Annotated in this window: 42 protein-coding genes, 1 tRNA gene, 1 rRNA gene and 1 pseudogene; 16 read left to right on the forward strand and 29 right to left on the reverse strand. The window is 49.9% G+C overall.

Going from position 1 to position 55,608, the window contains the following annotated elements:
• Positions 1-288: 288 nt before the first annotated feature.
• From secF to C9I98_RS24525, 6 genes are all read right to left on the reverse strand, one after another.
• Positions 289-1,236 carry a protein translocase subunit SecF gene (secF, locus tag C9I98_RS24500; protein ID WP_036817275.1) on the reverse strand — a complete coding sequence of 316 codons (948 nt, stop codon included), beginning with the start codon at positions 1,234-1,236 and terminating at the stop codon, positions 289-291.
• Between the two features lie 12 nt (positions 1,237-1,248).
• On the reverse strand, positions 1,249-3,096 hold the full coding sequence (secD, locus tag C9I98_RS24505) for a protein translocase subunit SecD (protein WP_036817272.1): 1,848 nt from the start codon (positions 3,094-3,096) through the stop codon (positions 1,249-1,251).
• Between the two features lie 25 nt (positions 3,097-3,121).
• A complete protein-coding gene (gene yajC / locus C9I98_RS24510) occupies positions 3,122-3,454 on the reverse strand; it encodes a preprotein translocase subunit YajC (protein ID WP_036817269.1) in 333 nt (110 codons plus the stop codon).
• A 16-nt stretch (positions 3,455-3,470) separates the two neighbouring features.
• Positions 3,471-4,601 carry a tRNA guanosine(34) transglycosylase Tgt gene (tgt, locus tag C9I98_RS24515; RefSeq protein WP_036817277.1) on the reverse strand — a complete coding sequence of 377 codons (1,131 nt, stop codon included), beginning with the start codon at positions 4,599-4,601 and terminating at the stop codon, positions 3,471-3,473.
• Between the two features lie 257 nt (positions 4,602-4,858).
• The gene (gene queA, locus C9I98_RS24520) at positions 4,859-5,911 is read right to left on the reverse strand and encodes a tRNA preQ1(34) S-adenosylmethionine ribosyltransferase-isomerase QueA (RefSeq protein WP_036817267.1); all 1,053 of its coding nucleotides are present in this window, start codon (positions 5,909-5,911) and stop codon (positions 4,859-4,861) included.
• A gap of 88 nt (positions 5,912-5,999) precedes the next feature.
• Entirely contained in the window at positions 6,000-7,085 is a 1,086-nt protein-coding gene (locus tag C9I98_RS24525) for a S1 family peptidase (protein ID WP_107272596.1), read from the reverse strand.
• 241 nt (positions 7,086-7,326) lie between these two features.
• Here C9I98_RS24525 and C9I98_RS24530 point away from each other — a divergent pair, with 241 nt between their 5' ends.
• Positions 7,327-7,785 carry a CBS domain-containing protein gene (locus C9I98_RS24530; protein WP_036827568.1) on the forward strand — a complete coding sequence of 153 codons (459 nt, stop codon included), beginning with the start codon at positions 7,327-7,329 and terminating at the stop codon, positions 7,783-7,785.
• Between the two features lie 45 nt (positions 7,786-7,830).
• On the forward strand, positions 7,831-8,415 hold the full coding sequence (locus C9I98_RS24535) for an acyl carrier protein phosphodiesterase (protein WP_107272597.1): 585 nt from the start codon (positions 7,831-7,833) through the stop codon (positions 8,413-8,415).
• A 136-nt stretch (positions 8,416-8,551) separates the two neighbouring features.
• Here C9I98_RS24535 and aceA read toward each other — a convergent pair whose 3' ends face one another.
• The 3 genes from aceA to C9I98_RS24550 all read right to left on the reverse strand — a co-directional run bounded on the left by aceA (position 8,552) and on the right by C9I98_RS24550 (position 13,086).
• Positions 8,552-9,856 carry an isocitrate lyase gene (gene aceA, locus C9I98_RS24540; RefSeq protein WP_036817755.1) on the reverse strand — a complete coding sequence of 435 codons (1,305 nt, stop codon included), beginning with the start codon at positions 9,854-9,856 and terminating at the stop codon, positions 8,552-8,554.
• Between the two features lie 110 nt (positions 9,857-9,966).
• Positions 9,967-11,577 (reverse strand): malate synthase A, encoded by a 1,611-nt coding sequence (gene aceB / locus C9I98_RS24545; RefSeq protein ID WP_036817753.1) that lies wholly within the window; start codon positions 11,575-11,577, stop codon positions 9,967-9,969.
• A gap of 612 nt (positions 11,578-12,189) precedes the next feature.
• A complete protein-coding gene (locus C9I98_RS24550) occupies positions 12,190-13,086 on the reverse strand; it encodes a hydrogen peroxide-inducible genes activator (RefSeq protein WP_036817751.1) in 897 nt (298 codons plus the stop codon).
• A 131-nt stretch (positions 13,087-13,217) separates the two neighbouring features.
• Here C9I98_RS24550 and C9I98_RS24555 point away from each other — a divergent pair, with 131 nt between their 5' ends.
• The 7 genes and pseudogenes from C9I98_RS24555 (at position 13,218) to C9I98_RS24585 (ending at position 19,642) form a co-directional block, all read left to right on the forward strand.
• Positions 13,218-13,826: a peroxiredoxin C gene (locus C9I98_RS24555; RefSeq protein WP_036817749.1), complete on the forward strand. Its 609-nt coding sequence runs from the start codon at positions 13,218-13,220 to the stop codon at positions 13,824-13,826.
• Positions 13,827-14,082: 256 nt separating this feature from the next.
• Complete coding sequence (locus tag C9I98_RS24560) at positions 14,083-14,823, forward strand: copper homeostasis protein CutC (protein WP_036817747.1); 741 nt, start codon at positions 14,083-14,085, stop codon at positions 14,821-14,823.
• A 142-nt stretch (positions 14,824-14,965) separates the two neighbouring features.
• Complete coding sequence (ppk2, locus tag C9I98_RS24565) at positions 14,966-15,769, forward strand: polyphosphate kinase 2 (protein WP_036817745.1); 804 nt, start codon at positions 14,966-14,968, stop codon at positions 15,767-15,769.
• 86 nt (positions 15,770-15,855) lie between these two features.
• Positions 15,856-16,785, forward strand: a complete 930-nt coding sequence (locus C9I98_RS24570; protein ID WP_107272598.1) for a LysR family transcriptional regulator — start codon at positions 15,856-15,858, stop codon at positions 16,783-16,785.
• Positions 16,786-17,815: 1,030 nt separating this feature from the next.
• Positions 17,816-18,067, forward strand: a pseudogene (locus C9I98_RS27175) (YadA-like family protein); the annotation flags it as partial.
• A gap of 285 nt (positions 18,068-18,352) precedes the next feature.
• Entirely contained in the window at positions 18,353-18,913 is a 561-nt protein-coding gene (locus C9I98_RS24580; protein ID WP_036828683.1) for an outer membrane beta-barrel protein, read from the forward strand.
• Positions 18,914-19,093: 180 nt separating this feature from the next.
• Positions 19,094-19,642, forward strand: coding sequence for a porin family protein (locus C9I98_RS24585; protein ID WP_107272599.1), 549 nt, complete (start codon positions 19,094-19,096; stop codon positions 19,640-19,642).
• A 54-nt stretch (positions 19,643-19,696) separates the two neighbouring features.
• Here C9I98_RS24585 and phoU read toward each other — a convergent pair whose 3' ends face one another.
• From phoU to C9I98_RS24605, 4 genes are read right to left on the reverse strand one after another with little or no spacing between them, the layout of a single operon-like run.
• Positions 19,697-20,407, reverse strand: coding sequence for a phosphate signaling complex protein PhoU (gene phoU / locus C9I98_RS24590; RefSeq protein WP_107272600.1), 711 nt, complete (start codon positions 20,405-20,407; stop codon positions 19,697-19,699).
• A gap of 11 nt (positions 20,408-20,418) precedes the next feature.
• The gene (pstB, locus tag C9I98_RS24595; protein WP_036825549.1) at positions 20,419-21,237 is read right to left on the reverse strand and encodes a phosphate ABC transporter ATP-binding protein PstB; all 819 of its coding nucleotides are present in this window, start codon (positions 21,235-21,237) and stop codon (positions 20,419-20,421) included.
• A gap of 10 nt (positions 21,238-21,247) precedes the next feature.
• Positions 21,248-22,861 (reverse strand): phosphate ABC transporter permease PstA, encoded by a 1,614-nt coding sequence (pstA, locus tag C9I98_RS24600; protein ID WP_036825552.1) that lies wholly within the window; start codon positions 22,859-22,861, stop codon positions 21,248-21,250.
• A gap of 52 nt (positions 22,862-22,913) precedes the next feature.
• Complete coding sequence (locus C9I98_RS24605; protein ID WP_107272601.1) at positions 22,914-25,175, reverse strand: ABC transporter permease subunit; 2,262 nt, start codon at positions 25,173-25,175, stop codon at positions 22,914-22,916.
• Positions 25,176-25,455: 280 nt separating this feature from the next.
• Here C9I98_RS24605 and C9I98_RS24610 point away from each other — a divergent pair, with 280 nt between their 5' ends.
• The 3 genes from C9I98_RS24610 to ppx are packed head-to-tail and all read left to right on the forward strand — an operon-like array spanning position 25,456 to position 29,582.
• Complete coding sequence (locus C9I98_RS24610; protein WP_036819269.1) at positions 25,456-25,962, forward strand: glycine cleavage system transcriptional repressor; 507 nt, start codon at positions 25,456-25,458, stop codon at positions 25,960-25,962.
• A gap of 33 nt (positions 25,963-25,995) precedes the next feature.
• On the forward strand, positions 25,996-28,089 hold the full coding sequence (gene ppk1, locus C9I98_RS24615) for a polyphosphate kinase 1 (RefSeq protein WP_107272602.1): 2,094 nt from the start codon (positions 25,996-25,998) through the stop codon (positions 28,087-28,089).
• Complete coding sequence (gene ppx / locus C9I98_RS24620) at positions 28,086-29,582, forward strand: exopolyphosphatase (RefSeq protein WP_036832542.1); 1,497 nt, start codon at positions 28,086-28,088, stop codon at positions 29,580-29,582. The genes ppk1 and ppx overlap by 4 nt, the downstream gene beginning before the upstream one ends.
• Before the next feature lie 125 nt (positions 29,583-29,707).
• Here the strand turns inward: ppx and C9I98_RS24625 are convergent, their stop codons facing one another.
• From C9I98_RS24625 to C9I98_RS24645, 5 genes are all read right to left on the reverse strand, one after another.
• Positions 29,708-30,718 carry a PstS family phosphate ABC transporter substrate-binding protein gene (locus C9I98_RS24625; RefSeq protein WP_051902744.1) on the reverse strand — a complete coding sequence of 337 codons (1,011 nt, stop codon included), beginning with the start codon at positions 30,716-30,718 and terminating at the stop codon, positions 29,708-29,710.
• A gap of 100 nt (positions 30,719-30,818) precedes the next feature.
• The gene (gene phoR / locus C9I98_RS24630; protein WP_036832544.1) at positions 30,819-32,123 is read right to left on the reverse strand and encodes a phosphate regulon sensor histidine kinase PhoR; all 1,305 of its coding nucleotides are present in this window, start codon (positions 32,121-32,123) and stop codon (positions 30,819-30,821) included.
• Positions 32,124-32,186: 63 nt separating this feature from the next.
• Positions 32,187-32,876, reverse strand: coding sequence for a phosphate regulon transcriptional regulator PhoB (gene phoB / locus C9I98_RS24635; protein WP_036832546.1), 690 nt, complete (start codon positions 32,874-32,876; stop codon positions 32,187-32,189).
• Between the two features lie 183 nt (positions 32,877-33,059).
• Positions 33,060-36,845, reverse strand: a complete 3,786-nt coding sequence (locus C9I98_RS24640) for an AAA family ATPase (RefSeq protein ID WP_036832548.1) — start codon at positions 36,843-36,845, stop codon at positions 33,060-33,062.
• A 23-nt stretch (positions 36,846-36,868) separates the two neighbouring features.
• The gene (locus tag C9I98_RS24645) at positions 36,869-38,116 is read right to left on the reverse strand and encodes an exonuclease SbcCD subunit D C-terminal domain-containing protein (protein WP_036832550.1); all 1,248 of its coding nucleotides are present in this window, start codon (positions 38,114-38,116) and stop codon (positions 36,869-36,871) included.
• Between the two features lie 154 nt (positions 38,117-38,270).
• Between C9I98_RS24645 and rdgC the strand changes: the two genes are divergently transcribed.
• From rdgC to C9I98_RS24660, 3 genes are all read left to right on the forward strand, one after another.
• Positions 38,271-39,182: a recombination-associated protein RdgC gene (rdgC, locus tag C9I98_RS24650; RefSeq protein ID WP_173424734.1), complete on the forward strand. Its 912-nt coding sequence runs from the start codon at positions 38,271-38,273 to the stop codon at positions 39,180-39,182.
• A gap of 182 nt (positions 39,183-39,364) precedes the next feature.
• On the forward strand, positions 39,365-40,753 hold the full coding sequence (trhP, locus tag C9I98_RS24655; protein WP_036832556.1) for a prephenate-dependent tRNA uridine(34) hydroxylase TrhP: 1,389 nt from the start codon (positions 39,365-39,367) through the stop codon (positions 40,751-40,753).
• A 5-nt stretch (positions 40,754-40,758) separates the two neighbouring features.
• Complete coding sequence (locus tag C9I98_RS24660) at positions 40,759-41,013, forward strand: YfhL family 4Fe-4S dicluster ferredoxin (protein WP_036832559.1); 255 nt, start codon at positions 40,759-40,761, stop codon at positions 41,011-41,013.
• A gap of 106 nt (positions 41,014-41,119) precedes the next feature.
• Here C9I98_RS24660 and C9I98_RS24665 read toward each other — a convergent pair whose 3' ends face one another.
• The 7 genes from C9I98_RS24665 to C9I98_RS24695 form a co-directional block, all read right to left on the reverse strand.
• A complete protein-coding gene (locus C9I98_RS24665) occupies positions 41,120-43,054 on the reverse strand; it encodes a TonB-dependent receptor domain-containing protein (RefSeq protein WP_036832562.1) in 1,935 nt (644 codons plus the stop codon).
• Positions 43,055-43,397: 343 nt separating this feature from the next.
• Positions 43,398-44,090, reverse strand: coding sequence for a response regulator transcription factor (locus tag C9I98_RS24670; RefSeq protein ID WP_245907237.1), 693 nt, complete (start codon positions 44,088-44,090; stop codon positions 43,398-43,400).
• 176 nt (positions 44,091-44,266) lie between these two features.
• On the reverse strand, positions 44,267-45,109 hold the full coding sequence (locus C9I98_RS24675) for a sugar phosphate isomerase/epimerase family protein (RefSeq protein ID WP_107272603.1): 843 nt from the start codon (positions 45,107-45,109) through the stop codon (positions 44,267-44,269).
• Between the two features lie 14 nt (positions 45,110-45,123).
• The gene (locus tag C9I98_RS24680) at positions 45,124-46,419 is read right to left on the reverse strand and encodes a DUF6005 family protein (protein WP_036831724.1); all 1,296 of its coding nucleotides are present in this window, start codon (positions 46,417-46,419) and stop codon (positions 45,124-45,126) included.
• 12 nt (positions 46,420-46,431) lie between these two features.
• A complete protein-coding gene (locus C9I98_RS24685) occupies positions 46,432-47,688 on the reverse strand; it encodes an AMP-binding protein (RefSeq protein ID WP_036831722.1) in 1,257 nt (418 codons plus the stop codon).
• A 9-nt stretch (positions 47,689-47,697) separates the two neighbouring features.
• Positions 47,698-49,431, reverse strand: a complete 1,734-nt coding sequence (locus C9I98_RS24690; RefSeq protein WP_036831721.1) for an IucA/IucC family protein — start codon at positions 49,429-49,431, stop codon at positions 47,698-47,700.
• A complete protein-coding gene (locus C9I98_RS24695) occupies positions 49,418-51,274 on the reverse strand; it encodes an IucA/IucC family protein (RefSeq protein WP_245907238.1) in 1,857 nt (618 codons plus the stop codon). The genes C9I98_RS24690 and C9I98_RS24695 overlap by 14 nt, the downstream gene beginning before the upstream one ends.
• A gap of 170 nt (positions 51,275-51,444) precedes the next feature.
• Between C9I98_RS24695 and C9I98_RS24700 the strand changes: the two genes are divergently transcribed.
• Positions 51,445-52,815 carry an MATE family efflux transporter gene (locus C9I98_RS24700; protein ID WP_051902688.1) on the forward strand — a complete coding sequence of 457 codons (1,371 nt, stop codon included), beginning with the start codon at positions 51,445-51,447 and terminating at the stop codon, positions 52,813-52,815.
• Here the strand turns inward: C9I98_RS24700 and mepA are convergent.
• The 4 genes from mepA to rrf form a co-directional block, all read right to left on the reverse strand.
• Positions 52,804-53,637, reverse strand: coding sequence for a penicillin-insensitive murein endopeptidase (mepA, locus tag C9I98_RS24705; protein WP_245907240.1), 834 nt, complete (start codon positions 53,635-53,637; stop codon positions 52,804-52,806). The genes C9I98_RS24700 and mepA overlap by 12 nt on opposite strands.
• 86 nt (positions 53,638-53,723) lie before the next feature.
• The gene (locus C9I98_RS24710; RefSeq protein ID WP_036831719.1) at positions 53,724-54,704 is read right to left on the reverse strand and encodes a sugar-binding transcriptional regulator; all 981 of its coding nucleotides are present in this window, start codon (positions 54,702-54,704) and stop codon (positions 53,724-53,726) included.
• A gap of 684 nt (positions 54,705-55,388) precedes the next feature.
• Positions 55,389-55,465: transfer RNA gene (locus C9I98_RS24720), tRNA-Asp, on the reverse strand.
• Between the two features lie 42 nt (positions 55,466-55,507).
• A 5S ribosomal RNA gene (rrf, locus tag C9I98_RS24725) occupies positions 55,508-55,608 on the reverse strand; the annotation flags it as partial.

Here is a 55,608-nt window from a genome sequence, read left to right on the forward strand (position 1 = left end):
TGGGGGCTGCAATGAGAAAGCTGACTCAGATTTGCTTTGGTGTTATCAAACATCAGATCGAATACCAGCCTCAAAGCATTTAAATAGCTTAAGGCTAGACAAGATACAAAAAGATGGTATCTCCCCTTGAAAAGGGGAGGAGCAAGAGCAAGAGCAAGAGCAAGAGCAAGAGCAAGAGCAAGAGCAAGAGCAAGAGCAAATTAGCCTCGCTATTATCGATAGCAAAGCAATAAAAAAACGGAGCCAATCGGCCCCGTTTCAATTTCAGCGTTCGAAACACTCAAGCCATTAAGGCATTGCGTCGAATTCTTCGCCTTCTTTGTCTACCTGCGGTGGCATTAGGTGCTCTCGAGCGATACCCAGCTTCATTGCCAGCGCCGATGCAACATAGATAGATGAGTAGGTACCGACAGTGATACCAATCAACAATGCAGCAGCAAAGCCGTGGATCATGGTGCCGCCCTTAACGAATAGGGCGATAACCACAAACAGGGTCGTTGCCGAGGTGATCAAGGTACGGCTCAATGTCTGCGTGACCGAGCTGTTCATCACTTCAACCGCTTCGCCCTTACGCATCTTGCGGAAGTTTTCACGGATACGGTCAAATACAACGATGGTATCGTTGAGCGAGTAACCGACAACCGTCAGCAGTGCTGCGACAATGGTAAGGTCGATCTCAATCTGGGTAAACGAGAAGATACCCACAGTGATGATAACGTCGTGCGCCAGTGCCAATACCGCCCCCGCCGCCAGACGCCACTCGAATCGGATTGAGACGTAGAGCAAGATACAGATCAGTGCGACAAGGATAGCCAGGCCGCCCGCCTCCGCCAGCTCGTCACCCACGTTTGGACCAACGAACTCGATACGGCGCATTTCAACGTCTTGGCCAGTACCAGAGCGCAAAGCGTCAATGATTTGGTTGCCTAGCGTCTCGCCTTTTGCATCCTCACGTGGCTGCAAGCGAACCATTACGTCACGCGCAGTACCGAAGTTCTGCACGATAGCATCGCCAAAGCCGTTCTCTTCCAGCGCTTCACGGATCAAGCCAAGATCGGCTGGCTGGTCGAAACCAACCTCGATTAGCGTACCGCCGGTGAAGTCTAGGCCCCAGTTTAGCTTTTGTGTCGATACCGTGCCGATAGCTGCAATAATCATGACGATTGAAAGCACAAAGGCCAGTTTCGACCAACGCATAAAGTCGATCACTTTATCCGCTTTCATTATTTGAAACATGTCAGCGTCTCCTTAGATCGACAGTTTATCGACGCGCTTACCGCCGTAAACCAAGTTAACCAATGCACGTGTACCCACAATCGCGGTGAACATTGATGTCAAGATACCGATAGACAGCGTCACGGCGAAGCCTTTAATCGCGCCCGTACCCACTGCAAACAAGATAATCGCAGTGATCAGGGTCGTGATGTTGGCATCGGCAATGGTGCTGAATGCATTCGCATAGCCTTGCTGGATTGCGTGTTGAGGGCTTCGGCCTTCACGCAACTCTTCTCGGATACGCTCGAAGATAAGCACGTTGGCATCCACGGCCATACCGACGGTCAGTACGATACCGGCAATACCCGGCAAGGTCATGGTAGCCCCTGGGATCATCGACATCACACCGATAATCATCACCAGGTTCATCAACAGCGCCATATTGGCGAATAGGCCAAAGCGACGGTAGTAGACAAGGGTAAACAGCATTACCGCAACCATACCCCAGATCATCGCTTGGATACCCATGTCGATGTTCTGCTGACCCATAGATGGACCAATGGTACGTTCTTCAACAATTGAGATAGGCGCAATCAATGCACCGGCACGAAGTAGCAGCGCTAGGTTGTGCGCTTCTGACTGCGAGTCGATACCCGTAATACGGAAGTTACGACCCAATGCCGTCTGGATAGTCGCCTGGTTGATCACTTCTTCGTGCTTCTCCAGGATAACCTTGCCATTCTCGTCGCGTTCGCCGCTGTCTTTGTACTCGGTAAATAGCGTTGCCATCAGCTTGCCCACGTTGTTACGTGAGAATGCTGTCATCTTGCTACCACCTTCGCTATCTAGCGAGATGTTAACCTGAGGACGGCCGTATTCATCAGCACTTGAGCTTGCATCAGTGATGTGCGAACCACCCAGGATCACACGCTTTTTCAGTACCGCAGGACGACCGTCGCGGGTCATCTTCAGCTCACTGCCCGGTGGTACACGGCCCGATGCCGCAGCAGCCAAGTCGGCAGTGCTGTCAACTTCACGGAACTCAAGGGTTGCTGTCGCACCTAAGATCTCTTTCGCGCGTGCTGTATCTTGAACACCCGGAAGCTCAACCACGATACGGTTCGCGCCCTGGCGCTGTACCAATGGCTCTGCAACACCCAGTTCGTTAACACGGTTACGAAGGATAGTGATGTTCTGATCTACCGCGTAGTTGCGGATTTCCTGCAAACGAGCTTCAGTAAACTGTGCGGTTAGCGTGAAGTTGCTCGAGTTGTCAGTAAACAGCATATCTGGATGCAGGCGTTGTAGTTCACGCTTCGCTTCGTCCAGCTGGTCGGCATTACGAAGGCGTACTTGTACTGCTTCATCCGTTTTGCTGATTGCACGGTAACGGATTTTTGCTTCACGGAGCTCGGTACGGAATGTTTCTTCCTGCTGGCCCAGCAGTTTTTCCATCGCCGCGTCCATGTCTACTTCCATCAAGAAATGCACACCGCCACGCAAGTCGAGACCCAATTTCATTGGGGATGCGCCGATGGATTCAAGCCAGTCAGGAGTAGCTGGGGCAAGGTTTAGTGCAACGACATAATCGTCGCCAAGCTGTTCGTTAAGAATATCGCGAGCACTGATTTGGGTATCAGTGTCGTTAAAGCGGACCAATACAGTACCGTTTTCGAAAGCGACAGATTTATAGGAGATTTGATTTTGTTTTAAATCTTCGGTGACAGTATCCAGTGTAGACATATCTGCCGAGGCGCCACGCGCCCCGGAGATTTGAATTGCTGGATCTTCACCGTAAACATTGGGAAGTGCGTAAAGCAAACCGATGATCAGTGTAAACACCACCATCAGGTTCTTCCACAAGGGATAACGGTTTAACACTGCTGTGATCCTTCAGAGCAAATTTTTACAGAGACTTCATTGTGCCTTTCGGCAGTACAGCAGAAACGAAATCTTTCTTGATAGTAACTTCAGTCGTGTCGTTTAGTGCGATAACGATGTAGTCGTTCTCGTCAGACACTTTAGTGATTTTACCAAGCAGGCCACCGTTAGTTAGCACTTCGTCACCCTTGCTCATCGAAGACATTAGGTTCTTGTGCTCTTTCACGCGTTTTGCCTGTGGGCGGTAAATCATGAAGTAGAAAATTACAGCGAATAGGCCAAGCATGATGAAAAGTTGCATGCCGCCACCTTGTGGTGCGCCTTCTGCTGCTGCGTGTGCTTGAGAAATCAGACTCATTTACTAACGTCCTCGATTATTGATTGTCATTTAATGGTGGAACTTCACGGTCACGACGCGCGTAGAATTCTTCTACAAATGCATCGAAACGATCTTCTTCAATCGCACTGCGGATACTTTCCATCAAACGCTGGTAGTAACGCAAGTTGTGGATTGTGTTAAGACGTGCACCCAGAATTTCATTACATTTATCTAGGTGGTACAGATACGCCTTAGAATAGTTGCGACAAGTGTAACAGTCACAGTGCGGATCTAGCGCAGTTGTATCTGTTTTATGTTTCGCATTGCGGATCTTGATCACACCGCCGGTCACAAATAGGTGGCCATTACGGGCATTTCGGGTAGGCATTACACAATCGAACATATCGATACCGCGACGAACACCCTCAACCAAGTCTTCCGGTTTACCCACGCCCATTAGGTAGCGAGGCTTGTCTTCCGGCAGTTGCGGACAAGTATGTTCTAGTACACGGTGCATATCTTCTTTGGGCTCACCTACCGCTAGGCCGCCAACCGCGTAACCGTCGAAGCCGATCTTAGTCAGACCTTCAACCGAAACATCACGCAAGTCTTCATATACACTACCCTGCACGATACCGAACAGCGCATTTTTGTTACCAAGTTTGTCAAAGTGGTTACGGCTGCGCTGGGCCCAGCGTAGCGACATCTCCATCGACTTCTTCGCTTCTTCGTGAGTCGCTGGGTATGGCGTACACTCATCGAAGATCATTACAACGTCAGAGCCTAGGTCTTTTTGGATTTCCATCGACTTCTCTGCGTCCATGAAAATCTTGTCACCGTTCACCGGGTTACGGAAATGCACACCTTCTTCGGTGATTTTACGAATATCGCCAAGGCTGAATACTTGGAAACCACCTGAGTCAGTCAGGATAGGGCCCTGCCACTGCATGAAATCGTGCAGGTCGCCATGCATTTTCATGACTTCCTGGCCAGGGCGTAGCCAAAGGTGGAAAGTGTTACCCAGTAGGATTTGCGCGCCAGTCTCTTTAACTTCTTCCGGCGTCATCCCCTTAACCGTACCGTAAGTACCCACAGGCATGAATGCCGGTGTTTCTACCGTACCGCGTTCAAACTGCAAGCGACCACGGCGGGCACGTCCCTGAGTTTTATCTAATTCAAATTTCACAAAGCCTCCAAAAGCCAGAGAAACAATCTGACATTGCACCTCAGCTGCCAAGCAGCCGGGTATACCCACGCAAAAGGCCAGCTGCCTAATGCGCATTCACCCGATACCTTGTGCCGGTATCCGGGTTTCTCCACCACGCCATAAAAAAGCCTAGTGGAAGATTCTTCTAACGAGAAAAAATTCTCGTGAAAACAACAAAGGCCGCATTTTATCAAATGCAGCCTTAAGAGACACTGACTTAGTCAACCAAGTTCAGTTTATTTGTCTTTCTTGGTGATAAACATGGAATCGCCGTAGCTAAAGAAGCGGTATTTGTTTTCTACCGCCTGGCGATAAGCGTTCATCGTATGCTCGTAGCCCGCAAACGCGCTAACCAGCATGATTAGGGTCGACTCAGGCAGGTGGAAGTTGGTGATAAGCACGTCCACCAGCTGGAATTCATAGCCCGGGAAAATAAAGATATCGGTATCGCCGAAGAAAGGCTTAAGCTCTGTCCCCTTCTTGACTGCATCTTGCGCAGCACTTTCCAGCGAACGCACAGACGTCGTACCTACCGCAATCACGCGACCGCCATTGGCTTTCGTCTCATTGATGGTATCAACAACATCTTCCGGTACTTCAACATACTCGGCATGCATGTGGTGATCATTGATGTTATCAACACGCACAGGCTGGAAGGTGCCCGCACCAACGTGCAAAGTAACAAACGCAAAGTTTGCGCCCTTGTCCTTGATTGCGGCCAGTAACTCATCGTCAAAGTGCAGACCGGCCGTCGGCGCGGCAACCGCGCCTGGCTTGGCGTTGTAGACCGTTTGGTAACGCTCTTTATCGCTGTCTTCATCAGGACGGTCGATATAAGGAGGCAGCGGCATGTGGCCCACTTCTTCTAAGATCTCCAACACCGTTTTGTCGCTGTTGAAGCGGATTTCGAACAAGGCATCATGGCGGGCAACCATTTCAGCTTGGTAGTCATCATTGTCACCAAGGAACAACTCATTGCCCGGTTTCGGTGATTTTGACGCGCGAACATGTGCAAGGATGCTCTTGTCATCCAGCATGCGCTCCACCAAGACTTCCAATTTCCCGCCAGACGCTTTACGGCCAAACAAGCGTGCAGGGATCACTCGGGTATTGTTGAACACCAACAAGTCGCCCGGCTCTACCAGATCCAGTACATCTTTAAAGCCTTTGTGTGCCAACTCACCCGTATTACCGGTTAATTGCAGTAGGCGGCTGGCTGTGCGCTCAGGTTGCGGGTAACGAGCAATCAGCTCATCAGGAAGGTCAAAGTCAAAATCAGAAACTTGCATCATTAGGGCCCTAAATTACAGCAGGCAGCTAGTATAGGCTGCCAGACTGCAATATCAAGCAAAGATCATCCATCAACAATTGATACCGTTACTGCTCGTTAACTTGTCTGCGATATAGGGCCAACAAACACAATGATATGAAAGCGAAAACACCAATATGACCACCGCTGCTACTTGAGCCCGAGGAAACATTTGTTACCGTGATACCCTCTCCCGCCCCCGTGTAGTCAGAAGTGAACGGGTTTTTGCTAAAGGCTGACGTCGCTTGACTCAAGATACCGCTGCCAACCTGGCCTGAAATCCAACTCCGGTAATTGGCTGCTTCGGTGTACACCCCCGGCAGCCGACCGGCACAACCTTCACCAAAGCTGACCAGCCCGACCAAGCGCAGACCAAAGTCACTATCACCCGCATTTTGTGGGTTTTGCCATATTAGCGGACCACCGGAATCACCAAAGCAGCTGTCACGCGCTAAATCGGGAGATGTCGAGCCTGCACAAAGGTAAATATCGTAGTCACCGCTATTAATATTGCCGCCCCATTGGCTATCGCAAGTGGTATCCGGCACACCTGATAACAGCGTCTGGCGCAGGCGGGTCGAGCCAGATCCCGAACTGTTCGGGTCAGTACTCCCCCACCCCGATACCAATAGGTTGGCATCCCGCTCACCGTTAGGCACCCAGCCATTGGTAAACTCTTGGTCAGCGGCCTGCTGTTCACTCGCACTTGCGATCTTGATAGGCATGGCCGAGCTGGGTACTGCGGATGATAGGTTGAGGATGGCAATATCGTTGGCAAAGCGGGAGGAATTATAGGAGGGATGAACAACAAAACTGTCGACTAAAATGGCATTGGCGCTATTGGCACTGAAAATACTGGTGATCCCTGCCCATACTTCCAAGTTTTGAGGTAGTACCAATGTTGAACCGTTATATAAGCAATGCGCCGCTGTTAGCACCACTGTCGGGCTGATCACCACCCCGCCACAAATATAGGTGCTGCTCCCTCCACCGCTATCAGGAAAGGTCATATTTAAATATGCCTGCCAAGGTAGTTCATTCGCTTCAGACTGAATACCGCCGATGACCCTAGGGCTAGGAACAGGGATTTCCTCGCTTGCCTGAACCGGTAAGAACATGGATAAAGACAGCAAAATAAACAACAGCTTAACCATCAAGTCATTCCCTTTTAGCATGTTATTTATTGAGTATATGACACATTCTTATTTTTAACGCTTGAGAAACATGTGAGACGACGCAATATAACGTTTAAATAACCCTGCATTTATTTGATGCGCGTCATAGGTTGGGCGAAAAGGATTCGATACAGTCAAATAAGAACAGAAAAAACTGAAACAAACATAGCCAGAGTACTAAACCCCATAAGGACAACTAACCGTACAAACGGAGGCTTTTATGTTTACTGTTGCTGATATGATGACTCCTCATCCCCACTCCCTATCCGCCTCCCATACACTGGCAGATGCCAAGCGGCTGATGGAGAAGCATCACATTCACCATATCCCAGTCACCAATGACGACAACCACCTTATCGGCCTTGTAAGCCAGCGAGATATCTTATCGGCGCAAGAGTCGAGCCTTGAGCAGTTCTCGAAAAACCAATTTATCTCTGCCCTTGATATCCCGCTAGAGCAAGCAATGCACCGCAACCTGATGAGCGTGGATCCTCACGCCGGCTTGAAAGAGGCCGCGGTTTACATGCAGAAGCACCAAATTGGCTGTTTGCCGATTATTGACCACAATAAATTAGTTGGCATTATTACCGACACCGACTTTGTCGCGATCGCGATTAATTTATTGGAACTACAAGAAGAGGTTGAGCCCGTTGAAGAAGAAGCAGATACGCTCTACTGATTACGCTACCGACCAATCCAAACCGCCAGAAAGCGAACGCCCTGCATGAACTTTCTGGCCCACCTCCACCTTGCCGAGCAATGCAACAGCCACCTCGCTGGCAACCTTTTGGCTGATTTTGTTAGGGGCGACCCTTATCAGCAATACCCCAAACACGTTGCCGACGGTATTAAGCTCCACCGTTTTGTTGATAGCTATATTGATAGCTTGCCCGAGGTACGCGAATGCCGCCAATTATTCGTCCCAGAAACCCGGCGGGTAAGCGGGATTGCCCTCGATATTACCTGGGATCACTTTCTAGCCCGCCATTGGGCCCAATACCATCCCAGCCCCTTGCACCAGTTTGTCGCCAATGCACGGCAAGAGGTCGAGCAATACAATGACAACCTGCCCGAGAGCTACCAACTCACCATGGCCAGAATGTGGCAGCAACAATGGCTACTGCAATACCAACATCCTGAGACCATCACCCAGGCACTCACCCGGATGGCCCAGCGCCGGCCAAGGCTTGCCAAACTCGCCCATTGCCCAGCGGATATCACCCGCTGCTACCGAGAGCTAGAGCAATACTTCTCTATTATCTACCCGCAAGTCGAACAAGCTGCCCGGCAATTCAGTAGTGAGCAATAACAGCAACATCGTTGGCCAGATTGTCCGTAGCTCAAACCTGCAACAACTCAAACCTGCAACAAAAAAAGGAGCGCCGAGGGCGCTCCAAGATTATCAACGATTCAGATGGTTATTATTGGAATTCAGTGTAACTAGATCAGAACTGGTCTTCTTCTGTCGAACCGGTCAACGCCGTTACCGACGAGTTCCCGCCCTGAATAGTGTTGGTCATCTTATCGAAGTAGCCCGTGCCCACTTCCTGCTGGTGAGCAACGAAGGTATAGCCCTTATCTGCAGCTTCAAACTCAGGACGCTGTACCTTCTCAACATAGTGGCGCATACCCTCACCCTGTGCATAGGCGTGGGCAAGCTCAAACATGTTGAACCACATGTTGTGAATACCGGCTAGGGTGATGAACTGGTACTTGTAACCCATGTTCGACAGCTCCTGCTGGAATTTGGCAATGGTGTCGGCGTCGAGGTTCTTCTCCCAGTTGAACGATGGCGAGCAGTTATAAGCCAGTAGCTGATCCGGGTACTGAGCATGGATAGCTTCAGCAAACTTGCGTGCTTCTTCCAAGCAAGGGGTTGCCGTTTCACACCAGATAAGGTCGGCATACGGCGCGTAGGCCAAACCACGAGCAATCGCTTGGTCGATACCGGCACGAACACGGTAGAAGCCTTCGCCTGTACGCTCGCCAACGATAAAGTCCTTATCGTATGGGTCGCAATCAGAGGTCAACAGATCGGCGGCATTGGCGTCGGTACGCGCAATCACCAACGTCGTTGTACCGGCAACATCGGCAGCCAAGCGAGCCGCAACTAGCTTCTGCACAGCTTCTTGGGTAGGCACCAATACCTTGCCGCCCATATGGCCACACTTCTTCACCGAAGCCAGCTGGTCTTCGAAGTGTACCCCTGCTGCACCAGCATCAATCATGTTACGCATCAACTCATAAGCGTTAAGCACACCACCAAAGCCCGCTTCGGCATCGGCAACAATAGGTAGGAAGTAATCCACACCGTCTTCTGGCGTACCACCATTCGACCATTGGATCTGGTCTGCGCGGCGGAAGGCATTATTAATGCGAGTAACCACGGCTGGTACCGAATCTACCGGATACAGAGACTGATCAGGGTACATGGTCGACGCCGTGTTGTTATCGGCAGCAACCTGCCAGCCCGATAGGTAAACGGCCTCGATGCCGGCTTTGGCTTGCTGCACAGCCTGGCCACCCGTTAAGGCACCAAGACAATTGACATAGCCCTTCTTGGCACCGCCGTTGACTAGATCCCACAACTTATCAGCACCGCGCTGGGCAATCGTATTGGCAGGGGCAAACGAACCGCGTAGGTTAATGACTTCTTCAGCAGTGTAAGTACGTTTTACATGCTTCCAACGCGGGTTTTCCGCCCAATCCTTTTCCAAAGCTTCAATTTGTTGCTGGCGAGTCAATGTCATAATGATGTCCCTCGTTTCATTTTGCGATAGTCCGCATCACAGAGTCGTTATTGGTAAGGCTTTTGTCGGGAGGCCAACACCTCCCTGCTGTTTTTCGAATTTTTATGTTGTTACTGCAAATACTCGTACCCTGGTAGGGTCAAGAAATTCACCAGCTCGTCACTGGTGGTCAGCTGCGACATCATTACCGCAGCTTCGTCGAAGCGCCCGCTGCTATAGCGCTCGCTTCCTAGTTCTTGCTTCAGCACGCCCATTTCTTCTTGCAGCATCTGCTCGAACAGTGCCTTGGTGACCACTTCACCGTTGCTGAGCGCCTTGCCGTGCTTGATCCACTGCCAGATAGAAGCACGGGAGATCTCGGCCGTTGCCGCATCTTCCATCAAACCGTAAATCGGTACGCAACCATTGCCAGAGATCCAGGCTTCAATGTATTGCACCGCAACACGGATGTTATGGCGCATCCCCTCTTCGGTTCGCTCACCCTCGCATGGCTCAAGTAAGTGCTCGGCCGTGATTGGTGCATCTTCACTACGGCTGATATCAAGCTGGTTCGAACGCGTGCCTAATGCTTCATCAAAGACAGCCCGTGCCGTGCCGGCAAGGCCTGGGTGGGCAACCCATGTGCCATCATGGCCATTGTTTGCTTCCAAGGATTTATCGGTTTGGATTTTATTGAGCACCCAAGCGTTTTGTTCCGGATCCTTGGAAGGGATAAACGCTGCCATCCCGCCCATCGCAAAGGCGCCTCGGCGATGGCACGTTCTCACCAATAGCCGAGAGTAGGCATTGAGAAACGGCTTCTCCATGGTGACAACCTGCCGGTCGGGCAAAATACGGTCAGGGTGGTTTCGCAACGTTTTAATGTAGCTAAAGATGTAATCCCAACGACCGCAGTTCAAACCAACGATATGCTCCTTAAGGCTGTACAGGATTTCGTCCATCTCAAATACCGCTGGCAATGTTTCAATCAACACAGTTGCCTTTATAGTCCCGCGCGGCAGGCCGAATTCATCCTCGGTATAACTAAATACGTCACTCCACCAAGCCGCCTCTTGATGCGCTTGCAGCTTGGGCAAATAGAAATAAGGACCGCTGCCTTTTTCCAGTAGCTGCTTGTAGTTATGGTAAAAGTACAGGGCAAAATCAAATAAACATCCTGGGATGGGCTCCCCCTGCCAAAGCAAATGCTTTTCAGGCAAATGCAAACCACGAACACGGCAAATCAGCACCGCAGGATCGTCGTCTAATTGGTAGTGCTTGCCTGATTGCGGTTGGGTATATGAAATCGTTCCATTTACCGCATCTCGCAAATTTCGCTGCCCCGCCAACACTTCGTCCCATGCAGGGGCGAAGGAGTCTTCGAAGTCAGCCATAAACACTTTCACATCGGCATTAAGTGCATTGATCACCATTTTGCGATCCACCGGGCCTGTAATTTCAACCCGGCGATCCTGAAGATCCTCGGGAATATTTTGGATCGTCCAACTCCCCTCTCGAATCGCGGCCGTTTCCGGCAAAAAGTCCGGCAACGAGCCCGCATCAATAGCCAGCTGACGATGCTCTCGGCTTGCAAGCAATTCAGGTACGCGGGATGCAAACCGCTGGACCAACCGTTCTACGAAGCCCAGCGCCTCATCGCTTAGGATGTCTGCCTGCTCATCTGTCAGTACAGTTTGCAGCGATAGCTTGACTTCATGATTGGGTAGAGTATGTCTGTCCATTGTTACGCTCCCTTACACCTGTAACTTAATCACTATTTTTATCAGTAATGGTTGCTTACTTATCGTCACCAACCAATGCCTTAACGCCTTATTTACGTTGCCGCAACATATTGACAATTGCAAGCCTAAGCATTTGAAGCAACAACAACCACCAGACATCAAGACCAATAAATTCAACAACTTAAAAAATATAGAGCAATAACTCAAAACACTGAATTGAAACAAATTTCAGGGAATTACTCGGTTTTACAAGTCAGGACTTCTTTTGGGTGAAAGTGTAAGCACTTACGGAATTTAATTACAGAAATAAGGCATTCAAACAAATGTTCGAAATTGCGTTTCAAACAAAAACAAAAATCACGCAACTTTTAGATGAATGAAAAATAGCCAATTTTTATGACTTATAGGCCATTATTCATACGCATAATAGTGCTTTGCTGAGGTGACCCACTTCATTTATTTGTGAAGCGAAACATAATAAACCTACAAAACGGGCAAATACCGCCAGAGTATTCACTGTGTATAAATAATGATTCAGTAAGGAAAGACAGGATAATGTGCTGAAAGATAGCAAAAATCTCCAGCACATCAATTATTAGGGAAGGGTTAAACCTATAAAAGCTCTTTCACAACTTCAGCAAGGCGCTGGAAGGTACGTGTTCGACTCGAGGTTGGGCGCCAGACAAGGCCGATCTCACGGTAAGCTTCTTGCCCCGGCGGATCGATAACGACAAGGTTTTGGTTATGAAGTAAGCCGTGATCAATTGCCATTTGGGGAATGAATGTGGTTCCCAAACCATTCGCCACCATTTGCACCAAGGTATGTAGGCTGGTAGCGGTAAACGGGTTGATCTTCTCTTTAGTCGTTAGCTTACAAGCAGATACTGCATGGTCGGTTAAGCAGTGCTCTTTCTCGAGCAAGAAAACAGATTCGTCGGGTAAATCAGCGTAACGAAGTGGAACACTCACCTGTTCGGCTTGGTTTTGGCTGATCACCATCTTGAACGGATCACGCCCCACCACTTGGCTGAACATACCGTTGATTTCGACCGGTAAGGCCAGTATCAGTACATCCATCTCGCCATTGCGCAGCGCTGCCAGTAAATTGGTGGTGGTATCTTCGCGCAGCAATAAGTTCAGGTTGGGGTGAAGCCGATTCACCTCTTGCACCAAGTCGCAAAGCAAGAAAGGTGCGATGGTTGGGATACAACCTACCCTTAGTTGCCCTTCCATACCGTCACCGGTGCAGTTGGATAACTCCATGAGGTCTTGGCTACGGGCCAATAGCTCTCGGCTTCGGGCAACAACATCCTCACCGGTCGAGGTAAAGACCAAGGACTTGTTATCGCGCTCGATCAACTGGCAACCGATCAACTCTTCTAGGTTTTGTACCCCAGAACTCAGGGTAGACTGGCTGACAAAACACTTTTTTGCCGCCTCGCCGAAATGGCGTGTTTCAAACAAAGTCACTAGATAATGAAGTTGTTTAAGAGAAGGAAACTTGTTCATCGTAATTTTCGATTACATCAATCTATTTATTCCGCTTTTTTGAATTTACCAGTTTCGCTATAGTTTGTCTCGTCCAAACAAAGAGCCGACCGGAAAGGTAGGCGACAAACCGAATATTTAGGAGCACCAAAATGGTACTAGTAGGTCGTCAAGCACCAGATTTTACTGCTGCAGCTGTTCTAGGTAACGGCGAAATCGTTGATAACTTCAACTTTGCAGAATTCACTAAAGGTAAAAAAGCGGTAGTTTTCTTCTACCCACTAGACTTCACTTTCGTATGTCCTTCTGAGCTAATCGCTTTCGACAAGCGTTTCGAAGACTTCCAAGCGAAAGGCGTTGAAGTAATTGGTGTTTCTATCGATTCTCAGTTCTCTCACAACGCATGGCGTAACACTGCTGTTGAGAACGGCGGTATCGGCCAGGTTAAGTACCCACTAATTGCTGACGTTAAGCACGAAATCTGTAAAGCTTACGACGTTGAGCACCCAGAAGCAGGCGTTGCTTTCCGTGGTTCTTTCCTAATCGACGAAGACGGTCTAGTACGTCACCAAGTAGTTAACGACCTACCACTAGGCCGTAACATCGACGAAATGCTACGTATGGTTGACGCACTTAACTTCCACCAGAAGAACGGTGAAGTTTGCCCAGCACAGTGGGAAGAAGGTAAAGCAGGTATGGACGCATCTCCAAAAGGTGTTGCAGACTACCTATCTGAGCACACTGCTGACCTAGCTAAGTAATTAGCAAACCAACACCACGCTCAACGGTGTTAGGCTAGAAAATAAACGCTAAAGCGTAAAGCCAATTGTCAGCCAAAGGCAAAATAATGAGGCCCGGACACACCGGGCCCTTTTTCTATCTGGCGTTTGCCACTATCACAGCTTCTACTTCTCGCTTCTCGCTTCTCGCTTCTCGCAAATTATTGATCCCATTAATCGTCGCGTCAGGCAATATCATCTACACTACTTCGAAATTATGCTCACCTAGAGATCAATGATGAACGTTGAACATATCGAAGTCTGTATTGATAACATCGAATCCTTACACCTAGCCCAACAAGGCGGCGCCACCCGCATTGAGCTTTGCTCCTCATTGGCCCTTGGCGGTCTCACCCCAAACGTCGGCTTGATGCAACTAGCGGCCAAGTATGCGTCTATTCCGGTCTACGCGATGATCCGCCCACGCCAAGGCGATTTCTTATTTGAACAGCAAGACGTTGAAATCATGCTGGCCGATATCCACGCCGCAAAACAAGCCCAGCTTCAGGGGGTGGTGGTTGGTGTACTCAGCCAAGATGGGCATGTCGATAAAGATATCCTCAAGGCACTGTGCCTAGAAGCCAAAGGGATGGGTATCACCTTCCACCGTGCGATTGACCAATGTGTTGACCCAATGGCGGCCCTCGACACGGTAATGGAAATGGGGTGTGAGCGGGTGCTGACATCCGGCTTAAAAGCCAATGCGTTTGATGGTATCGCCATGCTAAAAAACATGGTCACGCACTGTGGCGACCGCCTAAGTATCATGGCGGGCGCTGGAGTCACCGCCGACAACGTTGCCGAGATAGTTAGAAAAACCAGTGTGCGTGAAGTCCACCTGTCAGGTAAAAGCACCCGAGCCAGCAAGATGACGGCTTTTGCCGCTGATGCCCATATGGGCAATGCCGACATCGACGACTTTGCCATCCCGGTGACGGCCAGCGATAAAATTGCGGCTGTGCGTAACGCGCTAAGCTAAAAGGCTTTCCTTCAAGGTTTAGCGGGAAGGCTGCCTTCGCGCTAAACCTTAACCTACCTCACCCTCTGCACACTCGAATTCGTAAAACCCATCATTAAGCATTACTCTTTTGTTACTTACATATAACAAGGCAGAGGCTGGCATGGGTGACAAGTCCGCGACAAAAAAACTCAGCAAAAAGGACTACGAAGCAGAATTGGTCCGGCTCCAGATTGAGTTGGTAAAGCTACAAGAGTGGATCAAGCAAGAAGGCCTCAAGGTGGTAGTCATTTTTGAAGGCCGGGATGCTGCCGGTAAGGGTGGGGTTATCAAGCGGATCACCGAAAAGCTCAACCCACGAATTTGCCGCATCGTCGCCCTGCCCCAACCCACAGAAAAAGAGAAAACCCAATGGTATTTCCAGCGCTATGTCGCCTACTTGCCTGCCGCTGGGGAAATGGTGCTCTTCGACCGCAGCTGGTACAACCGAGCAGGGGTTGAGAAGGTGATGGGCTTTTGCACCGATGACGAATACGAGGAGTTTCTACGCTCATGCCCCGAGTTTGAACGCATGCTGCTACGCTCCGGGATCATCCTGCTGAAGTATTGGTTCTCTGTTTCCGATGAAGAGCAAGAAAAACGCTTTCTCGAGCGTATCAATACCCCAATCAAGCGCTGGAAGTTCAGTCCGATGGACTTGGAATCCCGCAACCGCTGGGCCGCCTACTCAGCCGCCAAAGATCGGATGTTTGCCTATACCGACACCAAACAGTGCCCGTGGTGGGTGGTGGACGCCGACAATAAGAAGAAAGCCAGAATCAACTGTATTTCCCACCTGCTTGGGCAAATCCCTTACCAGGAAATCCAGTATCCCGACATCGATTTGCCTGACGTCAACAAGGAAGGGTATATCCGCTCGCCGCTTGAAAGCCAGACTTTCGTCCCTAACCGCTTCAATGGGGACTAGCAGGCGAGATCATTATTCAGCTTGGTATAAGGTTGGGTTGTTACATTAATACGCACTAAGTTAACCAACGGGTAACATGGAAAATTATGGCGAAAGACTTGTATACCAACCTTGACCTAAACCTGCTGCGCACCTTTGTGATCCTATCGCAAGAGCTAAATATGCGAAGGGCCGCCGAGCGACTCTTCGTCAGCCAACCGGCTATTAGCCAAGCACTGCAAAAACTGCGCAATCATTTTAATGACGATCTGTTTGTCAAAACCCGCCACGGCCTCAAACCCACAGCACTAGGCATTGAGCTCACTGAAAATATCAGCCCATTGCTCGATAAGCTGTCCCACACCTTAAATGCGGGCAATACCTTTAATCCCGCTGAGCTTGAAGGTACGATTAAACTTGCCCTCACCCCCAATATCCTGACCTACATTTCAACACCGCTTTATCTCAAAATCCGCCAAGCCGCGCCCAATGTCAATCTGCATTTGCATAACTGGTCGCCAACATCATTGGACGATATAAATAATGGCGAGATAAGTTTGGGGGTGAACTTTGAAATTCACCATGCCCCAAAAACACTTATCCAGAAAAAAATGTGTGATGATATTTTTACTATTCATGTAAGAAAAGATCACCCTATTAAAAAAGAATCGATTACCCCCAAAGATCTTGATGGCTTAGAAGCAGCCAGCATTATTATTTCAGATTGGAATTCCAATATCCCAATTGCTGAAAAAGTCATGCGCTCACATGGCTTTAAGATCCGGACCGGTTTTCGTTCAGAGCTACCAATGGCAGTGTTGGATGTGATTAAGCATACCGATATGATTTATCCGTCATCTTTATTCATGCCGAAAGAAGAAAAAGAGCAACTACGAAGTTTAAAACTCAAGATAAACAACCAAGATTTAAAAATCCCAATCATGGCTTATTACCACCAACGTAATCGCCGCAGCCCGCTTACATTGTGGCTAGTGAGTTTGATAGAAGGATTACTCAAAGAGCATAGTAACAGCTAAACCCACAAACCAACTCGCCCCCTCTGATTTAACAGGCATAAACCGCTTGTCACTTTTCGCATTACATATCATAAGCAACACTTATCACCCAGTTAATCGAGAATGATTAATTAACCCTACTTATCGGCAGAATAATGACTGGTGATTAGATGGCAATTATCTGGTTGTTTATTATTCACTCCGTCAGCAGGGAATAGCTGAAAACACAGGCAACTGTCATTAAGCACTGATGCTTAAAAGTAACGCTCATTATTAAATGAAAACCTTTAAACCCACTTTATATATTCATTAATGAGCTTGGTAATAAATTAATTATTTAGAGTATCCAATGAAAAAGTCTATTATCGCAGTATCTTTAGTATCATTATTTTCAGTTCCAGTATTTGCAAATGAAATTGGTAACCCGATTGAGAAGGAGCCAAACCCAAGCTACCCAATTCAAGATGACAACGGCAATATTTCTGGCGGTTCTGACAGAATTCATGACGGCCGTTTTTTTGGTGCAACCGAGATTAAATCGGATGGAAAAGTCGATGGTTCTATAGTTATTACAGATAATGGTCATATTGTAATTAAAGGGGCTGATGATAGCGTCAAGGGGCGTGGTAAAATTGACGAAAATGGAAATATCACTGACCAACGAGGTAAAACAATAGGTAAAGTTGAAGAAAAAGATGGTAACTACACCCTAACTCATGAATATACGGGTAAATCAGTAAACGTCAGCACTGATGGTAATGGTCGCTGGGAAGTCGTATCGCCTGGACACCCAATCGAGAAGCCGGGTATCGACAATCCAATCGAGAGACCAGAAGTCGATCACCCAATCGAACGCCCGCCAGTTCGAAATCCTATTGATGGTGAGCGTGCCCTTGAGATCCAGCAAAAAGTTAATGAAGCACGTGACACAGTTGCTGATGCTAACGACGACATCTACGCACGCATTGGCTCTAACACTTCGCGTATGGATTCACTCGAATCAGAATTCAAGGACTTTGCCGCGCAAACCAACCAACGTTTTGATGAGCTCGACGAGCAAATGGACGGTGTCCGTGCCAGCCTGCACGCCGTCACTAACGCCCGCCCGTTTGTGACCAATGGTGAATTTGCTGTCGGTGCCGGTGTTGGCTTTGCCGGCTCTAAAGAAGCTTTGGCCCTGGGTGGTGCATATGGCATCAACGAGCAATTGAGTGTTTCAGGTACCTTCCACTACGAAACCAGCGGCAAGTACTCTTCTTCTGAAGTCGCCGGTGGTGTCGGTGTGCAGTACAACTTCAAGTAATCCCCAGATTGATAAAGCCCTCTAACGAGGGCTTTTATAATAACTCTCACTCTCCAGCAATATTTACTGCTGTATTAGGCCATTTGGTACTCGCGCCCCTGTCTCTCTTCTTCAGGGGTCTTTTTGCTTTTGGGGCCAAGAATAAGCTGCAACCAATAAACACCATGAATAACGCTAATAAAACTTAGTAATTAGCGTATAACAACAGCAGTATTTAGTATTGACCTCGCCTAGCAGGGATAGCACGGCATAACACAATGACACTATCTTTGCAGCGAGTTCAAAATGAAAAAACCCATCCTTGCTCTATCACTTATTTCTCTATTTTCATCACCGACTTCTGCCAACAAGCAAGGCTTCTACGTCGGGGCCGATCTCGGCGCTAACTTTGTCGGCTCCATGTACCTCGATAGCCATATCGGCCTAGTGGCTGGCTACGATATCCCAGTCTCCCCCAAGGTAGTGATCGGTATCGAGGGTGAATACCGCAATATGGGCAGCGACAGTGCGTTTGATAACAGCATTGGAACTGACATCGGTGCCAACGTCAGTGCCTCTTCGTACGGCGTCAATATCAAGCCCAAGTATTACTTCAACGATAAAATCTACGGTGCCGTCGTCGTTGGCTTACACCGTATCACCTATGAAGAAAAACTAGCCATCGGCAACGACAGCTATGGCGGAAAAGACACAGCCAATGGCGTGGCTTTTGGAATTGAAGGCGGCTTTGATCTTAACCGCAATATCAACTTCCGAGCCGGCATCAGGGGCGCAGTCGCCGATGTACTTGGCTTCGATACCGAATTTGGTACCTTCTACGCCGGCGTGAACTACAAGTTCAATTAATCCCTCAAGCAGTAAATTCACTGCTGAAAACACAATAATACACCGTGCAATAAACAACGCTAATGAGCGAAATCAACCAAACTAATTAGATAATGCACAGTGTTCATTTTAATATTCACCGCATCAGCAAGCAGCGACATCTGTGGCTAAATATCAATAATTAAATAAGTTGGATTAATCATGAAAAAGACAATTTTTGCACTAACTATCGCTTCAATTTTAGCCGCTCCAGCAATGGCAAAAGACGGGTTTTACATCGGTGCCGATATTGCCTCTAATAGCCTAGATGGTGATTCCTTTGACACCGGTTTTGGCCTTGTCGCAGGCTATGACTTCCAAGTTGCACCACAAATTGTGATTGGTGTTGAGGGTGAATACCGTAGCTTTGGTAAAGACAAGACATCAATCCCTGGCTTATTCGAAGATGAACTAAAAGCCTACTCGTTCGGTATCAATGTAAAACCTAAGTACTACTTCAACGAAAACTTTTATGCCGGTGTTCAACTGGGCCTGCATAGCGTTAAAGAAGAAGAGAAAGGCAAACTTTGGGATGGTGAGACGTACAAATTTTCCGACAGCGACACCGGCCTTTCCTACGGCCTAGAAGCTGGCTACGACTTTAACCGCAATGTCGCTATCAAGGGTGGCTACAAGGCTATCTCAGTGAAGCCGTTAGTCGCTGATTCTGACTACGGTACTTTCTATATCGGGGCTAACTACAAGTTCTAATTAGCCCAAACCGCCCCAAGGTTTGAATCCGCCTTGGGGCCTATTTTTCCCAAGTTACTTCAGGATCTTCTCCAGCTCTTCCTGGCTCGTGTGGCGAATATCCTTGCCCTTCACAAAGTAAATAATGTATTCACAGATGTTCTGGCAGCGGTCTCCCACCCGCTCGATAGAGCGTGCCGACCACATCACTTGCAATACATTCGGGATAGAGCGCGGGTCTTCCATCATATAAGTCATCAGTTGACGGATAATCGCCTCATATTCGCGATCAATTCGATCATCTTCCTGGTAAACCTGCACCGCAGCTTTCACATCCATGCGGGCAAACGCATCCAATACATCATGCAGCATGCGCACCGCACTTTGGCCCAGTGCTTCCAGTGAAACCAATAGGTTGTATTGTTTATTGGTGAAGTTTTCCAACGCGACCTTGGCAATGCTCTCGGCCACATCCCCGATACGCTCTAAGTCAGTAATGGTTTTGATGATCGCAATCACCAAACGCAAGTCACTGGCGGTAGGCTGGCGCTTGGCAATAATACGGGTACAGGCTTCGTCGATGGCCACTTCCATCGCATTCACCTTGTGATCATCTTTGATCACCCGACGAGCCAGCTCGGCATCTTGCTTATGCATTGCTTTCAGGGCATCGGCAAGCTGCTGCTCCACCAAACCGCCCATAGCCAATACATGGGTACGAATGCTCTCTAGTTCGGCATTGAACTGGCCTGAGATGTGTCGGCCAAGGCTTAAATTATCTAGCATGATTAAACTCCTTAACCGTATCGACCAGTAATGTAATCTTCGGTTCGCTTTTCTTTCGGGGTGGTGAAAATGTCATTGGTGCTGGTGTACTCCACCAGCTCGCCCATGTGCATAAAGGCGGTATTGTCAGAGACTCGCGCCGCCTGCTGCATGTTGTGGGTAACGATAATCACCGTATATTTGGTTTTCAGATCGTTAATCAACTCTTCAATGGTCAAGGTCGATATCGGATCCAAGGCCGAGGTCGGCTCATCGAGCAGCAGCACCTCCGGCTCGATGGCAATGGCACGGGCAATCACCAAGCGTTGCTGCTGGCCACCAGACAAACCGAAGGCATTCTCGTGCAAGCGATCCTTCACTTCATCCCATAACGCCGCACCACGCAGTGAGTTCTCTACCGCATCATCGAGCACGCGGCGATCTTTGATCCCCTGCAAGCGCAGCCCGTAAATCACATTTTCATAGATGGACTTAGGAAACGGGTTCGGCCGTTGGAACACCATCCCGACACGGCGGCGAAGCGAGGCGACGTCCACCTTGCTGTCATAGATGTTCTGGCCATGAAGGATAATTTTACCATCGACGCGGCACCCTTCGACCAACTCGTTCATCCGGTTAATACAGCGTAGCAAAGTTGACTTACCACAACCTGACGGGCCGATAAAAGAGGTCACTTGCCCCTTGGCAATGCGCATATTGATGTTGAACAGTGCTTGGTGCTGACCATAATGGAGATCAAGCCCGTCGATGGTTAACGCGGTTTTTTCTTCAGGCAACGCAGACAAATCAACAGGCTCAAACAAGCCGATAGGGGAATTGATTGAAAACATATTTCTCTCGCTATTGCTCCAAAGAACGGAATTTTTCACGCAAGTGATTGCGGATCCCAATAGCCGTTAAGTTAAGTCCGACAATCACGGTTACCAGCAAAAATGACGTCGCATAAACCAGCGGGCGGGCAGCCTCGACATTCGGGCTCTGAAAACCAACATCATATATATGATAACCAAGATGCATGAATTTACGATCTAAATGCAGGTATGGGAAGTGGCCGTCTATCGGCAGTGATGGTGCCATTTTAACCACCCCCACCAGCATTAACGGTGCCACTTCGCCCGCCGCCCTTGCGACCGCCAAAATCAAGCCCGTCATAATAGCAGGGCTGGCCATTGGCAATACGATACGCCACAGGGTTTCCGCTTGCGTGGCTCCCAGGGCCAACGAGCCATGGCGAACCGAATTCGGAATACGCGCCAAGCCTTCCTCGGTCGAGACAATCACCACAGGCAAGGTCAAAATAGCCAGGGTAAGTGCCGACCACATGATCCCCGGGGTACCAAACGTCGGTGCCGGTAGCTGATCGGAGAAAAAGATATCATCAATGGTGCCGCCGACCATATAGACGAAAAAGCCCAAGCCGAAAACCCCGTATACAATCGACGGCACACCGGCGAGGTTGATCACCGCCACCCGAATGAGCTTGGTGAAGGTATTCTTGCCCGCATACTCATGAAGGTAAATGGCGGCCATCACCCCAAGCGGCGTCACAATAATACTCATCAACAGCACCATCAACACGGTGCCGAAGATGGCAGGAAAAACCCCGCCTTCGGTATTCGCCTCACGCGGTTCATCGACAATGAACTTACCCACTTGCTTGAGCCAGTGGACAAACTTGCCACCCGTGGTGAGTTCATTTGGGTACCACAAATCCAGTACCTGCCCCATGGATATGTCCACTTCCAAGCCAGACATCTCGCGCATGGTCAAGATATCTCGATCAAGCTGCTGGTGCAGGGCCTGAAGCTGTTCGGTCACCGACTGGAATTGCGCTTCGAGCTCGGCTTTTCGCTGATGGTTCTGTGGCTCATCAGGGCGGCGCAGCTGGTCACGGCGAAGCTGTTCAAACTGGCGGTTTATCTCCGCCAGCTCAGTGGTTTCCAGTAACTTGATCTGCTCACGGATTTCAGTCGCTTGCAACAAGCTATCCGGCAATGCCTCTAGCGGGATCGCCATTCCATCGTCTGTCAGGCTGACCGGAAAACCATAGAAGCGGCCATTTTTCAGCCTATCCATAACCATGACATTCTGCGCCAAAGACTGGCTCTTAATGTATGGCTCCAGGAAGGTAATAAAGTCACTGCCCGGCAATTCACGGTTGCCTGTTTTCACCATGTAGCGCAACACTTTGTCGCCTGTGAAATGCCGGGTATCAATCCCCGCTTCGGCGAGCTGTTCAACCGGCACCGATTTGCGATCATAGATCTCGCCGATGACCATGGTGGTTTCGCCACCTTGCTCAATTTCAAACTGGTACACAGGCGCAGGCCAGAAGTAGCTAAGCCCCTTCCAGCCAATCAATAACAGTAATCCCAATACGGCAACCAAGCTGAGGCTGACAGCCCCGCCGGTTAACCAAATCCAAGGGGAACCAGAACGAAACCAGTTACCCATGATCCACACTAATCATGTCTTAAAAAGCTCTTAATCTGCTGATACAACCCGGTTATAGCGAGCTGTATTTCTCCCGCAGACGCTGGCGAACTAGCTCTGCGATAGTATTAAAGAAGAAAGTAAATACGAACAATACAAATGCCGCGAGGAACATGACCCGGTAGTGCGAGCTATTCACTTCACTTTCCGGCATTTCGATGGCTATCGTTGCCGACAGGGTACGCATCCCTTCGAGGATATTCCAATCCATGATCGGGGTATTCCCCGTTGCCATCAATACAATCATGGTTTCACCGACAGCCCGTCCCAGCCCCATCATGATGGCCGAGAAAATACCCGGGCTTGCCGTTAGCAACACAACCTTGGTCAGCGTTTGCCAGTGGGTCGCCCCCAAGGCCAGCGAGCCGCTAGTCAAATGGCCCGGCACTGAAAAAATGGCATCTTCGGCAATCGAAAAGATGGTGGGTATCACGGCAAAGCCCATGGCAATACCCACCACGAGGGTATTGCGCTGATCATAGCCAATCCCCCACTCATTGGTGAGGTAAACCCGGATATCACCGTCAAAGAACCAGTTCTCCATGACTGGGCTGGCCGAAAAGCACAAGTAGCCAATCAATACAATCACCGGCATCAACAACAGAATATGGAAGCCATTCGGGATCCGCGAGCGCCAGCGTCCCGGCAGCAATGACCAACCCACGCCCGCTAGCATCATGCTCAGCGGCACCGCCACTATCAATAGCATGATCCCTGCCAAGTACTCTTCGACAATCGGCGCCAACCAAATACCTGCCAAAAAGCCCAAAATCACTGTTGGCAATGCTTCCATCAATTCAACCGTTGGCTTTACAATCCGGCGCATTTTCGACGACATGAAGTAAGCGGTATAGATAGCCCCCGCCAATGCCATCGGAATCGCAAACAGCAAGGCGTACAAAGCAGCCTTGAAGGTACCGAACACAATAGGTACCAGGCTTAGCTTCGGCTCGAATTCATCACTGGCCGACGTTGACTGCCAAACGTAATCAGGCTCGGGGTACCCCTCGTACCATATCTTCTGCCACAGCGAAGCAATCCCGATTTCCGGGTGCTTATTAACGACATGGAACAATTGCCACTGGTTACCGTTTGCCGCCAACAAATGATCGGCACGCGGTGAAATCACCAATTGCTCTGGCAGCTCCCCAGCAAACAACGGCTTGTGGTAAATGGCCCCTTTCACCGTGGTATAAAATGCCGATAAGTCACCATTTTGCTGCAGGGCAAAAAAGCCTTTTCGGGTATGCTCGGGCACCACAGCCTGAATAGGCATTTGTGCCAGTTTGAAATCACGAGTGCGGGTCAGCACTCGCTTTTCATCTTTTAGAATTTCAAACCACTGCGCGAGGGTATCGTCGCTATAACTAATCAATAGCGAGTACGCCCCGGAAAGCGGCACCAATTGATCGGGCATGGCTTCGCCACTGGCAACCTCGACGATATCCCGGACAGCCCCGCTATCTTGGCCCAGCGCCACTACGTAGACCAAGCGCCCAGCCAGCACATAGGCCGTGCGGGTATCTGGGGTGATCACCATAGAGCGAATATTGCTCGGCAGGCCCGCGACTTCATAACCACTGGATTGCCACTGCCGCTCAAGATCAAATGAGCTGCCATGCTGGTAAAACTGGCGAACCACCACGCGATTATCCGCCGTCACCCCAATCATGGCTGCTTTATCGTTGGTGACCGACACCGCGAGTTGGCTAACGGCCAAGCCTTCAGGGTCTAGCTGGAGCGGTGCTTCACCAAACGGATAGGCAATAAGCGAAGAGCTTGCTGTGGCGTTTGCTGCAAGACTCGCGACTTGGCGGGCTGCATCGGGCTTCACCACTTGCACCTTACCGTCATGCCCACCAACCGCAAACACCCCTTGCGCGGGATGGGTGGCCGCAATCGCTGTGGTTTTCTCCAACAAAGCCTGCTGCTCAAGGATGCTAGGGGCTGTGGAAGCCGCGTTTTGGGTCAGTGAGGCTTCATCGATTGCCATCACGCTTAGCACACCTTGATCCGACAGGCGGTAAATTGCGTCGTTGTGATCACTGAGCGCGTATGCTGTGGTTTGGTCGGTGAATGAGGTGGTGAAGGTATGCTGCTGGGTCACTTTTACATTCGAAAAGATCGGCAAAATGACATAAAGCAGGTAGAAAAAGATTAAGACGAGTGTAATAAGGACAAAAATACCACCCGCGGTGACACCATAACAGGCTAATTTATCTTTTACCTTGCGGCCAGGATTTTCCCCCATTAAAAAAGCACCGGCCTTTGCCATTATTACCTCAATAAATTTACACGTTTACTAATGATATTGTCTTTATGTGACAATTATATGACAACGCCATTCGAACAGCTATTCTGTAAATCAGTAAACGGCCAACATTAAAGTGTAATAAATCCCTAATACTAAATATAACTGTCATAAAGTCAGTGTATTTTCTCTGCCGTGGTAGGCATATCGCATTCACGTCTCGGAATATCTGCTTGAAGCTAGACAGGAATTGCACATGGTCACATAATAAACTTGCTGAAAATACAAGCATAAGGATATGACTATGAAGCACCTCATTCTAACCGTGATCGGTAAAGATCGTTCTGGCCTAGTTGAAACCCTATCTGACACGGTTTATCAAAACCACGGTAACTGGCTATCAAGCAGCCTCAGCAAACTTGCTGGTCAATTTGCCGGGATCATCCAAATCGAGGTCGCCGACCAATATATTGCCGTGCTCAGCCAGGCCATACGCAATATCGATGGGCTTCAAGTGCACATTGTCGAAGACGAGAGCAAAACCCTCGCCACTTCCGTGCTGCATAACCTGCTGGTTACGGGTAATGACCGCGTTGGGATTGTTAAAGATGTCACCACAGCCCTGAATCGTCTGGGTATCAATATCAATAAACTAAAAACCAACACGGACAGCGCGCCGAACTGGGGCTACCCGATCTTCACCGCCGAATTCGTGCTGGAGCTACCAACAGAGATCAGCATTGATACCGTTCAAGAAACCCTTGAGCGCATCGCCGATGATCTCACTATTGATATAGATAACAACGAGTGAGTTTTTTAGTCCACTGCTTTTTACAGGATGACAATGAGCAACGAACCTCTCTATATCGACAAAGAACTGAGTTGGCTTTCTTTTAATGAACGCGTGCTCCAAGAAGCAGCAGATAAATCGGTCCCGCTTATAGAGCGGGTCCGTTTTCTTGGTATCTACTCAAGCAATACCGACGAATTCTACAAGGTTCGTTTTGCCGACGTAAAACGCCGGATCCTGATCAACGAAGAGCAAGGCGGGGATGAAAACGCCAAGCACCTGCTTAGCAAGATCCAAAGCCGCGTCCTGAAGCTCAACCAGGATTTCGATACCTTGTACAACGAAATCTTGCTGGAAATGGCCCGTCGCCATATCTTCCTGGTCAACGAGCAACAACTCGATGACCACCAGCAAAGCTGGCTCCGCAAGCATTTCCGCAACAATATTCTGCCCCACGTCACCCCTATCTTGCTCACTGACGATATCGACCTACTGCAGTTTTTGAAAGATGAGTACTCTTACCTGGCTATCGAAATGCAGCAGGGCGACAACAAGCGCTACGCCTTAATCGAAATTCCGACCGATCAGCTCCCCCGCTTTATCCAGCTGCCGGAAGCAAAGGGAAAGCGCCGCAAGACCCTCATCTTGCTCGATAATATTATTCGTTTCTGCCTCGATGATATTTTTAGCGGCTTCTTCGACTATGACAGCCTGGCTGCCTATTCGATGAAGATGACCCGTGACGCCGAATATGACTTGAGCCAGGAAGTGGAGCATAGCCTGCTTGAGCAGATGTCCGAAGGCTTGAACCAACGCCTGACGGCCATGCCGGTTCGCTTTGTCTACCAGCGGGACATGCCGGGCGATATGATCGATGTGCTTTGCTCGCTGCTGAAGGTATCCAATTACGACAGCATTATTCCGGGGGGCCGCTACCATAACTTTGTCGATTTCATCGGCTTCCCGAATGTGGGGCGCAACTACCTCGAGAATAAGCCGCTGCCGCCTATCGACAGCTACCACTTCACCAGTGCCCACAACGCTTTCGAGGCGGTTAAGGCCCAAGATATTCTGCTGTACTACCCGTACCACACCTTCAACCACATGACCGAGCTGGTTCGCCAAGCCGCTTATGATCCCAAGGTGCGCAGCATCAAAATCAACATATACCGCGTAGCCAAGAACTCCCGCATCATCGAGTCGATGATTGATGCGGCCAACAACGGCAAACGGGTCACGGTGGTGGTTGAACTGCAGGCCCGCTTTGACGAAGAGGCCAACATCGAATGGGCCCGCCGCTTGACCGAGGCCGGCGTGCATGTGGTCTTCGGGGTACCGGGGCTGAAAATCCACTCCAAGCTTTGCCTGATCACCCGCAAGGAAGGGGATGAGTTGGTGCGCTATGCCCATCTAGGGACGGGAAACTTCCATGAAAAAACCGCCCGTATCTATACCGACTTCTCGCTAATGACCTGCAACAAGGCCATTACCGACGAAGTGCGTATGGTATTCAACTACATCCAAAACCCATACCGCCCGGTGAAATTCAAAGAGTTGATTGTCTCGCCACGCAACTCCCGTTCACGCCTCTATGATTTGATTGATCGCGAAATTGCCCACGCCAAGCAAAACCTGCCATCAGGTATTACACTAAAGGTTAATAACTTAGTTGATAAAGGCTTGATTAACCTGCTTTATCAAGCCAGCAGTGCAGGCGTCAAAATCAAATTGATTGTCCGTGGTATGTGTACCTTGATCCCAGGCATCAAGGGGATCAGCGACAATATCACGGCAATAAGCATCGTCGACCGTTTTCTGGAGCACCCTCGCGTGGTGGTCTTCGAAAACAACGGCGAGCCGGATGTCTACATTTCATCCGCTGACTGGATGACCCGAAACATCGATAACCGAATCGAAGTAGGCTGCCCTATCCATGATCCAAGCTTGAAAAAGAAGATCATCGATATTCTCAACATCCAGCTTTCCGATACGGTTAAGGCGAGGGTCATCGACAAAGCGATGAGCAACAACTACGTGCCAAGGGGCAACAAGCGTAAAATTCGCTCTCAAATCGCGATTTACGACTACCTCAAGCACTCAGAAAAGCAGCTCAGAAAAAAAGCCGAAAAGAGCGAAAATAACGCATGACAGAACAACCTCGACCACGCGAGATAGCGGCCATCGATATGGGGTCTAACAGCTTCCATATGGTCGTAGCTCGCATTGTCGGGCAAAGCTTGCAAATCATTAGCCGCCATAAACAGCGCGTCCACCTAGCCTCGGGGCTAGATGAACACCACAACTTAGACCAAGCCGCCATCCAGCGCGGCTTAAGTTGCTTGGCGATGTTTGCCGAACGATTACAAGGCTTTGAACCCGAGAACGTCCGAATTGCCGCCACCTACACCCTACGCCAATCTCAAAACGCCGCGGTTTTCCTCAAGCGTGCCGAGAGCATTCTTCCATACCCTATTGAAATCATTCCTGGCACCGAAGAAGCCCGTTTGATTTTTCTTGGGGTAGCCCATACCCAACCCGACGCCGGCAAAAAACTGGTGGTCGATATCGGGGGTGGTAGTACCGAGCTCGTCATAGGCGAAGGCTTCAACACCAAGCTGGCATACAGCAAGCACATGGGTTGTGTCAGCTATAACAAATACTTTTTCCCCAAGGGGAAAATCTCCAGCAAAAACATGGCTACCGCCCAACTTGCCGCGCAACAGAAACTGGAAAGCATTGCGACCAAATACCGCAAGAAGGGCTGGCAGATGGCAATCGGTTCATCCGGTACCATCAAGGCTATCAAGGAAGTGCTGATTGGCCGTGGGCACAGCGACGGGGTGATCACCCCAAAAAGGCTGGCGTTGCTCACTGAAGATATCCTCAAGTTCAAGCAGTCTGACGATCTTGATTTCGTCGGCCTCAGCGATGACCGCAAACCGGTATTTGCCGCCGGTGTGGCTATCCTCTCAGCGGTATTCAAGTCACTCGATATTGACGAGATGAAGTTCTCAGACGGCGCCCTGCGCGAAGGGCTACTTTACGAGATGGAAGAGCGCTTCCGCCATAGCGATATCCGCTCACGTACCGCCACTGCCATGGCCGAGCAGTACAATGTCGATATCGAGCAAGCCCAGCGGGTTAAGCAAACCGCTGAAATGCTTTACGGCCAGATAGAGCCCCAGCCGGGTATGACCAAGGCCGAGCTAGCGCCGCTGCTCAGCTGGGGAGCCTTGCTTCATGAAGTTGGCCTGAGCATCAGCTACCCTGGCTTCCATCGCCACTCAGCCTACCTGCTACGTTATAGCACCATGCCGGGTTTCAACCTCGAGCAACAAACGGTGTTGGCGACACTGGTTCGCTACCAGCGCAAAAGCCTCAAGCTAGAAGAAATGCCTGAACTCAGTATTTACAAGCGCAAGCACCTGTATCCGCTGATCAGGACCCTTCGCCTTGCGGTCACCCTCAATGGCCAACGTAGCGACGAGCCGCTGCCGACAATCACCGTCAAGGCCGACAAGGAAGAGTGGCAAGTCAACCTGCCCGAGGGTTGGGAAGAAAGCAACCGCCTACTGGCGGCCGATTTACTTCAGGAGCAAGCCTACTGGCGCAAAGCGGGTTGGGAGCTAAAGCTCGAATAACTCGTCAGCCATAGTAAAACAATGGGCGTGTCGCTTAGCGACACGCCCATTTTCACTGCGTAATCTTAGTTCAATGACTTATCCTGATTGGATTTAGAGCAATGGCTTAGCCAGACAGGTATAGGCTATTCAAGCCCAAGCTGCGTAAGAATAACCTTCACGGTATCTGCTGGCAGCGGCACATAGCCGTCTTTCTCCACCAGATCCTGACCGTCATGCGATAAGATAAACCGGATAAATTCAGCTTCTAAAGGCGGTAACGGTTTATCCGGATGCTTATTGATATAGACATACAGGTAGCGGGCTAGTGGGTAGCGGCCATTGACCGAATTCTCAATGGTGGCTTCAACATAGTCTTCCCCTTCCCGTGCTATCGGGATCGCCCTGATCCCGGTGGTCTTGTAGCCAACGCCAGAATAACCAATCGAGTTCAGCGAACTGGCCACCGACTGTACCACCGAGGCCGAGCCCGGCTGCTCGTTGACATTGTTGCGGAAGTCGCCAAGACACAGCGCTTGCTGCTTGAAATAGCCATAGGTACCAGATACCGAATTTCGGCCATACAGCTGAATATCCCTCACCGCCCAGTTCCCCGTTAGGCCAAGCTCACCCCAGCGGGTGATCGGCTTGGTCCCGCCGCAACGCAACGTTTGCGAATAAATGGCATCGAGCTGTTGGAAGTTCAGCCCCGCCAGCGGGTTATCCTCATGGACAAACACCGCCAAGGCATCAATCGCCACCCGGATCTCGGTTGGCATATAGCCATACTCACGCTCAAAGGCTTCGATTTCTTTGGCCTTCATTCGCCGGCTCATTGGTCCAAGCTGTGCCGTTGCCTCCACCAGCGCCGTCGGTGCCGTTGATGAGCCAGCTGCCTGAACCTGAATATTCACGCTTGGGTAGAAACGCTTGAATTCTTCCGACCAATAGGTCATCAGGTTGGCAAAGGTGTCAGAGCCAACCGAGGACAAGTTGCCGGAGATCCCGCTGACTTTTTGATAATCTGGCAGGCTTTGCGACGAAGCGCCCACCATTGCGCTGCCGAGCAGGCCGGCAGACAAAACCAACCATGAACAAACACGGCGGGTTTGCGCGAAAAAAGGACTCAAGAAAGATCGCTCACGTAGGGTTGTCATTGACCCAATACTACTCCCGATAAAAACAACAAAAGCGGTCATAAAGACCGCCAGGGATAATCACTTTGTAACGTGCTCCAAAAGCATCATTGCCCGGGAGCTAGGCTGCTTCGGCAACCAAACGTTGGGGTAAGGTAAACGAGAAGGTACTGCCCTCACCCACTTCACTCTCAATTTCAAGCTGGGAATCATGGTGGCTCAATGCGTGTTTCACGATCGCCAAACCAAGGCCGCTGCCACCGGTTTCCCGCGAGCGGGCTTTATCCACCCGGTAGAAGCGCTCTGTCAAACGGTGAATATGTTGCGGTTCAATACCTTGCCCGCTATCAGTCACCTCCAAGCGAGGCCCTGTCGGAGATAGGAACCAGCGTACCTTCACCTCGGCATTGCTAGGCGTGTGCTTCACCGCATTGTAGACCAGGTTCGAAATCGCACTGCGCAACTGATCTTCGTCACCCAGCACCTTCAATGAGCTATCAACTTCAAAGGTAAACAGCTGCTCATTGCCGCCACTCAACGATACCGCTTCTTTCTCCAGTACCTCAAGCATGGCTGGCACATCGATGGTTTCTTCCAATTCGATATTCGGTGCTGCTTCGATCTTCGACAGGGTCAACAATTGCTCGACCAAGGAGTTCATTCGCACCAATTGCTCGGTCATTACCCCGTGGGCTTTATCCCACATCGGGCCGACCAGCATTTCCGGATCACGCGACATTTCAAGGTAACCCTGCAATACCGTCATTGGGGTCCGCAACTCATGGGAAACGTTAGCAAAAAAGTTACGACGCATCCCTTCGAGTTGCTTAACTTGAGACACATCGCGCACCACCATCAGGTACTCACCCTCGGTATAGTGCATGATACGCAGCTCTAACGTACGGTCGTAGTTTAGCGGTGAGGTGATTTCCAACGGGGTATCAAACGCCTGCTTCGCCAAATAGCGAACGAAGTCAGGGCTGCGGAGCAAGTTGCTGATCGGCTGGCCAGCATCGTCCGGCCAACGGAACCCGAGCAGGTGCTGGGCAAGCTTATTGCACCAAACAATATTCCCTTCGCTGCGAAAGACAACGACTGCATCAGGAAGGGATTCAGCACCATTACGGAATCGTCGGATCAGCGTGGCAAGTTCCTTGCGGCGGCGACGGTTTCGCTGCTGCAAGCGGTAGATACCATTGAACAAGGGTTCCCAGCTACCAGAGCCTGAAGGAGGGGTTAAGCTACGCTCCTTCCACAGCCAGTCGGACATCTTCAACTGATTGTGAAAATGCCAGATCAACTGAATCCAAGTCGCCACCAGCAGGAACCAAGGCATATAGCCAAAAATCCAACCCAATGCGACCCAAGGCAAGTAGAAAAATAATAGTTCCCAGACTAATTTTTTCCACGATAGCCGTTCTACCATGCTTTACTCCGTGACAGCGAGAGTGTTATTACTCGCTGAATTTACTGCCTTTAATCTATGTATCTATACGCGAGTCGAGAATCGGTAACCCGCACCACGCACGGTTTGTACCAATTTGTCGTGACCATTGGTTTCCAAGGCTTTACGCAGGCGACGAATGTGTACATCAACGGTACGGTCTTCAACGTAAACATTGGTGCCCCAAACGTTGTTCAGCAGTTGTTCTCGGCTATAGACACGCTCTTGGTGTGTCATGAAGAAATGCAACATCTTGAACTCTGTTGGGCCCATATCAAGCGGTGCATCATTGGATGTCACACGGTGTGATACCGGGTCAAGTTTCAAGCCCTGAACATCAATGACATCATCAAGTGATGTCGGCGATACTCGGCGCATCACGGCTTTCAAGCGCGCCATTAGCTCTTTTGGCGAGAATGGCTTGGTGATGTAATCATCGGCGCCTACTTCAAGGCCGCGTACCTTGTCTTCTTCCTCGCCGCGCGCGGTGAGCATCACGATAGGGATCTGACGGGTCATTTCATCACGCTTGAGGTGTTTGATCAGGTTGATCCCTGAGCCTCCCGGCAACATCCAGTCAAGCAAGATCAGTTCTGGATACGGTTCGCATAACTTTTCCAGCGCTGCATCATAATCTTCGGCTTCGATGGCCTGATATCCCTTTTGCTCAAGAACAAAACAAAGCATCTCGCGGATCGGTGCTTCATCTTCTACAACAAGAATCCGTCTTACCATGTGTTTAATACCTACTAGTTGCTGTCTTTCGAGCGTCATTATGTGTGTTAAGTATGACACTTTTGTGACTCAATAGGAGAAAAGCGTCACCTTCTGTCTATCACGTTGAAATGATACAAGCTGCATAATGCTCAGTTTTGATCATTTTTCACCTATCAAGCCAACGTTTGACCAAACAAACAGTTAGCCTCTCACTTGGATCTGGCTACGTCCACCGCCTTGCGCCTCAACAGCAACCTGTACCCCAATGCGTTCCACCAAGGTCCCCACATGGGATATCACCCCGATCTGGCGACCATCGGCTTGCAACGCATCCAAGCATGCCAATGCCATTTCCAAACTGTCAGGGTCAAGGGTACCGAACCCCTCATCGATAAACAGCGACCCCAACTGGCGGGTATCTGCCGCCAGCGAGGCCAACGCCAGAGCCAACGCAAGGGATACCAAGAAGCTCTCACCCCCCGACAGCGACTCGACACTGCGAACCTCGTCGCCCATATCATGATCCACCACTTGCAACGCCAATGGGCTGTTTGGCACCGGCTGCAACGCATAGCGGGGCGCAAGCTCTTGCAGATGCTCATTGGCCAATACCACCAGCTGCTGCAGGGTTAGCCCCTGGGCGAGGGTGCGGAACTTGTTCCCCGTTGCCGAGCCAATCAACTCGCTCATTTGCAACCACAGTTCGGTTGTGACTTGCTGGTCTTTCAGCTGTGCCGTCAGCTCCCCTGATTGCAGCTCGGCTTGCTTTGCCTGAGCAAGCCTTTGCCGCCCTTGGAAGATCTGCTCATCCAGCTCTGCTTTTTGTTCGAGCCAAGCTGCAACAACGGCAATTTTCTCGGTATTTCCTACCTGTTCAAAATTAATATCATGGTCAGACAGCCACTGCTTTGCCAACTCAATCGTCGGCAGGTGCTCAACAACAGCAAGCTCTCGCTCTGCTAAAACCGTATTCGCTGCCGCCAATGCCAGCTCAATGCGTTTCAATGCTTCACGCTCTTGCTCGAGCCAAACGCCCCCCTTGCTCAGCAAGGACACCATCTCGTCATGGCCGAGGGCAAATTTTTCAAGCCACGCTGCCCAACTTGTTTGCTGTTGCTCAAGTGCTTGGTTAGCCTCTGCTTGTTGCTGCTTAACGCTGGTCAATGCCGCTTCAGCCCCCGCCATGGCTTCGCCCGATAGACGCTGGTGCTGTAGCGCCTGCTCCAAATCCGTTTGCTGGGTATGCAATGCCTGTTTCTGCTTCGCTTCCAAATCCTGCAAGCTATCTTCACCGATGAGTGCTATGCGCACTTGCCACCGCTGCTCAATCTCGCTGACCAGTGATGAAACCAACTTGTCGATCTCGGCGACGCGCTGAAGGACTGTGCGCACTTGGCCTTGTTGTTCAGCCAATTGCGGAGCAAGATCAGCCAATTGCTTATCGGCTGCCTCCAATGCTTTCTGGTTAGTCAGATATTCCTCTACATTCGCACGTAGCTGTGTAAAGAAAGCTTCCTCACCATGCTGTTTTAGCTGCGCCAACCATGCTTCACTGCCGTATTGCTCAGTGAGGGCCAACGCCCGATCGTTCAAAATTGCCGACTGTACTGCCTGCTGCTCTTCGATTGATTGCAGCCGTGATTGCCATTGTGTTAACTGCTGCGCCAACCCGTGCTGTTGTTCAGTCAGTACATTCAATGCTTGCTGAATACGTTGCAATTCGACATCGAGCTGGCGGCCCTGATGAATATCTCGCTGACGCAACTCACCATCGCGTTGCAGCTGTTTTAGTGTTTCGTCGGTCTGTTCAATCTGTTGCTGCCAAGCCATCGCCAGCAAGTCGATAGCTTGGCTTTCGGTATTGGGCGATAGGTTATTGTCCCCATCAACATCAAGTGCAGTAAACACGGGGCTGTACTGCTCGGATAATTGCGCGATTTGCGTTTTCAGCGACGCGACTTCAGTCTCTAGTGCCATCTGGCGCTGCTGCTCAGACAGGCACTGCTGAGTTAAATGCTTCACCTCGGCCTCGGCCTCTTGCCACTGGTTACTTAACTCAGCCAAACGCGCCTGCTGGGTTTGTAGCAAGCCTTCAACAACCGGGTTATCTTCCGCATAGGGATGATCATAAGAACCGCACAGCGGACAGGCTTCATCAGCGCTTAGCTCGGCACGGTAGTCCTCAAGCTTCATGACGGCACGGCTTTGCTGGAGCAGAGCCTCGACTTCTTTGTGCTGTACTGACAAGGTCAAAATATTGGGTTTCAGGACTGCAATACGCTGTTCAGCGCTTGTCTGTGCCAGCATGGCGCGCTGCTGCTCGGCGGCGGCTTTGTCGTATTGGCGCAGCAAAGATTGCCACTCTTTTAATCCCGATAGCCCTTGGCGCAGTTGGTCGCGCCATTGTTGCTTGGCGGTATATTGCCCCCGCTCCTGTTGCTGTGCAGCCTCTAACCTATCAAGATCAAATGCCTGGCGTTGGTGTTCGCACACCTGCTTTTGGCTATTGAGGTCCAGGCTCTGCTGCGCCAGTTGGGTTTGCCGCTGGCCATGATCATTCAGATCTTGAGTGATCTGGCGAGATTCGCTGCGTAGCCCGCTGTTGATCCGGTGAGCAGCTAAATACTGCCTCACGTTGTCTTCAACCGAGGATGCTTGCTCGGCAATACGCTTGAAGCTCTGCTGCTGGGTAAAATACTGTGTAAGCTGGGTTTGCTGCTGCACGAGACCTTGCTGTTGTTGCTCTAGCGCCAGGCTTTTTTGCTGCTGCTCTTGTTGCCGTTGGCTTTGCAGTTGGCGCTCGGCTTCTTGCTTGCTCAGTTGCTCGCGTAAACCGCTGATCTGTTCATCCAATTGAGCCGATTCTTTTAGCTTCGGCTCAATATCGGCCCACTGTTGCTCTGCCGTTTTTACCGCCGCCGCCACGCGATTGACTTGGAGGTTGCTCGCGTTATGCTGCTCGGCCTCACGGCTCAAGTTAGCCTGCGCGATACGGAATGCTTCTGCCACTTTGGATATTTGCTGTTGCGCTTGTTGTAACAGTGAAAAATCGCCCTGCGCCGGCTGAGCCTGCTCGATAAGTGTAAGCTGGGTATAACGCGGGGCTGCTGCCTCTTTTTGCTGTTTAGCCACCAGTTGCTGGGCCGCAGCCTGGTCAACCCGCTCCGCCAAGGTCGCCCCAGCTTTTATTGATTGTTGATGCTGCTTGAACACTTGCAGTTGGGCATCAATTTGCTCCACTTGCTGTTTCAGAGCGGTGGTTTGCGTGTCAAGCGCTTGCTTATCCTCATCCGACAACAAGGCAATATCGCCCAGTTTATCTTGGATCAGCTCTAGCTGCTGCTTTTCGCCTCTGGCCCGCTCGTAGGCCGCCACCGATAGGCGACCGTATATCTCACCGCCCGTCATTCGTTCCAGCAACGATGCCCGCTCGTCAGCACCGGCTTTCAAGAAAGCGGCAAAATCGCCCTGCGGCAACATCACTGCACGGCGGAACTGCTCGAAGCTCAAACCAACCAAACGCTCCATCTCAGCTTGCAATTCGGTTTTCTTGCCCGCGAAACGCTGAGCGGTTTCCAAATTTTCCAACCATTGCTCGGACGCCTGAATTCGGCCATCAGCCTTGCCTCGCGCCCGGCGGACGTGCCAGTGGGCACGCCAATGACTGCCATCGTTGGCAACGAAATCCACCTCCGCGTAACCTTCGGCCTTACCGCGCGACAAAATACTGCGCACATCATTGGCCTTGATCCGGCTCGCATCATCATCGCGGCCGATTTCGGCATCGTTTTTCTTGTTGGACTGCAAGCGCGGGATACGGTCATACAAAGCCAGGCAGATGGCATCGAGCAGGGTTGACTTACCCGCCCCCGTCTTGCCCGTAATAGCAAATAGCCCCGCCTCACCAAGGCGGCCATGGGCAAAATCGATTTCAAAAGGTTGTTGTAAGCTGGCAAGGTTCTCGCCACGCAATGCTAGTATTTTCATCGTTATTATTCTCGTACTATCCGTTACTGCGGCCTGGTAATTTCTTCGTCGTCCACTTGCGCCAACAGGCTTTCAAATGCCTCGGCCATGGCGGTGTCGGGCTCGCCCTGGAACTTGTTGGCCCAGCTCAGGCCAAATACCTGCTGCGGGGTCACCTCCGATAAGCGGCGCTGCCCCAGCCCCTCGGATTGTTGACGCTCTGGGTAATGCGGGGTGATTTTAGCCAACCGCACCGCCTTGCCCTCAATCGCTTCCAGTACTTTTTCACGCAGCAACGCTTGCGGTTTATCAAGCAGGATATGTACTTCAAGATAGGGCTGCTGCTCGCGCGGGCACGCTTCGCATTCCAAAGCGGCTAACTCCTGCAAGACTTGCTCTAACGGCGCTGGCGATGCTGGCACCTTGAGCATGCCAACCGCCCGGGGAACCGCTAGCGATTCAATATCACTCACGTCACCTTGCTCTAATTCCACCAGCACCACCTGATGGTTGTAGCCCCGCTCGGACATCGACAGCGGCAGCGGTGAGCCGCTGTAGCGCACATGTTCTTTTTTCGCCACGCGCTGAGCCAGATGAAGGTGCCCCAACGCCACATAGGCCATATCGTCGGGGAAAATACTGGCTGGCAGGGCATGCTGGTTGCCGCCAAGTACCCGCCGCTCTGACATTTCCGATAACTTGCCCGAGGCCATATAGGCGTGCCCCATCCCAATCAAGGCTTGGCCTTCCTGCTGGTGCTCACTGGCAGCCACGGTCATTTCGGCATACAGGGTCTCCACCCCTTTGATCAGGCGGTCATCGTCCTCGTTTAGATCATCGGTACGCAAATCGGCACTGCGCAAAAAAGGGACTGCCAGCACCCAAGCCGCTTGCTGGCCCGATTTATCGTTCAACGGCACCAGCATTCGCTCGGTATCCAAGCTGCCGTCAAGGTGGCGATGGATCCCCCCAACCATGTGCAAGTCAAACGCCTTCAACAGCTCATGGGGAGCATCCAGCTTGCTTGGCGAGTCATGGTTTCCTCCCACCATCACCACATCCAGCTCAGGCATGGTTTTCGCCAGCCGGGCCATAAAGCGGTATAGCATCCGCCACGCGCTGGCTGGCGGGTTGGCGGTATCAAAAATATCCCCTGCCACCAGCAGTGCATCAACCTGCTGTTGCTCTAGTGTATCGGCTAACCAATCAAGGAAGCATTGGTGCTCATAGTCACGCGAGTAACCATGAAGTTGGTGGCCTAGGTGCCAGTCGGAGGTATGGAGGATTTTCATGACAAATGTCTCTGACCTATGGGGAAAACTAGGCTGATTGTACCGCACTTTTTCACGCCCAATAGCCGTGTTAAACAGAAAAATTAAGACAAACCCAAGCCAATGCAATAAGATTGACAGCCAAATGCACAACCAAGGATCTGTAACAGCCATGATGTGGTTTAAAAACGTACTCACCTATCGCTTCAGCCGTGAAATCGACCTTAACCCTGACCAATTGGAAAAGCAGCTTGAGGAGTTTCGCTTCACCCCTTGCGGCAGCCAAGATCAGCAGAAGTTCGGTTGGGTACATGCGCTGGGTAAGCACGGCGATATGTTCACCCATGTTATTGGTGACAACATCCTGATTTGTGCGCGCAAAGAAGAAAAAATGCTACCAGCATCAGTGATCAAAGAATCGCTGAATGAAAAAGTCGAAGCCCAAGAGCTGGAGCAGGGTCGCAAGCTAAAGAAAAGCGAGAAAGACACCATCAAAGACGAAATCGTGATGGATCTACTCCCGCGTGCATTTAGCCGCAAGAGCCAAACCTATGCGCTAATCATGCCGAAGCTGGGCTATGTGCTGGTTGATGCTGGCAGCTTCAAGAAAGCCGAAGACATGCTGGCACTGCTGCGCAAATCTATCGGCAGCTTGCCTGTTATTCCGGTGACCCCGGAAAAACCGGCAGAGCTAACAATGACCGAATGGGTTCGCTCGAATACCTCGCCTAATGGCTTCACGATTGGCGAAGAAGCCGAGCTAAAAGCGATTCTTGAAGATGGCGGTGTGATCCGCTGTAAGCAGCAAGATCTGGCTTGCGACGAAATCCTGGCCCACATCGAAGCAGACAAGCTGGTAACCAAGCTGGCTATCAACTGGCAAGACCGTATCGATTTCGTGCTAAGCGATGACATGTCGGTTAAGCGCCTTAAGTTCTCGGACGAGCTAAAAGATCAAAACGATGATATCGACCGCGAAGACATGGCGCAGCGTATCGATGCCGATCTATCCCTGATGGCAGGCGAATTCTCAGCCTTCTTGCCTAACCTGTTCGAAGTACTGGGTGGGCTAGAAGCCAAAGCGTAATTTCCGCTTTCCAACCTCGGGAATTAAATCAGCGAGAAACAGCAGCGACAGCCTGCTCTTTCTCGCTTTTTTATGCCGTTTTCGTTGCCATTGTGCTGTCGATCACAGTAAAATCCCGCCTCACATCCGTATCCCACTGCGATACGGCCTGATTTGCAATCAGACACTGGAATATAAGAGCTATGTTTAAACCTGAATTGTTATCGCCTGCGGGCAGCCTAAAAAACATGCGTTACGCGTTTGCCTACGGTGCAGATGCGGTCTATGCGGGCCAACCACGTTACAGCCTTCGCGTTCGTAACAACGAGTTCAACCACGAAAACCTAAAAATCGGTATCGACGAAGCGCATGCCCAAGGCAAGAAGCTATACGTGGTATGTAACATTCAGCCGCATAACTCTAAGCTAAAAACCTTTATCCGCGACCTTAAGCCTATCGTCGACATGGGCCCTGATGCCCTGATCATGTCTGACCCGGGTCTTATCATGATGGTTCGCGAGAGCTTCCCTGAAATGCCGATCCACCTATCGGTACAGGCCAATGCTGTTAACTGGGCGACGGTTAAGTTCTGGTCAACCCAAGGTGTTGAGCGCGTGATCCTATCCCGTGAGCTTTCACTGGAAGAAATCGAAGAGATCCGCGAGCACTGCCCAGAAACCGAACTAGAAATCTTTGTTCACGGTGCACTATGCATGGCTTACTCTGGCCGCTGCCTACTATCTGGTTACATCAACAAGCGTGACCCGAACCAAGGTACTTGCACCAACGCATGCCGCTGGGAATACAAAACTGAAAAAGCGACTGAAAATGACGCTGGCCAGATTGTCGAAGTACAAGATGCGGGTGTTCAGGTTCAAGAAGCAGAGCGTCCGGACAATACGCTTGGTCTAGGCAAGCCAACTGACGAAGTGGTATTGCTAAGCGAAGCACACCGCCCAGAAGAAAAAATGGCGGCATTCGAAGACGAGCACGGCACTTACATCATGAACTCAAAAGACTTGCGCGCTGTTCAGCACGTTGAGCGTTTGACGAAGATGGGTGTTCACTCGCTGAAAATCGAAGGCCGTACCAAGTCTTTCTACTACTGTGCCCGTACCGCTCAGGTTTACCGCAAAGCAATCGACGATGCTGTTGAAGGCAAGCCATTTGACGAGAGCCTAATGGGTACACTGGAAAGCTTGGCACACCGTGGTTACACCGAAGGTTTCCTTCGCCGCCACACCCATGATGCGTACCAGAACTACGATTACGGCTACTCGATCTCTGATTCACAACAATTCGTTGGCGAATTTACCGGCAAGCGCCGCGGCGATTTGGCCGAAGTTGAAGTGAAGAACAAGTTCATTGTTGGTGACAGCCTAGAAGTAATGACACCGCAAGGTAACGTGATCTTCAACCTAGAGACAATGGAAAACCGCAAGTCTGAAGTGATTGATGACGCAAAAGGTAACGGCCACTTCGTGTTCATTCCTGTACCACAGGACATGGATCTAGAATACGGTTTGCTGATGCGTAACCTAAACTCAGGTGAGAACACCCGTAACCCACACGCTCCGAAAGACGGTAAATAATCGCCATGGCGTTATTGATCACCAAAAAATGCATTAACTGTGACATGTGTGATCCCGAGTGCCCGAACGAGGCGATCACCATGGGTGATTCGATCTACGAGATCGACCCGGACAAATGCACCGAGTGCAAGGGCCACTACGACAAGCCAACCTGCCAGTCGGTTTGCCCTATCACCAACTGCATCATTACCGACCCGGACAATGTCGAAAGTGATGACGAGCTATTCGAAAAGTTCGTGAAGCTTCAAGGTCTGGCATAAGCACAGCGAATGCAGAACGAAAAAAAGCGCCACTTCATAACGAAGTGGCGCTTTTTTATCATTAGCAACTCACTATTTAGAATAGCTAGACCTAGAAAGCATAAACCTAGAAAGCGTAGGCCGCGCTAAAGCGGATATCACGGCCAGCTTCAAGGGTACCTTGGGCAACCTCACCGTTGTTACCATAGCTCGCATGAGAGCGGTAAGCTTTATCAAACAAGTTCTTCACCGTCAGGGTCAAGGTCAGATCTTCATTGGCCATTGGCATCCACTGGGCGTAGATGTCATGTACCGCGTAACCCGGCTTCTCTTCATAACCTTCAGCCACTTCGGTCAGACGCTCAACATAGCGGCCGCTATAGCCAATGTCCAAACCATCAAATACCTGATAGCCAACATCCGCTACCCAAGTATCGCCAATTGCGGTACCGATCCCCTTGGTATCATCATTCAATGGCTCGCCATTCAACTCAGGTCGCGACTGGTTGTAGCTCAAACTGGTTGTCAAAGCCAACCAGTTATAGCCAACTCTTGCGGTAAAGCCCTTGGTCTCAAGTTCGCCTAAGTTGTCCAGTTCACGGGCCTCTGTCTCGCCAACAACATCCTCAACTTTAGTGACATAAGCCGTCGCCGATGCAGTAAAGCCGTTATTTACCCAGTTGACACCTAACTCAGTATTTTTCGCCCTTTCTTCTTTGCGATCGGCACTACTGTTAGAGCCATCAAGCTTAAAGATTTCACGTACCTGCGCACCACGTACGGCTTCAGCATAACCACCGTAAACCGACAGCCCAGAAATCACTTCATACGTTAGGCTAACATTCGGGCTAAAACCACTGTGATCTAGGCTTGGGCCATTCGACTCATCAAGTTCATACTCGTCGTAACGGCCCCCAAGGCTCAGCAGAAGCGTATCAATCAGATAGATGTCGCCTTGGGCGTAAACACCCTTAACCTTGCCTTCATCTTTGTCCGAGCCATAAATCGGGCTGCCAAGATAACCCTCATCATCTCGGTATTCCACACCGTAAATCAGCTTGTGCTTATCAGCAAACGTACTGGTATTGCGGATATCCGCACCGTAGCTTTTCGCTTCGCCGAGATAATCGCCCCAAGGACCATCAATATGCTCTAGCGATGTTTCAGTGCCGTATACCGTGATATCCAACGACACCCAAGGATTGTTAGCAGGATCGAACAGGTAATTACCAGTATAAGTCTCGCGGATCATTTCTTGGTTGATCGGCTCATTCTTAAAGCTCGGCACCCACTGCGGACGGTGGTAGCGGAAAGCTTCGTCTTCGCGGCGATCATAGCTAAGTGTCAGCTTTTGCGACTCGGTAAACTCACCGACCAACTTCACAAAGCCAACTTTGTTCTCGGCCTCAGTATGTGGCTGCTCATCACCGTTACCATCGGTGAAATTACCCAAGTCACTGTAAGAGAGCGTTGCCAGCGCGCTGATCTTATCCGTTAAGTAACCATAACCGCTAAGACTGGTCTTGTACCCTTCGGTATTATCGTAATAGCCCGCTTTCACCAAAGCTCCATAGCGCTGGTCGCCCCAAAGCAGATCCGACGGATCTTTTGTCTTGAAACGTATTGCACCACCCAGTGCACCGGCACCATCTGTTGCACGGCCAGCACCCGCCGACACCTCAACCTGCTGCAAAAGCTCAGGCTCGATAGAAAGTTGCCCTTGGTGGTGGTAGATGTAACCAGATTGGGTTGCGCCATCAATAGACACATTGAGCATGGTATCTTCCAGGCCACGCACATAAATTTTCTGCGATACACTCGAGCCGCCACCAACACTGACTTCTGGGTCGGTACGGAAGATATCACTTAAATCATTTGCCTGGCGCTTCTGGAGTTGATCGGCATCGATAATTACTTCAGGTAGGGAAGTGACGCGACCTGTCACCACCATGGTTTCATCTGTGCCATCAGACTCTGTTTGAGCATGGGCTGGGGAGATAAATAATGCAGAGCTTATCGCTGTGCTAAGGAGAGTTAGTGAAAATGTACGGCCTTGTATCATGGTTCAGTCCAGTATTAATGAGAATCATTATCATAGGCAGACCATTTTCTAGACTTCGCAACGCATGTAAACAAAGTTTACAACTGTTACAAATAATTATCTTTTGGAACAATCATGTATATCCTTAACACATAACTACACAGTTAGCCTGTCGGCGCTATTTTAGTGGCGTATAAATGAAGCGCTAAACCAACCGCGGGCTGGACTTAAGCCATTAGATAGAGCAATTCAAGATACTTTCTAGATGTTGCCATTGGTGAAGTTATTGAGGTAAAGAACTGATGAGGCTTCCCCCACCAGTTGGCTTTGCGAAGAAAAAAGGAATGAAGTAATAGGGTGTTATCTATGCAAAGCTATAGCCTTTACCATGGAGGGTTTGCAGCCGATGAGCAGGCATGCCTGCTGCGGTGAGTTTTTTTCTTATCCGGCTTAAGTGCATATCCAAGCTTCGGTCGTACAAGGTATATTCCCGCTCCAATACTTGACGGTACAAATATGGCTTAGGTAGCACCTCGCTGTGCTGGGCAACCAAGGTCCAGAGCAACTTAAACTGTATCGGCGTCATGGTGACTTCCTGGTTGGCAAAGCTAACACGCATAGAATGGCGATCCATCTCCAGCTCATCAAACACCATTGACTTACCGAATACCTCAGGTTGGGCTATGGGCTTGGTTCGTCGTAAAATGGCTTCAATCCGATAGCTCAACTCCTGTACCGAACGCTCTGCGGGCATGTAGTCATCTGCCCCAAAACGGAAGCCTGTCATGGCTTCTGCTTGCTGATCCTCCCGGGTCAGTAAAATAATGGGTAAAGCCGTGGTGCGGCGACACCTTTTTAATAAGGTCCAATCTCGCATTTCTGGTAACTGCATCGAAAGAACCACCAAGCTGATTGCTTGCCCCCTTAATGCTGAATCTATTTCAATGCCTTGGCAGCACCGCTTAACCATATAGCCATCTTGCCATAACCTCTCACATATGCGCTGACTATACTCCTCATTCGGTTCGGCCACCAAAATAGTAATTGGCTGGGCCACATGCTTTCTTTTTATAACACTCATTTCCATTGACTTTATTATTGAAGGCTTAATGATATTAATTATCAATATCATTAAGCTTAATTCCACTTCTTATCACAACTATTAGCTTAATTTCATATCCTTATTTTTTGGGGTGCGTCACATTTTTCATTATACCACTATAAAAAGTATGGTTAATTAAAGGCAGGAAGATCCAGTTTTACATCCTTCTTAAAATTTGAAAGTGCTATCCGATCATTTGCCAGTGTTGGCTTAACATCATCGCCAAACCACTCAAGCGATGCCGATTTTTTGTCATCCGTGATGATGTCCAGCAAAAATTGATGGTAATCAACTGCCCCTTCAAGCAAGGGAACCATGCCCTTTCTGGTGCCTGCGGGTGAATAAACATTATCCGGCGCAAAAACCGATAGTTGATGACGAGAAGCGATATTTTTGAGGTGATAATGGCCAACTGAATTTCCCAGTTGGCGGTGAAAGTCAACGGGATCATCCCCAGCCTCCCACACATGCAAGGTATCAAAATTGATCTTCAAGCTTGGGTGGTTAACCTGTTCCAATAGCCTAAACACCGACTCTGCGTTATCAGCTAACGTTTGCGGATGAGTTTCCACCAGCACATCCAGGCCACTGTCTGCTGCATATTCACATATAAAACGCAGTCGGTTTGCCATCAAGTTACGCTCTTGCTCATTGACTTGCCGGCTACCTAGATGTCCCGCAAATGTCCGTATTTTCCGGGTTTGCCATGCAGCCGCTAATTGACACACAGACTCGCACTTTTGCTTGGTCTCATCTCGCTCACCCAATAGTGGGATATAATCGCTGAGCATCGACACCGCTAAGCCGGATTCAGCCAGAGAAGTGGTGTAACGCTCAACCTGCGGCATCAGCCCTCGTGCATGTACTCCCCACAATTCAATGCCATCAAATTTATTTGCTTTTGCCCATTGTGCTAAATGGTCCAGTGACACCAACTGGTGACGGAACGAGATCGTGCAAATAGATAACTTCATTATCCCCCCTACCGTTAGCACACGGGTGCGAATGTAAATTCACACCAGTCAATGTAGGCCTCTTGCAAACGACGCTTAATACGGTTTTCGGTTGCTTCTTGCTTATCAAGCAAGGCGAAGATCCCTGTTGCTAGTGCCGTATCTTGCGTTTGGGCTAGTTTCATCACTTGGTACTGCACTTTCGAGTAGGTCTCAACCAAGTCCTCAATCACGTCGCACCAATGTTCAAAGTCATCATCCGGTAACCCAAGCGCCCGCCAGAAAAACGCAAAGCCATGCTCATAGGCATATTTACGCACCGCAATGACGCGAATTTCACGTAATGCCAAGCTTAAGTCCTTCAATGCCAGATCATTATCGTCTTGCAAATGGCAGCTCAAAATTTCACGAATGGCCTCCGGTAATGGATTTCGATCTGGGATGAAACACGCATCGAAATAGGCTTTAACCGCTTCATCGCTGGCCGGATGCAAATGCTGCTCATCAAAATAATACCCGCCCGCAACCGTTGGTTGAGCAATCGCATTAGCCACCCGCTCGGTCGCTAACTCTCCCTCCCACCGAAAATCCGGATCAGACATATACAGCGTGTCAGGGTGCTCCGTTTGTTTAAGCAAAACATAGTGTGGAAACGGGTTTTGACTGAACTTATTCTCACGTTCGGGTAAGTGGTGCATATCAAGCATGACCATCAGTGACGTCGATTCTGGCTTGGTGGCCAGCAAAGACATCATAGTGTCGAGATTTTGTTGCTTGGATTTGTCGGGGTCATACCAAGCGACGAGTTCGCCACCAAATAGCTTTTTGTACCAAAAGCGAAAGCCTTGATGGTCGATATCATCTGAGTGGTAGCACAATTGATAGTTATCCGTGACAGTAAACTCCGCATCCCACACATCAAAGTAAAACGGACGGTGATCAATGCCAGCTCGCTTTAGCGGCTCGCACACACAGCTGACGAAACAATGCACTTTGACATCTTCAAACTCCTCTTCCTGAGCCGTTGACGCGCTGGCGACTTCATTGCTTTGGTAAGCGGCTTCATGCTCACCGTCATGACTATCAGAGATACGGCCTAGAAAACGCGCCAAGCTCGCAACGGTTTCGTAATCTTGCTTAGCAATATTGTCATCAGGTATTTTCAGCCCTAAATCAAGTTCGAGGTGAAGCATCAATTGCAACACTTGTACAGAGTCAAGGTATAGATCCTCATTCAACCTCGCTTGCTCGTGAAAGCTGGCCAGATGAGGACTTTTCATCGATTCCTGCAATACGTTTTTAATTGCTTCAACTGTTTGCTGGTAATTCATCTCGCAGTCCCCTTAACCCAGTGCAGGAATAGCAACAGCTGTTTCAGCTAATGCCTTGCGGTTAACCTTGCCGTTAGGCAATTTCTCAATTTCAGCCACTTGCTCAACTTCAACAGGAAGCTGATAAGCAGCAAGGCGGGTTTGGCACCAACTACGGATACGGCTTGGCGGTAACGCCTCATCGGCGACGAACTGAAGACAAACTTTTTCTCCGGCTAGCGAGTCTTTGCGTTTGAACACAACAGCCTCAGAAACGGAAGGAAGCTCTAGCACCGCATCTTCAACATCCTTGGGATAGACATTTAAGCCAGCGACATTAATGGTATCGTCAACCCTTGAGACAAAGCACAGGTGTTGTTGGTGGTCAAAATAGCCGAGATCACGGGTAAAAATAGTCTGTTCGCCTACCCTGACAATGACTTCTTCAGGCTCCTTCGCATTGCCACCAGCCTGTACTTGCAGGTGCGGAAGGATCGCCCCCAGGTTTTCCGCTGATTCTGTTTTCGAGTTAATCGCAATACAACCCACTTCTGAGCAACCGTATTGTTGGAATACGTGTTCGGCTCGGCTTAGCAAGAGTTCAAAGCACGCCTTGGATAACAGGGTGCCCGATGTCATTACGGCATGCAGTCGCTGTGACGCCGGGTAAAGAGAGGCAACCGACTGCAATAACGCAGGCGATGAGTACAGCAAATGATTCGGTGTCTGCTGTAGTACTTTAATCAAATACTTAGGGTTCAACTGGTTGATGATTAGCGGAATTTGACCTCGCTTCAATGCCACTAACACGCCCGCAATCAGCCCATACGAATGGGTCACGGGACAAGCAATAACCGGCGTCATGCTATTAGGTACGGTAAAAGCAGAAGTATAGCTGGTTAGCTCTTGCTCTATCGAGGACCATGGGCGGCAGATCACTTTTGGATCCCCCGTTGTACCAGAGCTGGTCTGCACTAACACCGCTTCAGTGTCGCTTTCAGTGCGGCCCAAAGGGTAGCACTGCTGTTCCGTTTCTATCATCAATGCATGGCATTGGGCTTTCACAGCCAAACGCTTGGCTGCCAACCGGGGCATATCTGCATGGATTGGATAAAACGAGCCGCCATGTTCTTTTAAATACAGGCAAAGCGCCAAAATATAAGCGGGGTTAGAACTGCATAGCGCAATGCGTTTGCCTTTACAATTTGCCAACACCTCATGACGGGAAAATGCCTGAAAGCGCTCGGCAAAAAATGCTTCGCCAAAATAAGCGTCATTAACGTAAATCATAAGATCCTTCTACTTTTTCGAGCTTAATGGGTTGGGGACTAAGTGGTGGCACTCCTCCTTGGAGGCCGTTAATTTTCGGGTCAACAAGGACTCGGTAAGCACTTGGGGTTGGTCATACCCAAGCACAGTGAGCCGCTCGGATAATTCGGGATGTGCCAGCAGGTATTGATTCAAGCAGCGGTTCACACTTGACCAGAATGACTGCTCGCTGAGGTGATAGCTCGTCGCCAGCAAATGGGCAACTTCGGTCAGGTTATAGATGAACAAGGTATCCATAACCAATTCGCGCAATAGCTCAACCGACTCTACTTGGTAATAGTCATCACCGCTGGCTAAAAACGCAGGCAGGCGCTCGGGGGCAGCGAGGAAGTCACGATTGAACTCCACACTTTCGTGAAAATCCCTGACAATCAAGCGCTCTGGCCAACCATCACGGACCACCAGCACCATGTTTTGCCCATGGGCCTCCAACGCAATACCGTGCTTCACCAGCAAGTGCCACACCGGTGTGATCACCACATCCAGAAGTTGGTTTAACCAAGCGTCCAAACCAAACTTCTCAACCCAGTCAGCAATATAGGGTGCCCCATCATGCTCAACCATCATCAAGGCATTGAAAGGCACCGCTTGCTCGCCCGCCTTCAGGGCTACCAATGGGCTTTCTCGCATAATCATGGCGAGCTGGCCATCAGCAGGCTCACTGGCGATAGGGGTCAGAGGTGGCTTGAACAGCGCACCGGCAAATTCAGGCAATAGTGCCAAGTTGGATAATGCTTGATCGGATGCCACAACCGATTGGAGCCATGAGGAAATAGCCGGGGCATGACAAACAGAATAAGGGTCTAGCGTGCGACGAGAAGAGGTATTCACCATGTTCATCGGCAGCTTGATGTGAGGCTTCGAAGACAATGATGAATTTGCCAAGGTACGCACAGATTGGGTGGCGATGTAATTATCTCCCACCGCCCCCAATGAAATAATAATCGCCTGCCTCTGCTGCTGTGGCAACCAGCTGTTCATTAATTGCTTCGCTTGCCACGGGTGAACTGGCATCAATGCATATTCCCCCCAGCGGGCACCACATTCCGCCAGCCTCGAGGTAAGTCGTTTCCAACTTTCACGCCCCAACTGTTGTAGCCAAAACTGATCATGTTTTGCAGGTAGCGCCATTTGTAGGTGAGTCGATTTTATCGCCAGCCATTCAAGCTGAAAGGATGACTCAGCTTCGGGGCCATATTGTTGATGATCTTCAAAGCTAAAACCTGTCCGGGCCTTATAGGATGGATGGTAAGGGTGCCCCTCATCTAACCGGCACTCTAGCTCGGTATACGAATCGCGACGCCTTGAAGGGCGAATAGGCAGATATGAGGTATTCCACTCACACAGCCTTACCGTTTGAGTAAACTCATCACTAAGCATCAACCTATTGTGATTGACAGCAGGGAGATCATCGAGCAACTGTGCCAGTGCCACCTTGGGGACAGGGCAAGGCTCGCCATTAACAGACAATGTCGCAATATCGATATGAATACGGCCGAAGCCACCGACTTTTCCTTTGACACAGTACTGCTCCGAGCCTAGGCGCCAACTAAAGTTACAACCATCGGCATTTAGCGGCGAGATAGCCAATTCGCTACCGTGGCACTCATCTAGATTGACATAACGCTCAAACAGTAAAGCCTCAATAAACTGCTGTAGTACACGCTCAGTGGCGGTGAGCCTCTCTTTACTAGGCAATGGCATGAGCGGTCAACTCCCAGCAATGCGGTTGGCCAAGCGCCATCAGCGGGTTTGAAATTTTGGTGTAGACCGCTTGCTCGTTATCGGCCTCCAACTCATCGATATCATACACGCGAGTCAAAAGGTTCCCCTTCATCGGCAACTCGCTTTCGCTTAGCAAGCGTTGCACGTATCGCCTCCCCGCTCCCACCAAGCTTTGCTCCATCCCCGCCAAGCGCTGTTGGATGAATGCAAGCAAAGTGTTTTCATCAGCAAGGCCATCTGCCCCCATACGGCCAATGACAGCGAACAGGTTATTGATAAGCAAATAATAGGAGAAGCGATCGCAAATCAGCTCATCGTCAAAATACAGGTCGGGCACAATAGCGAGATCGGGGTCGAGCGAAGCCTGATAAGCTTGGTAAGAGTTTGAAAGGTAATACCCTTGATTATCCCTGAAGTAATAGGTTTCAGGCTGCCCTTGGTGATCCAACACCAGTACGCTGTTTTGTTGATGGGCCTCAAGGGCAATACCGTGCTCATCATACAACCGGATCATCGGTGCAATTGCGCATTCCCAATATCCAGCCAGCCATTTCATGGCAGCAAGAAACAAAGTACTCCCCGTGGCTTGGGCCAACTTTTGAATTTGCTGTAGCAGTTGCGAAGACTCACCCGGCAACGGATCTTGGGTCAGGGCAGCCAGTGAATATGTCGCCTCATCGTGCCCTTGCTTAAACGGGTTTTCCCGAATGATAATTTCAAAGCCGCTCTCCGTTCGATCCGGAAGATCAACGGTAATGTATGCAGGATCGGCAACAACTTGAAATTGTGGGTATTGATCAGAAAAGCCCGTCTTGCGAAACAACCGAGTCATTACCACGCCAGCTTCAAGCTCATGGCGCTTATTTACCCGTAACGAATTGGTGATTTTGACCGGTAAAGAAAACTTCAGCATCCAGTCTAGCTCTGGGTTATACAGTGATCGCACAGATGATGTTGCGCTAAACTTCGCCCCCCAGTAGCCGCAATCGACAACCTTGCCTTCTGCAATCAAATCAATCATGAATGGCTGGTGCAGCAACCACTGGGCTTGAAGCGGGTGCATGGGTAAAACTATGTAACCTTCACGCTCAAACGGGGTGATACCGAGACAATCAGCAAGAATGCAATCGGCACTTTGGGCAACGGCCGATCGCTGCCGAATAATAGAATGATGAACTTGGAAGTAGTGCAAGCGGAACTGCCCCTTCATTTCCGGGGCATAGGATGCGTGATGATAATCCAGCATCCCCTGCCGGCTTTTAGGGGTTGGATGCTGCCAATGGCCAAAAACTAGCGCCTGCTCATTATCAATAAAGGTTGTTGTGCTACAAGGGTTAGTCAGTTGGTAAGAAAGGTAGCGCGCCATAAGCTGCAAGCTATCGCTAATTCGGCCTTTCAGTTCACGTCCATCCGCTGCCGAGCCTTCCCCTTTGCCTAGCTTGCTATACATTTCTCGTACCAGAACAGAAATCGCATCAGCGGGAAGCAAAACTTCGGCTTCTTTGTCTTGAATGAACAACACTGCTTGGGCAAAGCTATGTCTACCCACAACGGTACGGTATGTCACTTCAATCACCATGAACCCATCTAAATGGGTGATGGGTAGTTTTACCCACCAGTTTTTCGCGTCTTCATTAACCTTGTTTGTACTATCACCAAGCAAAGGGATCGCTTGCCCTAAGGCGCCTTGCTCATACCACTGGCCATTATCAACTTCTCGTAAATAACCATTTAAAAATGCCTGAAGTGAGGCTTCACCCGCCATTTGTTCAGCGCAGCTATCGGTTATCGTCTCTCTAAACATGATTGAACTGATATCCATATCAAAATGCATAGTCATCGATAATTGTTGATAATAATTCTCATTTCAAATCAAGTTACATTTGTTACACGGAAGAATGACAACGCTTCCGTATCCAGAAATACAGACTGGTAGAGACTTAAACGAATAGCGCAGTATGTAGGACTCCTTTCACCAACCAGCGCCTAAAAATGTCAGAACAAGAATCGCTTCCTCTTAATGGGTCGCCAATAAAAACCTACTTCCATTACGCAATACCATCACTTTTAGGCCTGCTTGCCATATCAACGACCAGCGTCATCGATGGTTTGTTCGTTGGGCTCTTCCTTGGTGCCGAGGCCCTAGCAGCAGTTAACCTGCTGATCCCGTATTTCACGCTCATGTTTGCGATTGCGTTGATGGTTGCAATCGGAGGATCGGTGCTGGCAGGAAAGTACATTGGCCAGAACAAACCTAAAGCGGCCAGTGCCGCTTTTAGCCAATCTCTGCTGACCATTATCGGTTTCACCCTTATCGTTGCTTCTACCTGTTGGTATTTCGATCGCTGGCTATTCCAGCTTCTGGGTGCACCGGAAACGCTGTTTTCTCTCATGCAACAGTATTTTCAGGTCATTGCATTTGGCATGGTGGTGCAGCTGGCTAACCTGGTGATGTATTACTTTGTGAGGGTCGATGGCTACCCGCAGTTTGGTACCCAAGCATTGATGGTTGGGGCTGTCACCAATATCATTCTCGACGCAGTGTTTATCGGCTACCTGCAACTCGGGATTGCATATGCGGCCTGGGCAACAGTTATTGCCCAGGTTGTGCAGTGTCTTTTCTTACTGCGCTTTTTCACTTTCCGTAAGAGGCAGCTTACTTTCACTTTGCACGGGATCTCGTTATCCACTCTACTCCGCTCTCTCTATAACGGATGCTCTGAGTTCATCAACGAAATTTCTGTTGGGGTGGTCATTTTCAGCATTCATTGGTTACTGCTCAACAATGGCAATGAACAAGGTGTCGCAGGCTTTGCCATTGCCAATTATTTGCTGTTTATTGGAATGATGGTTTACTACGGCTTTATCGATCCTCTCCACGTATTGATCAGCCAAAACCTCGGTGCAGGCAATACCAAACGAATCCAAGCCTTTGTCAAAATAGCGGCACTAACCCTTGGGGGAGTTAGTCTATTACTTGCCATGATTGCCTTATTTGCCAATCAGCTGATTGCCGGTATTTTCCTCGAAGATCCAACCTCGGCAGCCGCCTTGCAAGCAAAACAATTTATGACCTATATTTGGCCTTGCTTCCTATTCAGTGGCTTCAACGTACTACTGTCCGCCTATTTCACAGCGTTGCATCAACCTCTTCCTTCTGCGTGTATATCATTATCTCGGGGCTTGGTTCTTCCTGTGATTTTCTTGATGTGTTTTGCTCTGTATATACCACAATGGCATTTTCTCTATGCCCTGCCTCTTGCTGAAGCATTAACCCTAAGCCTTGCACTGATTCTCTATCTCAGGCACAAAAAAGGGTTTTCCTCTTCAACAACAAAGCAGGCATCGAGTTTATTGACGTAGCAGTGCTAGACACTGGGTTGGAGGCGGAGGTGGTTGCTTACGGGGCTTCTTGGCCACCTTGTTATTTTTATCTGACGGTGATTTTGGTTTCGGCTTCCATGAAGCCAATTCAGCCCCACAGCCATCACCGGATGGCGGTGCCTTTTGTGGCTTACAGCTGCTGTCGCCATCCGGGCAAGCCAGCCTGACATGGAAATGATAGTAATGCCCCCACCATGGGCGTACTTTTCTCAGCCAATCCCGATTGGTCCATTCACGCTGACAAAGTTGCTCCTTTATGACGGGGTGGACAAATATTCTCGCTACCCGCTCATCCACGGCAGCCAGCTGCACCAGTAGTGCCTGCTTCTCCCCCCAATTCTTTTGGTTTATCTTGTATTGTTTAATATGAACCATTGGCAAGGGCTGGACATCAATCAGCTCTTGTTCTGTAAGCGGGCGGTCTGTTAGCTTCAGCCAAATGTCCGCATCAAGGCCGGTTTGATGGCTGGCATGCCCAGACGAAAAACGGCCGCCTCTAGGCATAGCGATATCGCCTACCAGCAACTGCCCCAGCTCAAGCTGCCTGACCTGCTTCGATAGGCCATGCAAGAAATCAATCATCTCGCTATGGCCATAATAACGGCCACGGTGCGAGCGCATGACCTGATAGCCTTCACCTGCCAATGGCAAGCTCTCACCGCCAGACAAGCAACCATTATTATAAGTACCAATCGATTCAGATTTCCCTTCGCTGGGCGTTTCCACCTTTTCCCACGGACTTGCCACCACGGAGACACTTAGCAATAGCGCAACAAAAAATAATAGTAATTGGCTCACGATACTCCTCCCATTCCCTTGTTTGAGCATAGCAAGCAACAAAAAGGCTGCCATATGGCAGCCCTTTCAAATGGAGGCACTAATCAAATTTATTTCATTTGCTGATCAAGATTAAGAATGGTGAGCGCGTTACTCACACTGGTCGCCAGCACATCAACAACACCGGAGCGAAGGGCACCAAGCAACGCAAGCGCCTTGCTATTTTCCGCCGCTGTTACCACAACTGTTGGAATATGGCGTAGCTCTTCCATACTCAAACCTATCACCCGATCGCTCATCATGGTATCGGCACGCTGGCCTTGGCTATCGAAAAAGTCATACCCCGCAATATCGCCAACCACCCCCTTGCGGATACGTGCCTCTACAATCTCTTGCGGTGTAAACCACCCCAACTTCACCATGTGGCTATTCTCATTCATGTCACCAACACCAACGAGTGCCACGTCCGCACGCCTAGCACGATCAAGTGTTTCCTTCACTGTGCCATTTTTCATAAAGGCTTCTTTCACCTTAATATCTTCGACATAAGCTGGCGCATACAGGGTCTCACTGATCCCATCGTATTTTTTAGCTAATTGACGACAAATATGATCAGCATTGATTGCGTTACCCGAACGGTGAGTACCGCCAATCCCGCTAACAAAGCGGCACTTTCGATGGGGAACAACCCCGACATGGCTGGCAATAGAGGCAATATTACGGCCCTGCCCAACAGTCACCACCATATCGTCAGTTAATGTAGAGGCTAGGTAGCTCGAAACCAAACTCGCCACTTGCTGGCGCTGACTTTCATCATCAGGCTGATCGAGTGCAATTAAAGCCCTTTTAAGGTTAAAACGCTCAATCAGTTGCTGTTCGAGTTTTTCGCTAAACACAGGATGGTATTTCACCGTGATTTCCACCACCCCTTCATCACGGGCACGACGCAATAAACGACCAACCTTGGCACGAGACATCCCGAACTTCTTGGAGATTTCCTCTTGGGTGGCACCATCTTGATAATAAGCGATAGCAATCTCGGTAAGCAGATCGCTATCAACATGGGTATTGTCGTTTGGGGAGGTGGTCATGACCCTTCCTTGTAATACGCGAAAATAAGCCCTTCTATTTTAACGTTATTCCCGTTATTCAGCGAGTACCAGCCTCACAGCTAAGGGGAAGGAACTCGCGTTCAGGAAAACAAGCCTTGGCAACCTAAAAGCTGTACAATAAAACCCCACAGGGTTCACATGGGCAAAATACAATTATAACCATATGAAATTAATAACTTTTATATTTGTACAGCTTTTTGACCATTGCATCCCTAAAGCCTAATTAGCTGCACAGACACTAATTTCGTGTAATAAATACGCAAAAAGCCCCGCTATTTATAGCGAGGCTTCTGAATAAGTGGCGGAACGGCTGGGCTGGCGCTCTATCGGACTCGCGCACAAGCGGGACTCATTCGTCCGAAGGACGAACATCCCCTTCTGAAATGAAAAAAACCTCAGCCTTACGACTGAGGTTTCTAATAAATGGCGGAGCGGCCGGGCTGGCGCTCCAGTGGGACTCAACGCGCACGGCCAGTGCCGCGACTAAAGTGCGCAGCACTTTTAGGGCGCGTAGAATGCAAAAAAACCTCAGTCTTTCGACTGAGGTTTCTAATAAGTGGCGGAGCGGCCGGGCTGGCGCTCCAGCGGGACTCATTCGCCTGCAAGGCGAACATATCTCACAGATGCAAAAAAGCCTTGTCTTGCGACAAGGCTTCTAATAAGTGGCGGAGCGGACGGGACTCGAACCCGCGACCCCCGGCGTGACAGGCCGGTATTCTAACCAACTGAACTACCGCTCCACTCAAACCACCGCAAGGTCACTGCGATAATCTAAATTGGAAGCCTGGCGATGTCCTACTCTCACATGGGGAAGCCCCACACTACCATCGGCGCTATTACGTTTCACTGCTGAGTTCGGCATGGGATCAGGTGGGTCCATAAT

Origin of the sequence: Photobacterium sanctipauli, assembly GCF_003026495.1 — a bacterium.
Lineage (GTDB): Bacteria > Pseudomonadota > Gammaproteobacteria > Enterobacterales > Vibrionaceae > Photobacterium > Photobacterium sanctipauli.

What these genes read in the sequence shown, in the direction of transcription:
- C9I98_RS24710 (WP_036831719.1), bottom strand. Translation starts at nt 54,704, where the DNA reads ATGACCACCTCCCCAAACGACAATACCCATGTTGATAGCGATCTGCTT.
- queA (WP_036817267.1), bottom strand. Translation starts at nt 5,911, where the DNA reads ATGCAAGTTTCTGATTTTGACTTTGACCTTCCTGATGAGCTGATTGCT.
- pstA (WP_036825552.1), bottom strand. Translation starts at nt 22,861, where the DNA reads ATGGGTAACTGGTTTCGTTCTGGTTCCCCTTGGATTTGGTTAACCGGC.
- C9I98_RS24700 (WP_051902688.1), top strand. Translation starts at nt 51,445, where the DNA reads ATGTCAGAACAAGAATCGCTTCCTCTTAATGGGTCGCCAATAAAAACC.
- C9I98_RS24535 (WP_107272597.1), top strand. Translation starts at nt 7,831, where the DNA reads ATGAACTTTCTGGCCCACCTCCACCTTGCCGAGCAATGCAACAGCCAC.
- trhP (WP_036832556.1), top strand. Translation starts at nt 39,365, where the DNA reads ATGTTTAAACCTGAATTGTTATCGCCTGCGGGCAGCCTAAAAAACATG.
- C9I98_RS24645 (WP_036832550.1), bottom strand. Translation starts at nt 38,116, where the DNA reads ATGAAAATCCTCCATACCTCCGACTGGCACCTAGGCCACCAACTTCAT.
- C9I98_RS24530 (WP_036827568.1), top strand. Translation starts at nt 7,327, where the DNA reads ATGTTTACTGTTGCTGATATGATGACTCCTCATCCCCACTCCCTATCC.
- C9I98_RS24525 (WP_107272596.1), bottom strand. Translation starts at nt 7,085, where the DNA reads ATGGTTAAGCTGTTGTTTATTTTGCTGTCTTTATCCATGTTCTTACCG.
- C9I98_RS24695 (WP_245907238.1), bottom strand. Translation starts at nt 51,274, where the DNA reads ATGGATATCAGTTCAATCATGTTTAGAGAGACGATAACCGATAGCTGC.
- phoU (WP_107272600.1), bottom strand. Translation starts at nt 20,407, where the DNA reads ATGCTAGATAATTTAAGCCTTGGCCGACACATCTCAGGCCAGTTCAAT.
- C9I98_RS24550 (WP_036817751.1), bottom strand. Translation starts at nt 13,086, where the DNA reads ATGAACAAGTTTCCTTCTCTTAAACAACTTCATTATCTAGTGACTTTG.
- C9I98_RS24555 (WP_036817749.1), top strand. Translation starts at nt 13,218, where the DNA reads ATGGTACTAGTAGGTCGTCAAGCACCAGATTTTACTGCTGCAGCTGTT.
- C9I98_RS24660 (WP_036832559.1), top strand. Translation starts at nt 40,759, where the DNA reads ATGGCGTTATTGATCACCAAAAAATGCATTAACTGTGACATGTGTGAT.
- C9I98_RS24610 (WP_036819269.1), top strand. Translation starts at nt 25,456, where the DNA reads ATGAAGCACCTCATTCTAACCGTGATCGGTAAAGATCGTTCTGGCCTA.
- C9I98_RS24675 (WP_107272603.1), bottom strand. Translation starts at nt 45,109, where the DNA reads ATGAAGTTATCTATTTGCACGATCTCGTTCCGTCACCAGTTGGTGTCA.
- ppk1 (WP_107272602.1), top strand. Translation starts at nt 25,996, where the DNA reads ATGAGCAACGAACCTCTCTATATCGACAAAGAACTGAGTTGGCTTTCT.
- C9I98_RS24585 (WP_107272599.1), top strand. Translation starts at nt 19,094, where the DNA reads ATGAAAAAGACAATTTTTGCACTAACTATCGCTTCAATTTTAGCCGCT.
- secF (WP_036817275.1), bottom strand. Translation starts at nt 1,236, where the DNA reads ATGTTTCAAATAATGAAAGCGGATAAAGTGATCGACTTTATGCGTTGG.
- C9I98_RS24690 (WP_036831721.1), bottom strand. Translation starts at nt 49,431, where the DNA reads ATGCCATTGCCTAGTAAAGAGAGGCTCACCGCCACTGAGCGTGTACTA.
- C9I98_RS24640 (WP_036832548.1), bottom strand. Translation starts at nt 36,845, where the DNA reads ATGAAAATACTAGCATTGCGTGGCGAGAACCTTGCCAGCTTACAACAA.
- C9I98_RS24560 (WP_036817747.1), top strand. Translation starts at nt 14,083, where the DNA reads ATGAACGTTGAACATATCGAAGTCTGTATTGATAACATCGAATCCTTA.
- phoR (WP_036832544.1), bottom strand. Translation starts at nt 32,123, where the DNA reads ATGGTAGAACGGCTATCGTGGAAAAAATTAGTCTGGGAACTATTATTT.
- pstB (WP_036825549.1), bottom strand. Translation starts at nt 21,237, where the DNA reads ATGTTTTCAATCAATTCCCCTATCGGCTTGTTTGAGCCTGTTGATTTG.
- aceB (WP_036817753.1), bottom strand. Translation starts at nt 11,577, where the DNA reads ATGGACAGACATACTCTACCCAATCATGAAGTCAAGCTATCGCTGCAA.
- aceA (WP_036817755.1), bottom strand. Translation starts at nt 9,856, where the DNA reads ATGACATTGACTCGCCAGCAACAAATTGAAGCTTTGGAAAAGGATTGG.
- rdgC (WP_173424734.1), top strand. Translation starts at nt 38,271, where the DNA reads ATGTGGTTTAAAAACGTACTCACCTATCGCTTCAGCCGTGAAATCGAC.
- C9I98_RS24680 (WP_036831724.1), bottom strand. Translation starts at nt 46,419, where the DNA reads ATGAATTACCAGCAAACAGTTGAAGCAATTAAAAACGTATTGCAGGAA.
- phoB (WP_036832546.1), bottom strand. Translation starts at nt 32,876, where the DNA reads ATGGTAAGACGGATTCTTGTTGTAGAAGATGAAGCACCGATCCGCGAG.
- yajC (WP_036817269.1), bottom strand. Translation starts at nt 3,454, where the DNA reads ATGAGTCTGATTTCTCAAGCACACGCAGCAGCAGAAGGCGCACCACAA.
- ppx (WP_036832542.1), top strand. Translation starts at nt 28,086, where the DNA reads ATGACAGAACAACCTCGACCACGCGAGATAGCGGCCATCGATATGGGG.
- C9I98_RS24605 (WP_107272601.1), bottom strand. Translation starts at nt 25,175, where the DNA reads ATGGCAAAGGCCGGTGCTTTTTTAATGGGGGAAAATCCTGGCCGCAAG.
- C9I98_RS24685 (WP_036831722.1), bottom strand. Translation starts at nt 47,688, where the DNA reads ATGATTTACGTTAATGACGCTTATTTTGGCGAAGCATTTTTTGCCGAG.
- C9I98_RS24665 (WP_036832562.1), bottom strand. Translation starts at nt 43,054, where the DNA reads ATGATACAAGGCCGTACATTTTCACTAACTCTCCTTAGCACAGCGATA.
- C9I98_RS24570 (WP_107272598.1), top strand. Translation starts at nt 15,856, where the DNA reads ATGGCGAAAGACTTGTATACCAACCTTGACCTAAACCTGCTGCGCACC.
- C9I98_RS24580 (WP_036828683.1), top strand. Translation starts at nt 18,353, where the DNA reads ATGAAAAAACCCATCCTTGCTCTATCACTTATTTCTCTATTTTCATCA.
- ppk2 (WP_036817745.1), top strand. Translation starts at nt 14,966, where the DNA reads ATGGGTGACAAGTCCGCGACAAAAAAACTCAGCAAAAAGGACTACGAA.
- C9I98_RS24625 (WP_051902744.1), bottom strand. Translation starts at nt 30,718, where the DNA reads ATGACAACCCTACGTGAGCGATCTTTCTTGAGTCCTTTTTTCGCGCAA.